Origin of the sequence: Achromobacter sp. ESBL13, from assembly GCF_036668755.1 — a bacterium.
Lineage (GTDB): Bacteria > Pseudomonadota > Gammaproteobacteria > Burkholderiales > Burkholderiaceae_B > Achromobacter.
Genome location: NZ_JAZEVT010000005.1, coordinates 111,268 through 168,938 on the forward strand (window position 1 = coordinate 111,268; position 57,671 = coordinate 168,938).

General features: G+C 64.5%; 48 protein-coding genes (2 of these 48 only partly in view). 24 read left to right on the forward strand and 24 right to left on the reverse strand.

The genetic code is table 11. The features are described 5' to 3' along the window. The 4 genes in view from V6F88_RS19615 to V6F88_RS19630 are tightly spaced (at most 49 nt apart) and all read right to left on the reverse strand, a layout consistent with a single transcriptional unit that may run on beyond the window. Window positions 1-642: the 5' portion of an ABC transporter ATP-binding protein gene (locus tag V6F88_RS19615; RefSeq protein WP_332611599.1), read on the reverse strand. Its footprint begins 99 nt before the window's first position; 642 of the gene's 741 nt are visible here — the first part of the coding sequence; its start codon is at window positions 640-642; its stop codon lies beyond the left edge, outside the window. Beyond that, window positions 635-1,612, reverse strand: coding sequence for a branched-chain amino acid ABC transporter permease (locus V6F88_RS19620; RefSeq protein WP_332611601.1), 978 nt, complete (start codon window positions 1,610-1,612; stop codon window positions 635-637). The genes V6F88_RS19615 and V6F88_RS19620 overlap by 8 nt, the downstream gene beginning before the upstream one ends. Beyond that, on the reverse strand, window positions 1,609-2,469 hold the full coding sequence (locus V6F88_RS19625) for a branched-chain amino acid ABC transporter permease (protein WP_332611603.1): 861 nt from the start codon (window positions 2,467-2,469) through the stop codon (window positions 1,609-1,611). Before V6F88_RS19625 ends, V6F88_RS19620 begins: the two co-directional genes overlap by 4 nt. Window positions 2,470-2,518: 49 nt before the next feature. Beyond that, window positions 2,519-3,739, reverse strand: a complete 1,221-nt coding sequence (locus V6F88_RS19630) for an ABC transporter substrate-binding protein (protein ID WP_332611604.1) — start codon at window positions 3,737-3,739, stop codon at window positions 2,519-2,521. 228 nt (window positions 3,740-3,967) lie between these two features. On the opposite strand from V6F88_RS19630, the gene V6F88_RS19635 reads away from it, so the two are divergent. The 3 genes from V6F88_RS19635 to V6F88_RS19645 all read left to right on the forward strand — a co-directional run bounded on the left by V6F88_RS19635 (window position 3,968) and on the right by V6F88_RS19645 (window position 6,385). Next, window positions 3,968-4,381: a carboxymuconolactone decarboxylase family protein gene (locus V6F88_RS19635; protein ID WP_046804811.1), complete on the forward strand. Its 414-nt coding sequence runs from the start codon at window positions 3,968-3,970 to the stop codon at window positions 4,379-4,381. After that, complete coding sequence (locus V6F88_RS19640) at window positions 4,378-5,292, forward strand: NAD(P)-dependent oxidoreductase (RefSeq protein WP_332611606.1); 915 nt, start codon at window positions 4,378-4,380, stop codon at window positions 5,290-5,292. The genes V6F88_RS19635 and V6F88_RS19640 overlap by 4 nt, the downstream gene beginning before the upstream one ends. Window positions 5,293-5,407: 115 nt before the next feature. Then, window positions 5,408-6,385, forward strand: a complete 978-nt coding sequence (locus V6F88_RS19645; RefSeq protein ID WP_332611608.1) for a Bug family tripartite tricarboxylate transporter substrate binding protein — start codon at window positions 5,408-5,410, stop codon at window positions 6,383-6,385. A 38-nt stretch (window positions 6,386-6,423) separates the two neighbouring features. On the opposite strand, the gene V6F88_RS19650 is transcribed toward V6F88_RS19645, so the two are convergent. Further along, entirely contained in the window at window positions 6,424-7,296 is an 873-nt protein-coding gene (locus V6F88_RS19650; RefSeq protein ID WP_332611610.1) for a LysR substrate-binding domain-containing protein, read from the reverse strand. A 134-nt stretch (window positions 7,297-7,430) separates the two neighbouring features. Between V6F88_RS19650 and V6F88_RS19655 the strand changes: the two genes are divergently transcribed. From V6F88_RS19655 to V6F88_RS19670, 4 genes are all read left to right on the forward strand, one after another. Continuing rightward, window positions 7,431-8,477, forward strand: a complete 1,047-nt coding sequence (locus V6F88_RS19655) for a Bug family tripartite tricarboxylate transporter substrate binding protein (protein ID WP_332611612.1) — start codon at window positions 7,431-7,433, stop codon at window positions 8,475-8,477. Between the two features lie 89 nt (window positions 8,478-8,566). Then, entirely contained in the window at window positions 8,567-9,946 is a 1,380-nt protein-coding gene (locus V6F88_RS19660; protein WP_332611613.1) for an MmgE/PrpD family protein, read from the forward strand. A gap of 84 nt (window positions 9,947-10,030) precedes the next feature. Beyond that, entirely contained in the window at window positions 10,031-11,038 is a 1,008-nt protein-coding gene (locus V6F88_RS19665) for a Bug family tripartite tricarboxylate transporter substrate binding protein (protein ID WP_332611614.1), read from the forward strand. A 34-nt stretch (window positions 11,039-11,072) separates the two neighbouring features. Beyond that, a complete protein-coding gene (locus tag V6F88_RS19670) occupies window positions 11,073-11,972 on the forward strand; it encodes an NAD(P)-dependent oxidoreductase (protein WP_332611616.1) in 900 nt (299 codons plus the stop codon). A gap of 69 nt (window positions 11,973-12,041) precedes the next feature. On the opposite strand, the gene V6F88_RS19675 is transcribed toward V6F88_RS19670, so the two are convergent. The 7 genes from V6F88_RS19675 to V6F88_RS19705 all read right to left on the reverse strand — a co-directional run bounded on the left by V6F88_RS19675 (window position 12,042) and on the right by V6F88_RS19705 (window position 19,536). Further along, complete coding sequence (locus V6F88_RS19675) at window positions 12,042-13,268, reverse strand: MFS transporter (RefSeq protein WP_332611618.1); 1,227 nt, start codon at window positions 13,266-13,268, stop codon at window positions 12,042-12,044. A gap of 6 nt (window positions 13,269-13,274) precedes the next feature. After that, entirely contained in the window at window positions 13,275-14,285 is a 1,011-nt protein-coding gene (locus V6F88_RS19680) for an NAD(P)-dependent oxidoreductase (RefSeq protein ID WP_332611619.1), read from the reverse strand. Between the two features lie 98 nt (window positions 14,286-14,383). After that, window positions 14,384-14,998 carry an isochorismatase family protein gene (locus V6F88_RS19685; protein WP_332611620.1) on the reverse strand — a complete coding sequence of 205 codons (615 nt, stop codon included), beginning with the start codon at window positions 14,996-14,998 and terminating at the stop codon, window positions 14,384-14,386. Beyond that, the gene (locus V6F88_RS19690; RefSeq protein ID WP_332611621.1) at window positions 14,908-17,193 is read right to left on the reverse strand and encodes a putative bifunctional diguanylate cyclase/phosphodiesterase; all 2,286 of its coding nucleotides are present in this window, start codon (window positions 17,191-17,193) and stop codon (window positions 14,908-14,910) included. The genes V6F88_RS19685 and V6F88_RS19690 overlap by 91 nt, the downstream gene beginning before the upstream one ends. Before the next feature lie 80 nt (window positions 17,194-17,273). Continuing rightward, a complete protein-coding gene (locus tag V6F88_RS19695; RefSeq protein WP_082134474.1) occupies window positions 17,274-17,450 on the reverse strand; it encodes a DUF3606 domain-containing protein in 177 nt (58 codons plus the stop codon). A 93-nt stretch (window positions 17,451-17,543) separates the two neighbouring features. Next, entirely contained in the window at window positions 17,544-18,443 is a 900-nt protein-coding gene (locus tag V6F88_RS19700; RefSeq protein ID WP_332611622.1) for an oxidoreductase, read from the reverse strand. A 91-nt stretch (window positions 18,444-18,534) separates the two neighbouring features. Beyond that, entirely contained in the window at window positions 18,535-19,536 is a 1,002-nt protein-coding gene (locus tag V6F88_RS19705) for an NADPH:quinone reductase (protein ID WP_332611623.1), read from the reverse strand. Between the two features lie 94 nt (window positions 19,537-19,630). Here V6F88_RS19705 and V6F88_RS19710 point away from each other — a divergent pair, with 94 nt between their 5' ends. Further along, on the forward strand, window positions 19,631-20,014 hold the full coding sequence (locus tag V6F88_RS19710) for a winged helix-turn-helix transcriptional regulator (protein ID WP_332611624.1): 384 nt from the start codon (window positions 19,631-19,633) through the stop codon (window positions 20,012-20,014). Window positions 20,015-20,136: 122 nt separating this feature from the next. Here the strand turns inward: V6F88_RS19710 and V6F88_RS19715 are convergent, their stop codons facing one another. The 6 genes from V6F88_RS19715 to V6F88_RS19740 form a co-directional block, all read right to left on the reverse strand. After that, window positions 20,137-24,042 carry an autotransporter outer membrane beta-barrel domain-containing protein gene (locus V6F88_RS19715; RefSeq protein ID WP_332611625.1) on the reverse strand — a complete coding sequence of 1,302 codons (3,906 nt, stop codon included), beginning with the start codon at window positions 24,040-24,042 and terminating at the stop codon, window positions 20,137-20,139. A gap of 431 nt (window positions 24,043-24,473) precedes the next feature. Further along, window positions 24,474-25,478 carry a Bug family tripartite tricarboxylate transporter substrate binding protein gene (locus V6F88_RS19720; protein WP_332611626.1) on the reverse strand — a complete coding sequence of 335 codons (1,005 nt, stop codon included), beginning with the start codon at window positions 25,476-25,478 and terminating at the stop codon, window positions 24,474-24,476. A 134-nt stretch (window positions 25,479-25,612) separates the two neighbouring features. Then, a complete protein-coding gene (locus V6F88_RS19725; protein ID WP_332611627.1) occupies window positions 25,613-26,926 on the reverse strand; it encodes a 3-hydroxyacyl-CoA dehydrogenase in 1,314 nt (437 codons plus the stop codon). 23 nt (window positions 26,927-26,949) lie between these two features. Beyond that, window positions 26,950-28,101 carry an acetyl-CoA acetyltransferase gene (locus tag V6F88_RS19730; RefSeq protein ID WP_332611628.1) on the reverse strand — a complete coding sequence of 384 codons (1,152 nt, stop codon included), beginning with the start codon at window positions 28,099-28,101 and terminating at the stop codon, window positions 26,950-26,952. A gap of 61 nt (window positions 28,102-28,162) precedes the next feature. After that, on the reverse strand, window positions 28,163-28,570 hold the full coding sequence (locus V6F88_RS19735; protein WP_332611629.1) for a Zn-ribbon domain-containing OB-fold protein: 408 nt from the start codon (window positions 28,568-28,570) through the stop codon (window positions 28,163-28,165). 231 nt (window positions 28,571-28,801) lie between these two features. Beyond that, window positions 28,802-29,731: a LysR family transcriptional regulator gene (locus tag V6F88_RS19740; RefSeq protein WP_332611630.1), complete on the reverse strand. Its 930-nt coding sequence runs from the start codon at window positions 29,729-29,731 to the stop codon at window positions 28,802-28,804. 270 nt (window positions 29,732-30,001) lie between these two features. On the opposite strand from V6F88_RS19740, the gene V6F88_RS19745 reads away from it, so the two are divergent. From V6F88_RS19745 to V6F88_RS19760, 4 genes are all read left to right on the forward strand, one after another. Then, window positions 30,002-33,319 (forward strand): acetyl-CoA carboxylase family protein, encoded by a 3,318-nt coding sequence (locus V6F88_RS19745; protein ID WP_332611632.1) that lies wholly within the window; start codon window positions 30,002-30,004, stop codon window positions 33,317-33,319. Between the two features lie 32 nt (window positions 33,320-33,351). After that, window positions 33,352-35,799 carry a CaiB/BaiF CoA-transferase family protein gene (locus V6F88_RS19750; RefSeq protein ID WP_332611633.1) on the forward strand — a complete coding sequence of 816 codons (2,448 nt, stop codon included), beginning with the start codon at window positions 33,352-33,354 and terminating at the stop codon, window positions 35,797-35,799. A gap of 54 nt (window positions 35,800-35,853) precedes the next feature. Continuing rightward, window positions 35,854-36,861: a Bug family tripartite tricarboxylate transporter substrate binding protein gene (locus tag V6F88_RS19755; protein ID WP_332611634.1), complete on the forward strand. Its 1,008-nt coding sequence runs from the start codon at window positions 35,854-35,856 to the stop codon at window positions 36,859-36,861. A 199-nt stretch (window positions 36,862-37,060) separates the two neighbouring features. After that, window positions 37,061-38,506 (forward strand): IS1182 family transposase, encoded by a 1,446-nt coding sequence (locus V6F88_RS19760; protein ID WP_332611636.1) that lies wholly within the window; start codon window positions 37,061-37,063, stop codon window positions 38,504-38,506. Window positions 38,507-38,837: 331 nt separating this feature from the next. Here V6F88_RS19760 and V6F88_RS19765 read toward each other — a convergent pair whose 3' ends face one another. The 5 genes from V6F88_RS19765 to V6F88_RS19785 form a co-directional block, all read right to left on the reverse strand. Further along, entirely contained in the window at window positions 38,838-39,842 is a 1,005-nt protein-coding gene (locus V6F88_RS19765; RefSeq protein WP_332611637.1) for an alpha/beta hydrolase, read from the reverse strand. Window positions 39,843-40,016: 174 nt separating this feature from the next. Next, window positions 40,017-41,096, reverse strand: coding sequence for an alpha/beta hydrolase (locus V6F88_RS19770; protein ID WP_332611639.1), 1,080 nt, complete (start codon window positions 41,094-41,096; stop codon window positions 40,017-40,019). A gap of 2 nt (window positions 41,097-41,098) precedes the next feature. Continuing rightward, window positions 41,099-41,884, reverse strand: coding sequence for a carboxymuconolactone decarboxylase family protein (locus V6F88_RS19775; protein WP_332611640.1), 786 nt, complete (start codon window positions 41,882-41,884; stop codon window positions 41,099-41,101). A gap of 220 nt (window positions 41,885-42,104) precedes the next feature. Then, window positions 42,105-42,998, reverse strand: a complete 894-nt coding sequence (locus tag V6F88_RS19780; protein WP_332611641.1) for a LysR family transcriptional regulator — start codon at window positions 42,996-42,998, stop codon at window positions 42,105-42,107. Between the two features lie 5 nt (window positions 42,999-43,003). Next, window positions 43,004-43,906, reverse strand: a complete 903-nt coding sequence (locus V6F88_RS19785) for a LysR family transcriptional regulator (RefSeq protein ID WP_332611642.1) — start codon at window positions 43,904-43,906, stop codon at window positions 43,004-43,006. Window positions 43,907-44,063: 157 nt separating this feature from the next. Between V6F88_RS19785 and V6F88_RS19790 the strand changes: the two genes are divergently transcribed. The 8 genes from V6F88_RS19790 (at window position 44,064) to V6F88_RS19825 (ending at window position 50,651) form a co-directional block, all read left to right on the forward strand. Beyond that, a complete protein-coding gene (locus V6F88_RS19790) occupies window positions 44,064-45,053 on the forward strand; it encodes an aldo/keto reductase (protein ID WP_332611643.1) in 990 nt (329 codons plus the stop codon). A 16-nt stretch (window positions 45,054-45,069) separates the two neighbouring features. Further along, window positions 45,070-45,663, forward strand: coding sequence for a flavodoxin (locus V6F88_RS19795; protein WP_332611645.1), 594 nt, complete (start codon window positions 45,070-45,072; stop codon window positions 45,661-45,663). 9 nt (window positions 45,664-45,672) lie between these two features. Next, a complete protein-coding gene (locus V6F88_RS19800) occupies window positions 45,673-46,524 on the forward strand; it encodes an aldo/keto reductase (protein WP_332611646.1) in 852 nt (283 codons plus the stop codon). 89 nt (window positions 46,525-46,613) lie between these two features. After that, window positions 46,614-47,087: a (R)-mandelonitrile lyase gene (locus V6F88_RS19805; RefSeq protein ID WP_332611647.1), complete on the forward strand. Its 474-nt coding sequence runs from the start codon at window positions 46,614-46,616 to the stop codon at window positions 47,085-47,087. A 584-nt stretch (window positions 47,088-47,671) separates the two neighbouring features. Further along, window positions 47,672-48,652: a Bug family tripartite tricarboxylate transporter substrate binding protein gene (locus tag V6F88_RS19810; protein WP_332611649.1), complete on the forward strand. Its 981-nt coding sequence runs from the start codon at window positions 47,672-47,674 to the stop codon at window positions 48,650-48,652. 114 nt (window positions 48,653-48,766) lie between these two features. After that, window positions 48,767-49,549, forward strand: a complete 783-nt coding sequence (locus tag V6F88_RS19815; protein WP_332612028.1) for an aldolase — start codon at window positions 48,767-48,769, stop codon at window positions 49,547-49,549. 153 nt (window positions 49,550-49,702) lie between these two features. Beyond that, complete coding sequence (locus tag V6F88_RS19820; protein ID WP_332611650.1) at window positions 49,703-50,257, forward strand: helix-turn-helix domain-containing protein; 555 nt, start codon at window positions 49,703-49,705, stop codon at window positions 50,255-50,257. A 28-nt stretch (window positions 50,258-50,285) separates the two neighbouring features. Further along, window positions 50,286-50,651 carry a cupin domain-containing protein gene (locus V6F88_RS19825; protein ID WP_332611652.1) on the forward strand — a complete coding sequence of 122 codons (366 nt, stop codon included), beginning with the start codon at window positions 50,286-50,288 and terminating at the stop codon, window positions 50,649-50,651. A 38-nt stretch (window positions 50,652-50,689) separates the two neighbouring features. On the opposite strand, the gene V6F88_RS19830 is transcribed toward V6F88_RS19825, so the two are convergent. Continuing rightward, window positions 50,690-51,103, reverse strand: a complete 414-nt coding sequence (locus tag V6F88_RS19830) for a hypothetical protein (RefSeq protein ID WP_332611653.1) — start codon at window positions 51,101-51,103, stop codon at window positions 50,690-50,692. A 229-nt stretch (window positions 51,104-51,332) separates the two neighbouring features. Here V6F88_RS19830 and V6F88_RS19835 point away from each other — a divergent pair, with 229 nt between their 5' ends. From V6F88_RS19835 to V6F88_RS19850, 4 genes are all read left to right on the forward strand, one after another. Next, window positions 51,333-52,016, forward strand: a complete 684-nt coding sequence (locus V6F88_RS19835) for a secretin and TonB N-terminal domain-containing protein (protein ID WP_332611654.1) — start codon at window positions 51,333-51,335, stop codon at window positions 52,014-52,016. Next, window positions 52,006-52,593 carry an RNA polymerase sigma factor gene (locus V6F88_RS19840; protein WP_332611655.1) on the forward strand — a complete coding sequence of 196 codons (588 nt, stop codon included), beginning with the start codon at window positions 52,006-52,008 and terminating at the stop codon, window positions 52,591-52,593. Before V6F88_RS19835 ends, V6F88_RS19840 begins: the two co-directional genes overlap by 11 nt. Before the next feature lie 8 nt (window positions 52,594-52,601). Continuing rightward, window positions 52,602-53,552: a FecR family protein gene (locus V6F88_RS19845; RefSeq protein WP_332611656.1), complete on the forward strand. Its 951-nt coding sequence runs from the start codon at window positions 52,602-52,604 to the stop codon at window positions 53,550-53,552. Between the two features lie 112 nt (window positions 53,553-53,664). Continuing rightward, window positions 53,665-57,671: the 5' end (the start) of a filamentous haemagglutinin family protein gene (locus V6F88_RS19850; RefSeq protein ID WP_332611657.1), read on the forward strand. It continues 8,851 nt past the right edge of the window; only the first 4,007 of its 12,858 coding nucleotides appear in the window; it begins with the start codon at window positions 53,665-53,667; the stop codon falls past the right edge of the window.

The window sequence follows — 57,671 nt, forward strand, 5'->3', positions numbered from 1 at the left end:
CTGGCCAAACGACAGCACCAGGATACGGTTGCACAACCGCATGATGGCGCGCATGTGATGTTCCACCACGATGAACGTGATGCCCGCCTCGTCGCGCAGCGTGCGGATCAGATCCAGCAGCGCGTCCATTTCGGATTCGTTCAGCGCCGCCATCACCTCGTCCAGCAAGAACACCTTGGGATCGGTGCACAGCGCACGCGCCAGTTCCACCCGGGCCTGCTCCGGAAACGACAGCTCGCCGGCCGGCTTGGCGGCAATGGCGGACAGGCCGACGCGGTCCAGGTTGCTGCGCGCAACCTGGCGCGCGCGCGGCACGTCGTGGCGCAGCAGGCCGCCCACCAGCACGTTGTCCAGCACCGTCATTTCAGGAAACAGCGCCACGTTCTGAAAAGTCTTGGTCATGCCGCGCGCCGCGATCTGATGGGGGCGCAGGCCGTTGACGTCCGCACCGTCCAATTCAATGCGGCCGCCCTGGCTGGCATATAGGCCAACCAGCAGGTTGAACAAGGTGGTCTTGCCCGCGCCGTTCGGGCCGATCAGGCCCAGGATGTCGCCACGCGCCACGCTGAACGACACATCGTCCACGGCCTTCAAGCCGCCAAAGCGGCGCTGCACGTTCGATACCTTCAGGATGTCAGGCATGCTGGCCCCGCCTCAAGTTGCGCAGCCGCGTCCACAGCGCCGACAGGCCGCGCGGCTCGATCAGGATGATGGCGATCAGGATCAGCCCGAAGGCCAGTTGCGATACGCCCGCCGTGTGGCCCGACAGCCAGTCGTTGAACACTTCTTCCAGGGGGATGATGACCAGCGCGCCGATCAGCGGGCCCGCCACCGTGCCCACGCCGCCGATGATGCAGATCAGCGCCACGCGCACCGAGATGCCCACCAGCGAAAACACCGTGTCGGGGTCGAAGAAATAGATGAACTGCGCGTACAGCGTGCCGCAGGCGCCCATCAACGCCGCCGAGATCACGGCGGCAAGAATGCGCGTTTGCGCCGTGTTCACGCCGATGACTTCCGCCGCCTGCGGGTTGGCCTTCACGGCGCGCAGGCGGTAGCCCAGGCGCGAATGGCTGATCAGCGCGAAGACCACCGACGTGACCAGCGCGGCGCCCAGCATCAGGTAGTAGTACGGGATGCTGGACTTGAACTGCATCTGCGCCGCGCCTTCTGCAAACGGAATCGACAGGCCCACCGGCCCGCCGGTCACCGTTGCCCAGGTGTTTGCCACCGCGCGCAGCACCTCGCCGAACGCCAGCGTGGCCAGCGCGAAATAATGGCCGCGCAGCCGCATGGTCGGCAGGCTGAGCAGCGCGCCGGCCACCGCGGCAACGGCCATTGCCGCCACGATGCCCAGCCAGGGCGAAATGCCGTAGCGCAGCAGCAGCAGGGTAGAGGTATAGGCGCCCAGACCGAAGAATGCGGCGTGCCCCAGCGATATCTGGTTGGCCAGCCCGCCCACGATGTTCCAGGACTGCCCCATGGCGGCAAACAGCAGCACGAGCGTCAGCACGCGGATGCCGTAGCCCTGGTCTTCCATCAGCCAGGGGGCGCCCAGCGCAACGGCAACCAACGCGGCCCATGGCAGGAATTGTCGAATGGTCGCCATCATGCAGCCCTTTTCAAAAGACCTTCCGGGCGCACCGCCAGGACCAGGATGAAGATGGCGAACAGCACCAGGTTCTGCAACTGCATGGGCAACACCAGCGACGACAGCGACTGGATCACGCCAACCGCGACGCCGCCGACCACCGCGCCCAATACGCTGCCCAGCCCGCCCAGCACCACCGCCGTGAACATCAGCACGCTGAACTGCGCGCCGACCGTGGTGGACGCCGTCAGGTAGGGCAGGATGATGCCGCCGCCCAATGCCGTCATGCCCACGCCCAGCCCGAAGGCCAGCTGATGCACGCGGTGCGTGGAAATGCCGGACAGCCGCGCCGCCATCGGGTCCTGGGCCGTGGCACGCACCGCCATGCCCCACCACGTTTTCTTCAGCACCCACCACAGCGTCAACCCGGCCACCGACGCCACGGTGAAGGCCAGCAGGTACGGTGCGCTCAGCAGAATCGGGCCAACCGCCAGCGCCGTCATCTGATACGGCGTCTGCACCGAGCGGAATTCCGAGCCGAACAGGATCAGCGCCAGGTTTTCCATGACGATCAATAGGCCCACCGTCAGGAATATCTGCGCCACCGCCGGCGCCTTCAACACCCGGTTGATCAGGAACTTTTGCGTCAGCACGCCCAGCACGAAGGCCACCGCGAATGACAGCAAGGACCCCAGCAAGGGGTCCAGCCCCAGCAGTTTCCAGGCGAAGTAGGCGACAAACATGCCCACCATCAGAAACTCGGCCTGGGCGAAGTTGACGATGGACACCACGCCGAAGACCAGCGTCAACCCGATCGAGATGACCGCGTACACGCCGCCCAGCAGAATGCCGTCCACCAGCGCCTGCAAGAATTGCATGACTGTCCCTTGTGCTTGGTTCGTAAGCTGCCTTGTGTCCGGCGCGTGCTTAGCGGGCGGCGATGACGGCGCCCTTGGCCAGCGCCTTGGGCCACACCGAGACCAGCTCGTTGTTCTGCCACTGCACCATGATCGGCTGCGCCAGCGTGTTCAATCCGTTGGCGTCAAAATGCACGCCGCCGCCCGACATCACGCCCGCCCAGCCCTGGTCGTATTTCTGCGCGCGCAGCGCCTTGGACACCGCCTCGGGCTTGTCGGACGCCGCCACCTCCAGCGCCTGCGCCAGCACGCCCGCGCACACCGCGTGCTCCAGCGCCTCGTGCGGCATGAAGGTGCCGAAGCGCTTGCGATAGCGCTCGGTATATTCCGGCGCCTGGTCGTAGTTGGCCGGCGCAATCGACAGCACGGCCTGGGAATACTGCCCTAGCGCCTTGGCGAAGTCGGGAATCACATAGCCCGCCGCGCCGCCGACAATGGGCACCGTCAAGCGTTGCTGGCGCATCACCCGGATGATCAACAGGCTGTCGTTCAGATACGAAATCGGGAAAACAATTTGCGCATCGGACGCGCGCAGCTTGCTGATCAGCGGCGTGACGTCGGTGATGCCCAACGGGTAGGCCTCGTCCAGCACGATCTGCGCGCCCGCCGCCTTGGCCGCGTTGCGCACACCGATCGCCTGTGACGTGCCGTAGGCGGTGTCTTCGTACAGCAGCGCGATTTTCTTGATGTCTGACGCGCCTGCCACGACGGACGCCGCATAGTCGTATTGCGCGCGGCCCAGCACCGAGCCCTTGGAGACAACCTGGAAGATGTGTTTGAAGCCGCGCTCGGTCAACACATCCGAGAACGACATGGTCAGCAGCGGGATGCCACGGCGTTCGGTCACTTCCGACACGGCCAGCGTCAAGGACGAGGCATAGGCCCCGATCAGCGCCACGCATCGGTTCTGCGTGATCAGGCGCTGCGCGACGGTGGCGGCGGTGGTGGGCTGCGAGGTGGCGTCCGCGATGATCAGCTTCAGCTTGGCTCCGCCCAACGCCTTGATGCCGCCTGCCGCATTGATCTCGTCAGCGGCCAGTTCCAGGCCCTGCCGCGAATTGATGCCGAACTGCGCATTCGCGCCTGACAAGGGCAGGATCACCCCGACGTTGATGTCGGCTGGCGCCGCCAGCGCCCGGCCGGGCAGGGTGGCCGCCAGCGCGGCCGCGCCCAGCCCCGCGACAAATTCCCGGCGCCCGTGGCGCACGGCCTGTTTGGGGAAGCTTTTCATGGTTGTCTCCTGGCTTTTGTGGTTGGGGGCGCACGGCAGCCAGCCCGGCGCTTTGGCGCATTATTGTGCTCAAACTTTAAGCAGTCAAGAATATTGTCTGACAATCCGACTGTTGACGTCCGGACGAAACGTGCCTGACAATCAGACAAACTAGAACCGACTCCAGACAAACCCGCGACCGGACACAGACCCGGTTTGACACCCGTCACCATCACCAACGAGGAACCCATGGCAGACACCAAATCCGAAACCCAAGCCCTGTTCGACCAAGGCTTGAAGCTGCGCCGCGAAGTGCTGGGCGCCGAATATGTCGATGGTTCGCTGGCCCGCGCCAACGACTTCATGATGGCCTTCCAGCACATCACCACCGAATGGTGCTGGGGCTACGCCTGGGGCCGCCCCGGCCTGGAAAAGAAAACGCGCAGCATGCTGAACCTGGCGATGCTGACGGCGCTGAACCGACCGGCCGAAATCAAGCTGCACGTCAAAGGCGCGCTGACCAATGGCGTGACGGTTGAAGAGATCAAGGAAATCCTGCTGCAAGCCACCGTGTACTGCGGTATCCCCGCCGGGCTGGACGCCTTCAAGGTGGCCAACCAGGTGCTGGAAGAAGAGGGCGCCTTCAAGGAGCAGCAAGCATGAGCGCATCGCAAGAACGCGTGGGCCTGATCGGCATCGGCAGCATGGGCTGGCCGATGGCGGCGCGGCTGGTGCAGGCGGGCTTCGCGGTGACGGTGTTTGATGCCGTGCCCGGCCAGGCCGATAAATTCGCGCAGGAGGTCGGCGGCCAGGCCGCCGCCACTTGCGCCGAACTGGCGGCGCAGTCCGACATCATCGTCACGATGCTGCCCACCAGCGCCATCGTGGAACAGGTGCTGGGCGGCGACCAGGGTGCGCTGGCGGGTCTGCGCCCTGGCAGCGTCGTGGTGGAAATGAGCTCGGGCGTGCCGGCGCATACGCAGCGGCTGGCCCAGGCCGTGGCCGCCGCCGGTGGCCAGATGGTGGACGCGCCCGTGTCGGGCGGCGTGCCGCGCGCGCGCACCGGCGAGTTGTCCATCATGTTCGGCGGCCCCGCCGCCACGCTGGAACGGGTGCGCCCCGCGCTGTCCGCGATGGGCACGTCGATTACCCCCGTGGGCGAGGTCGGCAGCGCCCATGCCATGAAGGCGTTGAACAACCTGGTGTCGGCGGGCGGGTTTTTGATCGGCGTTGAAGCCATGATCATCGGCCAGCAGTTCGGCCTGGACCCCAACGTGATCGTGGACGTGCTGAACGCGTCCACCGGCATGAACAATTCCACGCAGAAGAAGTTCAAGCAGTTTGTGCTGTCGCGGGAATTCAATTCCGGCTTCGGCCTGGACCTGATGGTCAAGGACCTGGGCATTGCGCTGGGCATCGCCACCGATACCGGCACGCCCACGCCGTTTGCCTCGCTGTGCCGCGAGCTCTGGGCGTCGGCGGGCAAGACGCTGGGCAAGGGCCAGGACCACACCGCCGTGGCGCGCCTGTCCGAACAACTGGCCGGCGTGGAGTTGTCGGCCAGGAAAAGCTAGGCCGTCTCCATCACGGCGCGGCAGCCGCCGCGCCGCCTTTCAACCTGCATCACCCCAACCGCCAAGACAAGGCGGAGGGCCGGCTGTTGCCGGCACAAATAGCGAGGAGCAAACCATGAAGAAGATTTTTCTGGCGACCCTGGGCGCCGGCCTGATCGCGCTTGGCGCTAACGCCCTGGCGCAAGACTATCCCACGCGCGCCATATCGATGGTGGTGCCGTACGCGGCGGGCGGGTCCACCGACGGGCTGGCCCGCATCGTGGCGCAAGCCATGGGCGAGAACCTGGGCCAGACCGTCGTCGTGGAAAACCTGGGCGGTGGCGGCACCATGATCGGCAATCAACGCGTGACCCGCGCCGCGCCCGACGGCTACACGATCACCTTCGGCAACATGGGGTCGCTGGCCATTGCGCCGTCGCTGTACCCCAAAGCCAAGTTCGACCCGCGCCGCGACATGAGCGCCATCGGGCTGGTTGCCACGGTGCCGATGGTGCTGTCCGTCAGCAAGAAAAGCGGCATCGCCACGCTGCCTGATTTCGTGGCGCGCTTGAAGAAGAACGGCGCGGACGTGAACTTCGGCAACGCGGGGTCGGGGTCCACCAGCCATATCGCTGCTGCGTACTTCCTGCATGTGACGAATACGCAGGGCATGCAGGTCCCGTATCGGGGTGCCGGTCCGGCCATTGCCGACTTGATGGCGGGTACGGTGGACGCGGTGATCGATCAGACCGTCACGATGATACCCATCCATGAAGGCAAGCGCGTCACGGCGCTGGCGGTAGCCGCCTCGTCGCGCCTGCCGCAGATTCCCGACGTGCCCACGTTTGCGGAAGGCGGTGTGCCCGACTTCAACATGAGCGTGTGGAACGGCATCGCCGCACCGGCCGGTACGCCACCCGCCGTGATCGCGCGGCTGGAACAGGCTTTGGCGGCGGCCTTGAAAAGCCCCGGGGTCCGCGAGTCGCTGGACAAGCTTGCCGCGCAGGCCCCGGACGCCAAGCAGCAGGGCGCGTCTGCGTTCCAGGCGCTGATCGCAAAGGATGTGCCGCGCTTTGCCGAGCTGATCAAAGAAGCGAACATCACCGTGAATTGATCGCGGCAGGGCAGTCCGCATCAAGGCCCGGCGCGCGCCTACTTCACGCTGATCAGCCAATCGGTAAACGTGCTGAACGGCGCGGTGGCGGCGCGGTCGGGTTTGCTGACCAGGTAGTAGCCGTTGCTGCTGCGCGCGGTATGGGCCAGGGGTTGGACCAACTGGCCGGTGGCGAAGTCATGGGTGATGTAGGCGCGTTGCGTGACCGCGATACCCAGGCCTTCGGCCGCCGCTTGCAAGCACAGCACGGCATTGGCCAGCGGGATGAAACGGGTGTCGCTGCGTGCGCTCAAGCCCGCCGACAGCAGCCAGCGGTCCCAGCAGTCGGGCGCGATCATGGATTGCAGCAGCGTTTCGCCCAGCACGTCTTGCGCACGATGCACGCGGCTGGCCAGCGCGGGCGAGCACGCCAACACCAGCTCATCCGGAAATAACAAGTCGGCCCGCAGGCCGGGCCAGTGGCCGTTGCCGCAACGCACGACGAAATCGGCGTTGTGCAATTCGGTGTCATCGGCGCGTGCCACCGTGGCCACTTCAATGTCGATATCGGCGTGTTGCGCATACAGCGATCCCAGCCGTGGCATCAGCCATTTGATGGCGAAGCTGGGAATCACCTTGACGCGGATGCGACGGTTGGCGCCGGCCTCGGCCGCCCTGGCCAACGCTGCTTCCAGTTGGTCGAAAAGTTCGGCGGCCTCCAGCGCAAGCTCGGTGCCGACGGTGGTGAAGGCGATGTCGCGGCCGTCCTTTTGCACCAGTGGCACCCCCAGATCACTTTCCAGCCGGCGCAGTTGGTGGCTGACCGCGCCGGCCGTGACGTGCAGCAATTCGGCCGCGCGCCCTACGCCGCCGCCTCGGTGGACGGCATCCAGAACCCGCAGCGGGCCCAAGCGATTTCTGAGTTTGTGCATGATTGAAAACAACTCAATGGTCGATCAAAAAGTTTCGACAGACGCTGAGAAAGAACGCGCCTACAGTCTGCCTTGATTGATAAAACTAAATCAAGCGTCCGCATGCAGTGCGGCGCCACAAGGAGGAGACACGCATGGACGGATCTTTTCGACGGCGGGCTGGCGTCTTGGCGCCGCTACCCCGGTTTCGCGGGGCATTGGGCTTGATGTGCGCGGTGACGTTGGGGCTGGCCTTCGGCACGGCATCGTGGGCCGCCGGCGCGCAGGCGGCCTACCCCGAACGACCCATCCGCCTGATCGTGCCTTTCGCGGCGGGCAGCGCGGCCGATACGCTGTCGCGCGTCGTCGCGTCCGCCTTGTCCGACCAGCTGGGTCAACCGTTGGTGGTAGATAACAAGGGCGGCGCCGGGGGCACCATCGGCACGGTTGACATTGCCCGTGCCAAGCCGGACGGCTACACGCTGGGCATCGCCGCGCAAGGCACCTTCGTCAACAACCAGGTGCTTTATAAATCGCCCGGCTACGACTCCATCAAGGATTTCACGTTCGTCAGTGAAATCGCCGACGTGCAGAACCTGCTGGTGGTTGACACAAAATCGCCGTACCAGGATGCCCCGTCGCTGCTGGCCGCCATCAAGGCCAAGCCCGCCGAGTCCTTTCGATATTCCTCAAGCGGGGTGGGCACCAGCCACCACATCGCCGGCGCCACCGTGGCGCAAATGCTGAACAAGCCGCTGCTGCACGTGCCATACACCGGCGCGCCCCAAGGCTTGGGCGCCATCATCAGCGGCGACGTGGACATGGGCCTGTACAACCTGCCGGCGGCTATCGGGCTGGTTCGCGGCGGCAAGCTGCGGGCGCTGGCCGTTACCGGGCCCAAGCGTTCCACGCTGCTGCCCGACGTGCCCACGATGCAGGAAAGCGGCCTGGCGAACTACTCGGTCACGCTGTGGTGGGGCCTGGTCGGTCCGGCGGGCTTGCCGGCCGACGTGTCGACGCGCCTGCATGCCGCGCTGGACAAGGTCATGAGCCAGGCGGCGCTGCGCGACAAGCTGATCGGACAGGGCTTTACCTTGCCCGACACGCCGCTGCCCAAGCCGGCCGCCTTCGAGGCCCTGGTGCGCCAGGATCTTGCCAAATGGGTTCCCGTGCTGAAAGAACTGGGAACGGCCGCGCAATGACAGCCGCGCAATGACGGCACCGCACTAATGGCACGGCGGTAATGGCCGCGCGGTAACGCCCCCGCCACGCACTCTTCAAGGAAACCACTGTGCAATCTCTTTCCAAGGCGCGCCCGCTAGCGCGTCACTTGGCGGACCTTGTCATGTCCACGCCCGCCGACGCGCTGCCCGCCCTGGCGCTTGAACGCGCCAAGATGAGCCTGGCCAGCACCTTGGCCAGCGCCGCGATGGGCTATGGCATCGCATCGGCCCGCATCATCCGCGACATCGAACTGGCCGACGGCGGCACGCCCGCCGCCAGCCTGTGGTTCGACGGCCGGCGCTTGCCGCTGGCCGCCGCCGCGCGCGCCAACGCCGTGGCCAGCGACGCAGCCGCATCCGACGACAGCGACATGCGCAGCATCGCGCACATCGGCACCATCGTGTCCAGCGTGGCACTGGCCGTGGGCCAGCAAGAGGGCGCAAGCGGCCGCGATGTGCTGGCTGCCATGGTGCTGGGCTACGAAGTGGCGGGGCGCATTGACGAATCCCTGACCCCGGGCCGCATGCAACGCGGCTTTCACGGATCATGGTCAACCGTGTTCGGCGCCTGCGTGGCCGCGGGCTTGTTGCTGCGCCTTGACGCCTTGCAACTGGCGCACGCCATCGCGCTGGCGGCGACGTCAGCCAGCGGCATGGCGATCGCGGCGGACACCAGCTGCGCGCGGGAATATCACGCCGGCCAGGCCGCCGGCGCGGGCATACGCGCCGCGCTCGCGGCGCAGCGCGGGTTTGAGGGCGAGCTGGGAATCTTCGAAGCGCCGCGCGGGTTGCTGGATGCCCTGGGCGGGCAGGCGCGCGAAGACATCGTGCGCGATTGGGGGGAATCCTGGGACATCGTTACCGACCTGGCCATCAAGCTGATGCCGGGCGCGCACCCCTTTCACGCATGCGCCGAAGCGGCGGCCGACGCCGCACGCGCCGGCGCCGTCCGGCCCACCGACATTGACCGCATCGTGGTGTCGGCCGCCGTGCAATGGACCAACTTCAAAGGCGAACCCCATCCGCGCAATCTGGTCGACGCGGCGCACAGCCTGCCTTACTTCGTGGCCGCCGCCATTGCCGACGATGGCTTTGGCTGGGCCCACATGGACGAGACCAAAATGGCGGACCCCGTCATCGCGGCCTTGCAGGACAAGGTCGAATTCGATCCCGACCCGCCGCCGCTACCCGACCGCTTTCCCCACCGCCACGGCGGCACGGTATCGATCATCCTGCGCGACGGCGCGGTGCATCGCGCGACGTGCCGTGCCCCCCGAGGCTCTGGCGCGCGCGGCATCGACTGGCAAGACGTGCGCGACAAATTCCTGCACCTGTTTCCGCTGGGCGGGCTGCCGCCCAGCGCCACCGACGGCTGCTTGCAAGCCATCTTGGATCTGGACAAAGCGGGCGGCGTCGGCACGCTGATGGACCTGTTGCGCCGGCGCTGAGGCGCATATCGCATAACGCATATCGCAGATCGCAGATCGATAACGCGGCGTGACACCGCATCGCCGCTGAACGGAGGAGACGACATGAAGCGACGCATCGCATCCCGCTTGTCGGGCGCGGCACTATGGCTTGGTCTGGGCCTGGGCCTGGGCCTGGGCCTTGCCCAGGCCGCCAGCGCCGGGGACGCCTACCCATCCAAGCCCGTCACCATCATGGTCGGCGTTGCGCCCGGCGGTAGCGTGGACGCGCTGGCGCGGCTGGTCGCCACCGAACTGGGCAAGGTCACCAAAACCACTTTCGTGGTCGAAAACGTCACCGGCGCGGGTGGCCTGCTGGCATTTCAGCGTCTGGCCCGTTCGGCGCCGGATGGCTACACCCTGATGTTCAGCAATCAATCCATGGTGCTGATTCCCTTGCTTTATCCCAAGGCGGGCCTGGACATCGTGCAGGACACGAAGGCCGTCGGCACCGTCGCCAACGTGCCCATGGTGCTTAGCGTCAGCAATCAAAGCGGTATCAAGGACCTGCCGTCGATGCTGGCGGGCATGCGCAGCGGCGAACTCAAGATGAACTTCGGCTCCGGCGGGCCGGGCACCACCGCGCACCTGGCCGAAGCGATGTTCCTGCGCATGGCGGGCGTGCAGGCGCAGCTGGTGCAGTATCGCGGGTCGGGCCCCGCGATCACCGACTTGATGGGCGGCACCATACAGTCGGTGCTGGACCAGACCGTCACGATGCTGCCCCTGCATAAAGCCGGGCAGATCAAGGCCATTGCCGTGGCATCGCCCAAGCGCTTGCCGCAAATGCCCGACGTGCCCACCTTCGCCGAGGGTGGGGTCCCGCAGTTCGATATGCAGATCTGGAATGGCCTGGTGGCGCCGCGCGGCACGCCCGACGCCGTGGTGGACAAGTTGGCGCGGGTCCTGAGCCAAGCGGTTCAGTCGCCTGACTTCAAGGCGCGCATCGACAGCTTGGCGGCGCGCGTTCCGTCAGCACAAGAGCGCAGCCCGGCCGCCTTCGCGCGTGTCCTGCAACAAGACCAACAGCAGTTTTCCGAACTGGCCACACAAATTGGCCTGCAACCGCGCTGATGCGCCGCCACCGGCATCGCCCCAAGGAACAACAATGAGCAAGACAACTTACGGATTCATCGGATTGGGCAACATGGGAAACCCCCTGGCCAGACGCTTGATCCAGGCCGGCCATACGCTGCACGTTGCAGATACCGATTCAGCCGTGCGCCAGCAACTGGAAGCGCTGGGCGCCGAGGGGCACGACACCCCGCGCGCCGTTGGGGATGCGGCCGATGTGGTGTTCTTGAGCCTGCCGGACGGCAAGGTGGTGGACGAGGTATTAGGCGGTAAGCACGGGCTGGCGGGTGCATCGCGCGCCAAGTGCGTGGTGGATCTATCCACTGTCGGGCCGGTGGCGGCGCGGCGTGCATACGACACGCTGGCTGCCCAGGGCATCGACTACGTGGATGCGCCGATCAGCGGCGGACCCACCGGCGCGGAACGCGGCACGCTGGCCATCATGGTGGCCTGCCCCCGGTCGCGCTACGACGCCTTGGGCGAGGTGCTGAGCCACTTTGGCAAGACCTTTTATCTGGGCGCCGAAGCCGGCCAGGCCCAAGTCATGAAGCTGGCCAACAACCTGCTGTCCGCCACCGCCGTGGCCATTACGTCGGAGGCGATGGCGCTGGGCGTCAAGGCCGGGCTGGACCCCAGCGTGATGCTGGACGTCATCAACGCCGGGTCCGGCCGCAATTCGGCCACCCTGGAAAAGTTCCCCCGTGCGGTGCTGACCGGCACCTTCAACGTCGGCTTTGCTGCGCGCCTTGCCCACAAGGATGTGCGCCTGTGCCTGGAAGAAGCCGAGCGCCATGGCGTGCCCATGGTCGTGGGCTCGTCAGTGCGCGAGATGCTGGTGATGACCACCGCTATCCATGGCCGAGACGCCGACTACGCCGACGTGGCGCGGATGGTTGAAGATTGGGCAGGCGTGAAAATCCGCGCCAGGGGTTAAGAACGGGAAGGGCGGCAGATAGGCGGCCTGCTTGTCCCGTTGCAGCGAGTCGTCGGGCGCGTTCGTAGATTATTGTGGCGACTGTTTCTTGCACGCCGGAAATCGGCGGCGCTGGGCATCGTCGGCGGTCTCGGCCCGTGCGACTCCTGCCGTCAAGGCAAGGGCGGCAAAAAGGATAACGGCGTGATTGGCCGTGAAACGGTCCATCAGCAGCCCGAAGATCGCCGCGCCCGCCGTCTGGCCGATGGCCAGCGCCAGAAACGCAATCATCACGCCGGTGGCGGGGCGCTGGGGCAGGGCCGACACGCCCCATAGCAGATAGGCGCCGGTGAGCGTGATGTAGGCCACGCCGAACAGCGCGCCGCCCAACAGCGCCAAGGGCGCGGACGTGCCGTCGATGCCGACCAGCAGCACGCTTGCGGCCATGGCCGTCAGAAACACTCGGTGCACGCGGTCAATGCCGAACCGTGCGATCCAGTGCCCCGCGCTCGCGCCCACGATCCCGGCAGCCCCGATGGCGGTCCACAGCAGGCCCGCGCCGGTGCCGCTCCAGTTCAAGCGCAGGGCGACCAGCTGCCCTCCGAAAGACCAGATCGCGGTGCTGGCCGCGCCCGTCAGGAAGGCCGCCGCGATCAAGCGCCGCAGGACGCCACTTAACATCGGGATGCCGTTGCCGGTGGTGGTGGCGCCGGTGGTTGCACCCGGCGTGCGCCGGGGCAGGATGAACGCCACGGCAAACGCCAACCCGAAAGCCACGGCGGCAAAGCCCGCGAAGGCCACGCGCCACTGCTCGCCCATCATCAGCGCGACGGGGCCGGACAAGGCCACGCCCGCGCCGGTGCCCGCGTTGATGAAGGCGTTGGTGGCGTTCTGGCGGCCAGGCGGAACGCCCGCCGCAACCGCCGCCGCCAGCGCGGGCGATACCAAGCCTGTGCTGGATCCGGCCAGCATGACGGCGCCCGCCAGCCAAGGCGCCGTGGGCGCCGCCGCGATACCCGCCATGCCCGCCGCCGCAATCAGCGCCGCGCCGATGGCGACAAAGCGGGGGCCGAGGCGTTCGGTCAGCCAGGCCGACAGGATGACTGCCACGCAGTAAGTCAGAAATGCCGCGCCCGAAATCAAGCCGCTCAGGGTCGAAGACAGGCTAAGTTCCGCGTCGATCCGAGGCAGGAAGAGCCCGAAGGCAAACCGCGCGAAGCCGTAGCAGGCGGCGATCAGCGCAAAGCCCGTGATGCCCAGATAGCGGCTGGGGTTGATGGCCATGTCGTCGACGCCCGGTTTTGACGCGGTTGTCACCCGCCCCTACTGCACGGGGTCAAGCGCGATGATGCTGCCGCCCTCGGCCCACAGGCGCGACAGGTAGGTACCGTGATCGACCACCTGAAAGGGAAAGAGCAGCCCCGGCGGCGTGGGCGGGTTGCCGTCCAGGCCGGCCAGCCGCTCAAGAATCATGCTGACGCCCAGCGCCGTCAAATGGGCCGCGCCGCGCGGGTGGAACACCGCATGACGGGTCCGCAGCGCACGGCCGTCATGGCCTTTGCCCGCCAGCTCAATGATGATCTCGGTCGATTTCGGTTCACCGCGCCGCCGCGATGAACTGACGCCGGTTGCGATATTGAACTGCACGTTGGGCGCCCCGGTTGCCGTGGCCAGACCCGCCACATCGATAGACGAGAAGCCGTGGGCTTGCATCACCGTGCCGTCGATGGCGCGAAACTCGGCCCGGGCGTCTTCTTTGCCACGCCAGACGTAGCGGCCATCACGCAGCGTCAAGGCGGCCGGCATCATGCGGTTCAGGCGCTCGAAATCCTCGGCTACGGCAGGGCCGCCGCCGTCCTGCTCGTCGACAAGGGCGCCGATCTTGATGTCGTGCAGCTGCGCAAAGGCGCGCGCGCAATCGAACGTGGCGATGGTGGTGGCGCCCACCAGCCATTCATAGCCCAGCACGATGGCACAGGTGCCGGGCGACTGCATGTACGCAGCAACTTCGGGCGCAATTTCATAGACACCGGAAGAAATTCCCAGGTGGGGCGCACCGCGTCGCTGCGCAAAGCGCAGGCCGGCCAATCGATCATCGGCGTAAAAGACGGCCACGGCCCCTACCGGCCGCTCGCCCAGCCCCAGATCGCGGGCGCGCGAGTCAATCACCACGCTTTCGGCATTGCCCAGCTCGGCCGCCGCGTCGGCACTTTTTGCCGCATCGCGCCCGCCGATCAGCAACGGGACATCGGGGTAAACGGCCCGCAAAGCACGGGCGCTCAAGCGGCCGATGGAACCAGTGCCACCCATCAGCAAGACTGCGTTTGTCGTCATATCAGCATTCCTCGGCACCTTGCCCCAGGCCGGAATGGCCCCGGCGCCAGGAAGGGCAACTTATGCCGTCGTGGCGCCGGTTCGGGGCGCCGCCGCGATCAGCTTGCGGTGGCGGGCGCGGGCGTATTCAGCAACTGCTGTTCCCACAGGTGCGCGATGCCGGCGCCGGCCGCGTGTTGGACCAGTACATTGGCCAGCGCTTCGGCGGTGCCCGGGCGCGCCCAGTCGCGCTGCCATTCGCCGGCCACCGCCAGCCACGTCATCAAGTTGACGCCGGCCGCCGCCATGCGCTGAAGCGCCACTGCGTGCGCTTCGACCGACACGCCGCCGGACGCGTCGGTCACCACCGTCACATCCCAGCCTTCGCCCGCCGCCTGGATCGCCGGCATCGCCACGCAGACCTCGGTCCACAAGCCGGCAATGATCAGCTGCTTGCGGAATACCGAGTCTTCAGGACGGAGAAGCGAGGCCGCCCGGTCAGCATCCCGCGCGCAAGATCCGGGTCCTGACGGAATTGCTGATCGAATACTCTGGCAGCTCGCCACATTTTGCGGGCACGGTTTCGGCGTAAGCGGCCTGCGGCCCGCTGGCCCGCGGGCGCGTTCGCCCGTTCGCCCAACGTTCAGTCCGCCGCGCGTGCCATTTGCAAATGCTGCGTAATTTCTTCCGCCGGCACTGCTTTCGAAAACAGAAAGCCTTGCAGCTCGTCGCATCCGGCAGCGCGTAGAAAATCGCGTTGCGCCGCCGTCTCGACGCCCTCGGCGTTGACCGTCAGCCCCATCGAGCGGCCCAGCGTCACGACGGCGTTGACGATGGCGGTGGAGTCCGCGCCTTCGCCAATATTGGCCACAAAGCTGCGATCGATCTTGATCTTGTCGACGGAGAATTTCTGCAAATAGCTCAGGCTGGAATAGCCCGTGCCAAAGTCGTCCAGCGCGATCCTGAACCCCACCGCGCGCAACTGGGCGATGGCGCTTTGCACGCGCCCGTCGTCCTCGATGAACACGCCTTCGGTCACCTCCAGTTCGATCTGCTTGGGGCTGACGCCCGCCGCCGTCACCAGGTCGATGACGCGGGCGGCGAAGCCGGTGCTGCGAAACTGAACGGGGGAAAGGTTCACCGCGATGGACAGGCCCGGCCATTGCAAGGCGGCGCGGCACGCTTCGCGCAGCACCCAATCGCCCAGCTCCACGATCAGCCCCGTGGACTCGGCAACCGCTACGAAAATCTGTGGCGGCACGGCACCGGTGGTCGGGTGATGCCATCGGATCAGCGCCTCGACCCCCACCAGTTGATGCGTACCGCTATCGATCTGCGGCTGAAAATACACGCTTAGCTGGCCGCCGTCGGCCAACGCGGCGCGCAGGTCTGCCTCCATCAACGCCTTGGCCTTCAGGGTCTCGTCCATTTCCGGTTCGAAGAAGCAATACTGATTTCTGCCCGACTCTTTGGCGCGGTACAGCGCGATGTCCGCTTTGCGCATCAATTCGCTGCGCGTTGTCGCATCCTGGGGCGCCATGGATATGCCGACGCTGGCGCCGACAAACGCGCGCCCGCCCAACAGCTCGAACGGGGCGCGCACCTCGGCCAGAATGCCCTTCGTCAACGCCTCCGTGGCCGCTTGGGACGTGTTTTGCGCAAGCACCGCGAACTCGTCTCCCCCCAGCCTTGCGATCACATCGTCCGGCCCCAGTATCGCCTTGACGCGGCGCGCGAATTCCTGGATCAGCGCGTCGCCGGCGGCGTGCCCCCAGGTGTCGTTGACCTGCTTGAAATGATCCAGGTCCAGCAGCAGCACCGCGCAGCTGGAATTGGGGTGTCTGCGCACCAGCGCCTGGTCGACAAAGGTGGCGAAGTAGGCGCGGTTCGCAAGCCCGGTCAGCACGTCATGAAAGGCCAGGTGCTGGGCATGCGCTTCGCTGGCCTTCAACTCTACGTGCGCTGCGCGCAGCGCGCTCAGGTGCGATTGCTGGTCGCGCAACAAGCGGTACGTGCGCAGCGCCAGGAACGCCACGATGACCAGGGCGCCTCCGATCATGGAGACGAAGGCGGGCAGCATCGCGCGCCATAATTCCGAGCCGGGAAGGTCCGGCCGCCACATCAGATAGCCGATAGGCGCGCCATCCGATGAGGTCAACGCCAGCTCGCGCTCTCCGTCATTGTCATGGTGCACGCGTTCAGGATGGTAATGCAGCCCTTCAACCAGGTTGCCTCGCGAGAACGCATACAGAAAATCGCCATCGATGTACCGGACACTGACAAGCAGATTGTGCGGGTCGGCGCCCGGCGTGGCGGGGCGCATCTGAAAGTGGTCGATGCGCATTACGCTGACCACGGCGGGGCGATCCTGCACGATGGCCAGATCGGTGGCGTGCACGGCGGACGAGGTGGTGCGCAAGGTGGCCTCGGTAGCCGGCAATTGTCCCGGCAAGCGTTCATGATCGTTGTTGGGCCTGCTGATCCGTCCGCGCGTCAGGTCAACGAATCTGTTGATGGCGGGCTGGTATGACAGGTACATCGACGGCGAGGCGGCCTGGCCGTTCACGCTGGCGTAGACGGGCTCATCGTCCGGGCCCAGGATGAAAATGACGTCCTGATTGAACAGCCGATACAACAAGGTACCCACGTTGTCATCCAACCAGGCCGGGTCGGGCTTCGGCTTGGCAAGTTCGTCCAGCAGCATGTCCCACAGCGCCACGCCCTCTTGTGCCTGCGACACGTCGTCGAGCACGGCGCTGATGGCCTGCCCCAGTTCACGGCTTTGCCGCTGGGCCGACATGTCGTCGCTTTTTTCCACCGACAGATACAGGGAAAAAACCATGGCCGCCAGGAACAGCCCGAAGGCCGCCAGCAACAGGACTAGTAGCCCGCCGGCGAATTGCGGAAGTCGCTCGACGCTTGTTTTCATGCCCGTGTGTCTCCGGGAAGGGCTGGCGCCTGGTCAACAAGAAAGGGAAAAGGGCCGGCACTGACGCGCCGGCCCCGACTTCACTTACCCAGATGTTTGCGCACCGCGGCGGCGGATGCGCCCACCGCCTGCACCGCCTCGCGCAGCTGCGCCTCGGTGACCCCTAACGCCTGCGTCCAGTAGCGCAGTTCGTGGGCTTCGTTCACATTGATGCGGGACCGGTCTTGGGGTCCTCGATCCTTCAGGTCGTCGGCCATGATGTCTCCTCTGTTGGAAGAAACTTCAATGCAGCAAGCCGCGTTCCCGATATCCGGCCCGGCTGCCTGGCAACCCAGGCCCCTGCCCGTGGGTCAGCCCGGTCCGTCGCTGGCGGCGGCCAGCAGCGGCACCACGATGTCGCTGATCGGCGTGGGGATGCCGTGGGCGCGCGCGCGGCGCGCGATGACGCCGTTGCGGATATCCCATTCCAGCGGCCGGCCCGCCTGGCGGTCCGCCAGAATGGACGTGCCCATGTCGGCCGGGGCGGCTTGGAACTTTGCAAGAATCTCCTGCGGAGTCTCGTCGCCCAGCTGCGCCCCTTCAGCCCGGGCCACGGAAAGGCATTCCTGTAAATAAGCGATGGCAAGCGTGGCGATGTCGGGCCGCGCGAACATGCCGGCGCGGCGATGGGTAAGCGCCATCAAACCCGCCACCGCGTTCTGCAAGAGCTTGCGCCAGGCCAGTGTCTGGAAGTTGGCGGTGACGTCTACCGCGCACAAGGTCCCGCGCAGCGCCTCTGCCACCACGTGCGCAGCCTTCGTATCCGGCAGGCTAAGCCGCGCCTCGCCACGCAAGCGCACCGAGCCGTCCGGCTGCGCCTGCGCGGGAAACCACACAACGGCGGGAATGATGCGCGCGCTGGGGGCATGCAGGGCGACCTGCTCCATTTGCTCGACCCCGTTCTGCAATACGCACACGACGGTGTCCGGGCCGCACAACGCCGCCAGCCAGCCTGATGCGGCATCGATCTGCGTTGCCTTGACTGCAAGAAAAACAATGTCGGCGGCGCCATCGATCTGGCCGGGGTCGCTGCGCACTGGTCCCGGCACCGTAATGCGTTGGTCGCCGTCCTGAAGAATCAGTTCACGGCGCGGCGTGCGTCCGTACAGCAAGGGCGTGCGGCCGGACTGGTGCAAGGCCGCCGCGACCGTAGTGCCGATGGCGCCGGGCCCGACGATGGCGACGCTTGCTGCCTCTGTTGCGGTACGCATGGAATGGGGTTCCTTGAAAAGCACTGTTGATGGCGGAGCACAGGCGTAGCGGCCGGACCGTGCGGCGTGGCAGACCGGGCCGGCAAACGCTTCACAAGGCGACGAGCACCTTGCCCACGACAGATGCCGATTCAAGCGCGACGTGAGCGTCGGCTATTTTATCCAGTTCGAGTTTCATCCCGATATGCGGGGCATAGCTCCCGCTTGCCAGGCAGGCGTTGATGTCCTTGATCGCCTGGACCTTCGCAGCCCTGGGCACCGTATAGATAAACACGAACCGCAAGACGCAGCCATGCACCATCGCGCTTAACAATGGCAACGCAAGCGCGTCGTCGGCATGCGACATCGCGTACGAACTGATGACACCTCCAGGCGCCAGGCATGCCATGTCGATATCCAGATTCGCCTTCACGTTGACCTCGACGATGCGGTCGACGCCCATATTGCCCGTGCGCGCCTTGATTGCCGAGGCGACATCGTCGTTCAGACGGTCCAACACCAGATCCGCGCCCGCCGCGCGAGCGACGGTGGCCTGCGCTTCGTTCATGACGGTGGCCGCAACCCAGGCGCCCGCCCACTTCGCCAGCAGGATGGCGGCGGTGCCCACCACGCCCGCCCCGCCTTGCACGAGCACGTTCTTGCCACGGATGTCGCCATCGGCGAAAAGACAGCGATGGGCCGTCAAGGCCGGGATGCCCAGTGACGCCCCGACCTCGAAAGATGCGTTATCCGGCAATGGCACCGCCTGCGCCGATGGCACCACGACGTAGTCCGCGGCGGTTCCGGTCGGCCTGCCGTACTGGGCTTCATAGATCCATACCCGCTGGCCAACCCGACCGGCCTCGTTCGGATCGCCCACGGCATCAATAACGCCCGCGCCGTCCTGGTGCGGAATGATGCGCGGAAACGGCATCGCAGCGGAAAATCCCGTGCGGGCCTTGAGGTCGGTGGGGTTCAGCCCCGACACGCGCACCCGCACCCGGACTTCACCGGGGCCGGGATGGGGGTCGGGGATGTCAGCGACGCAGAGCACTTCATGCGCGGGGCCCTGGCGTTCGTAAAAAGCAGCTTTCATGGATTTGTTCTCGGACATGGAAGACATGCTTCCGTGAACCGGCATTATCGAAATCCAGTGGCTTTTCTACAAGTAGGCACATTGTTTATATGTAAGGATAAAAAATATACTATTGAGGCTTTATCTGAACCAGGGCGGCATCATGGCGCGTGGCAAGCTAGATCAATACCGATGCGCGGTGGAAATCACCGTACACATCGCGGGGGGGAAATGGAAGCCGTTGATCATTCACTATCTGCTCAGCGGCACCAAGCGTTTCGGCGAACTGAAAAAGCTGATCGGCGGGGTCACTCAGCGCTCGTTGACGTTGCAGCTGCGCGAGCTTGAGGCAAGCGGCATTGTCAGCCGTGAAGTCTTTGCCGAAGTGCCTCCACGCGTGGAGTACACGCTGACGGCGCTAGGAACCACCTTGGCTCCGACGCTGGAAGCGATGAAGGCCTGGGGCGAGCTCTACCTGCAAAGCAAGACGCGGAAACGAAAGACGACGGCCTCCTAAACTGTCGGGCGCGGTGCCGCGCCACGCAGCCGGGGATGGTGGAAATACACGAACCGCCGCGGTCGATTAAATGACGAGCAGGTTTCCACCTGCTCGAAACGCGGGCTCATGGGCGTCGCGCATCACCACGTATATTTCACGCCGATCCGGCCCGCGTATTGGTGATAGTCCTGCGCGCCCCAACTGCCTGACGCATTGACCCAGCCGGTCCAGCCTTTGGTGAAATCCGCATGCACGCCCAGCTTGAGCTCGTACCTGTCCTTGGGATAGAGCTCGCCCAGCGGCAGCTGGTTGAACGACACGGAGCTGTCAACATTGGTATGCCACCAGTTGATCGTGGCAAAGGGTTGCGCCTTGCGCGCATTGCCCAGGTCAAAGGTCGAATACGTGCGCACGCCCAGGCGTGTGATGGTTCCGTTGGAGTCGGCCCTATCGACGCGCGTTCCGTTTTCTTCGGTGACGCTATCGGTGTTTGTGTCGACGTAGATGATCTGGGCTTGAGGTTCAAGCATCCAGTTTTCGCGCAGCTTGAACGCGTATCCGGTTTCGGCGGAAATGGCCCAGCCCTGCGAGTCGTAGTCAACACGCGGCAGATCGCTGCCCTGGACTCTGTTGTTGAACCAGCCGTACTGGAACCACGTATCGACGTAAGCGCCTAGCTTGGTTTCGTTATTTTGAAACCACGTGCCGTACAGCCCGGCGTTGTAGCCATCGACACGTCCTTTTGCCTTGTACGGATTACCATCGGCGCGTGCCGTGCTGTCGGCAGTTCCATATCCAAGCATCACGCCAACGTGCAGTCTGTCGGTGTCGGAAAACAGCTTCCACTGGGCGATGTCGCCGCCGCCCTGGAGCAGGAACAGGTTGGTGCTGACATCAAAGTTGCCATCCCGGCTGTGTGACCCTTCCCATTTACCGACGGCGCGCAGCCAGAGCGCTCTGCGCTTGCTGTCGTTGTCGTCGAATTGCTGCGTCTCAATGAACTGCGGTTCACCAAGCCGGTCATGCATGCTTTGCACGAACATCTGCCCCACCAGGCGTTGGTTGGCAAGATAGGCAGCCACTTCGGGACGATACAAGGGCTCGGGATCAGGGGGGGCGGGCGGCACCGGCGGTCCGTCCGGAGGCACCGGGGGCGCGGGGTTCTTTTCAGATCGCAAATACCAGTTATCAGCTTCCTCCGGCGCGGTGCCTCCGCGAAACAGCCGGTATTCGTAGGGCCCCGCGACGGCGCGCCCGCTTAGTGCAAAGGCGGTTCCTGTCGTCGTCCCGGCGCCGATCGCATCCACTACCTTGATGCCGCTCGCTTGTGTCACAGCGCCCGCACCGCCGGTATTGGTGATACGCAAGCCGCTTTGCCCGGTGGCGGTGCCCGTAATGACGACCATGTCGGAAGGCGAGCCGTCGCCCTCCAGAAATGTGTTCAGCGCGACGACGCTGCCGGCGCCGCCCACGTAATTTGAAACGGTCAGCGTTTTGTAGACGTTCCCGACAGGCGGCGCGTAAACGATCTGGCTGGCGGTGTTCGTCACGTTCGTGATGTTGGAATTGCCCGTCATTGACCAAACGGTATTCGACTGCAAGGCCACGTTTGAAACGCTGCCCGCCGCGGTTAACGCGGCGCCTGTCAATGTTGAACCCGAGGCGGTCACGGTAGCCTGCCCAGCCGTGCCCACGGCGGTGACGGGAGGGGGCGCGGCGACGGCGTCGCCCAGCAGTGTGTCGGGATCCGGGATGCCCCCCAGGGGCGCATCCGGCGCAGACAGCAGAGGGAAGTTGTCGATGCTGCCCACTTGCAGCCATACGCCATTTCCCGAAACCGTACTGTTCAGCAGCGTGACGTTGGCAAGGCCGGCCATGCCGATCGCCGGGCCGCCCACGCTTGTCACGCTGGATCTTGCCAGGTCGATGCTGGCTGCCGGCCCCGGGTCGCCCACCACAAAAAGGCCCATTGCCGTACCGCCGTTGGCGCGGATCTCGGCCCCGTCACCGACGACCCTGCCGCCGTTTTGCGCCACTGCCCCGTGCGACGCTACTCCCTGCGTCGTGACTGGCGTCTGGTTAAGCGTGACCAGACTGCCGCTGTCTCGCGCCAGCGCGCCGTGCGCGGCCGCGCCTTGCGTCAGCACGCGGCTTGTCGTGGCCGTGACGGCGCCCGCGCTGACCGCTCGCAGGCCCACCGCTTGCGCGCCTTCCGTCGTGACCGAGGAATTGAACAGGCGCACGGTGGCCGGCGCGTCCAGAAAATTACGTTGCGCCAGTGTGCCGTAGGCGCGCAGACCGGTTGTGCGGATGGTCGAGTCGGTGGCCACGATGTCTGCCGCGAACCGCGCGCCGGCTTGTTCCACCACGGCAAATGCGCCGATGGCCAGCGTGCCCGAAGTGGTGAGCGGTACGCGCTCAAGGGCGACCGAGCCTCCATCGTCGGCGACCACGCCCATCGCTTCATCGCCACTGGTTCGCAGGGTGCTGTCAGTGACAGACAGTCGTGCCCCCGGGTTGCGGGCCGCCACCGCGTGGGGACGGCGGTCCCCCCCGGAAACCGTGCCCGCGGTGGTGACGCTGGCGCCTGTCACCGAGATCGAACTGTTCAGGTCCGCCAGGACGCCCATCGCGTTGCCGTCGCCGGTTGTCAGGATAGTGACGTCCGTGGCCGTGATGGTGGAATTTGCAGCGATCAAGCCATCGGCGTTGATTCCGTTGCTGGTCACTGACCCTTGGGTCAGCGTGACGCTGGCGCCCGCATTGGCGCGCACCGCATGCCCGGTGGCGTTGGACGCGGCTATGGTGGTGTTTGTTGCGGTGAACGAGGTGCCCACGCCCGACGTGCCGCCGTCGACCTGAACGCCGATCGCGGCGCCGGACCCCGCCGCAACGCTGGCGGAATTCATCGTAACGGTGCCGCCGGCCAGGACGTTGATGCCGATGGACCGCGCACCATTCACCTGAAACGTCCCGCCGTTCACCACTGCGCTGGAACCCGCGTCCTGTACCACGAGCCCATGTCCGAACTGGCCCTGCGCGGTGACAGAGCTTGTGCCCTGCAACAGTACGCTGCTGCCTGACATCACCAGCACGCCCGCTGCCGGATTGATCGTCGTGCCGGCGCCTCGGGTCGTGATCGACACATCGGTCAGGGACGCGCTGGCGCCGTTCTCCAGGCGCACCCCTGCCGCGCTGGTGCCGCTGCTGGCCGCAAGGGCCGGGTCTCCGGTGATGATCGATATGCCGTTTGCGTCGACGTGGCTCGGCACCACGGTTGCCCCGTTTGTCCCCGATCCGTTTGCCCACACGCCGTAACTGCCGATTGCCGAACCGCCCGAGGTGATGGTGCCCGTTGTGCTTATCGTCGTGCCTGGCCCAAGCGCAACCGATGCGCCCGCATCGACCTGCACTCCGAACGAGCCCCGTCCGCTGGTGCTGATGAGACCGCCCGCGTGCGAAATGAAGCTGCCCACGCCCGTCGCTGAAAGCGCGTGATTGCGGGCACCGCCACCCCCCCGGGCGGCCACATCGGTGGCAATCATCCGCACGGTCCCACCGCCCACCGCCAGCACGCCGACGTTGTCGTTCACGGTGGTGGCAAGCCCCAGCGTGATGCTGGATCCGGACGTCGTTACCAAACTGCCCGCGCCGGACGCCACAAGTCCCTGCTGGCCCGTCGCGGCCTGCACGGTGTTGAGCACGCCGTTGTCGAAGGTGATGCGACCACCATTGACGGCCTGCGCGCCCACATAGGTGCGCGGCAAGGTCGAACCCGTCCCGCCAAGGTTTATCGTCACGCCAGTTGCCGAGATCGCCCCGCCGGAACCCTGTGCATCCAGGCCGGGCTGTGTGGCGCTCAGTACATTGATCGTGGAACCGGCGGTCACCTGGCACGCGGTGCCAGATTGGGACACAGGCCCTGCGGGGCAGGTCGTCTGCGCCGCCACGTCGACACCCATGTTCAGCGAACCAATCAAGAGGCACCAGCGCGTCTTGATCCAGATGTTATTGGGGCGGCCGCCCGACACCTTGGTGAGATACATACAACACGCTCCTTTTCCGTGCACACCTTGTTTAGTGGACGTACTACCGGGCATCAGTGCTGCTGTTTATTTCCCCGACAAAATTACATCTTTCGGACTATTCGAGCTACGTATTCCGCAAGTTTGAGCGCATTTTTTTTTTCGCAGTGGTATTCCCGAGACGTTGTAGAACGGAGGATGTGAGGCGGTTTTCTGGGTAATTTCGTGCCTGACTGTTCGCGTTAAGGGCGGGCGACTTGGACAGAATGTTCCAGGGCGCTGAAGGCGGCAGGGCGGCGACGATGGGCAGCGTGCCCATTAGAGCCACCCATCGGATTGGAAAAACCAAATGCTGACGCCCATTGCAGAGGCCATCTCCATGGCGCCGTTCCGCAATGCCAAAGACGCGGGTCCCATGGGTACGGCGCCCGCTTTGCGAGCGCCTTACCGTGCTATTGGACCGTGACGTGCGCCCGGTCGATCACGGTTTTCCATTTGTCGAGCTCGGCATCGACGAAGCCCGTGACCTGCGCGGCCGAGAGCTTGGCCGGCGTGGCATTGTTGTCGTTGAGCCATTTTATGTTGGCTTCGGTGTTGGCGCTGTCGATGGCGATCTGGTTCAGTTTCTGCACGATGGGTGTCGGCATGCCCGCGGGTCCGAACAGGCCTATCCAAGCCTGCGATTCGTAGCTTGGATAGCCGGATTCGGCAACGGTGGGTACATCGGGCAAGCTGGGCAGGCGGTCTTTGGACGTGACCGCCAGGGCCTTGACGTCGCCCGAGCGGATGAAGGCGGCTGCCGACGTTGCGTCCAGGAATGCCGCCGGGATCTGCGCGCCTATCAGGTCGGTGACGGCTGGCGCGGCGCCCTTGTAGGGAATATGGCGCAGATGGGCGCCGGTGACCATTTTGTAGAGTTCGCCGGACATGTGCGCCGAGCCGCCCACGCTGCTGGAGCCAAAAGCCAGACCGCCAGGTTGTTGGTCGGCGTAGGCCGTGAATTCCTTGGCGTTGGAGAGGGGGGATTTGGCGGGAACCAGCAGAACGTTAGGCGCGTAAGCCAGAATGGCCACGTTGGAAAAGCTCTTCTTCGGGTCGTAGGGCAGGTTGGGCTGCAGGCCGGGATAGATCACGTGCTGCGTGGCCGTGACAAGCAGGTTGTAGCCGTCCGGCTTCTCGCGCGCGATCAGCGCAGTGCCGATCTGGCCGCTGGCGCCGGGTTTGTTTTGAACCACGATGGTCGTCTTCAACGCATTGCCCAGGTCCTGAGCGTAGCGGCGCGCAACCAGATCCGTGAAACCGCCAGGCGAAAACGGGACGACGATGGTGATGGGTTTGCCGTCGGGCCAATCGGCGGCAGCCGCGCTCCCAGGCGCGAGCAGGGCGCTGCTGGCGCAGATGATGATGGCGGCCAGATTGCCGCCCAAAGGGATGCGATGCAGTTGCTTGTCAGACACGCTTGTCTCCGGTTGTTGTATTTATCAAGACTTCTGTATATGCCAGGTCCGCTGCCCACGCAGCTCAGGTATCGACAGCGCCTGCGTCCCTTTGGGACACGTTCACGTGCGCGCTTTATCGCGCGTGCGCGGCTTCAGGCAGGGCCATCGTGAAAGCCTCGCCCCTCCTGAGCGAGCTTGACGATGAGATTGGCCGGCTTCCAGTATTGGGAACCGTGCACGGCTTCGTACTTGCGCAGCCCCGCCAGGACAGCAGGCAGGCCGATCTGGTCCGCATAGCACAACGGGCCGCCTCGATAGGCGGGAAAGCCGTAGCCTTTGAGCCAGACGACGTCGATGTCCGAGGCGCGATCGACGATCCCTTCCTCCAGGATATAGGCGGCTTCGTTGATCATGGAGTACAGGCAGCGCTCCAGAATTTCCTCATCGGAAATCTGCCGCGCTTGTCGGCCGGAGGCGGCTCGGTGTGCGGCGACCAGGGTTTGGGCAGCAGGTGACGGGGTGGCCTTGCGGTCACTGTCATAGTCGTAGAAGCCCCCCTGGGTCTTCTGGCCCAGCCGGCCCGCGGCGACCATGCGGTCCAGCATGTCGCACTCGCGCTCGCGCGGCGTCAGGTGTTGCAGGCGGCTCTGGCGATTGCGCCAGCCCACGTCCAACCCTGCCAGATCCGCCATGGCGAACGGCCCCATCGGAAGGCCGAAGTCGCGCAGCACACGGTCAATCTGAAAGAACGAGGCACCTTCCTGGAGCAGGAAATAGCTTTCGCGCGTACGCTTGGCCAACATGCGATTGCCGACGAATCCGTCGCAGGACCGCACCAGCACGGCGACCTTGCCCAGGCGGCGGCCCACTTCCATGACGGTGGCGCACACGTCGTCAGAAGTGGCGGAGCCGCGCACGTTCTCCAGCAACTGCATGACGTTGGCGGGGCTGAAAAAGTGCATCCCGACCACGTCCTGGGGCCGCCGCGTGGCGCTCGCGATTTTGTCGATGTCCAGGTAAGACGTGTTGGAGGCCAGGATGGCGCCGGGTTTGCACACCCGATCAAGCGTCTTGAATATCTCGTGTTTAAGTCCGATTTCCTCGAAGACCGCTTCAATGACCACATCCACGTCGGCCAGATCCTCGAAGCGTGTGCTGCCCTGTATGCATGCAAGACGCCGCGCGACGTCGTCTATGCCGAGCCGGCCGCGCCGAGCGGAGTTGGCATAGTTTTCTTCGATGCGCGCCAAGCCCTGACTGAGGCGCTCGGCGTCTTTCTCCAACAGCACCACGGGTATGCCGGCGTTGGCGAAGCACATCGCAATGCCGCCGCCCATCGTGCCGGCACCTATCACCGCCGCCCGGCTGACGGGCCTGGCCTTGGCCGCAAACGGCAGCTTGTGCAATTGACGCTCGGCCACGAAGGGAGGGTGGTTGACGACTGGCGTGCTGGTTGTGCTGCTCATGATTATGTCCACGGGTTAAGCGGTTACAGGGTGGCGCGCGATCCGAGAATCGCCGTGACCTGGCTGGCCAGCTGGCCGCCATTGCCATGGGCCAGGGCCAGATCGACGCCGTCAACCTGCCTGGCGCCCGCCGAGCGGCGGATCTGGTGCACCGCTTCGATGGCCGCGAAAATGCCATACATGCCCGGGTGATTGCAGGACAGGCCGCCACCGTTGGTGTTGACCGGCAGTGCGCCGCCGGGCGCGGTCACGCCTGAGGCCACGAACGCGCCACCTTCGCCCTTGGCGCAGTAACCCAGGTCCTCAAGAAACAGAATTGGGTTGATGGTGAATGCGTCATAAAGCTGCAAGACGTCGATCTCTTGTGGCACGACGCGCGCCATCTGGAAGGCGCGTTGGCCGGATTGCACGGCACCGGTAACCGTAAGGTCTTCCATGCTTGAAATCTGGCGATGCGTGGTGGCCTCGCCGACACCCAGAACATAGGCCGGCGTGTTGGCAAATTCCGGCACGCGCTCCGCGGCGACCAGTATCATCGCGCCGCCGCCGTCCGTCACCAGGCAGCAGTCCCGCAGCGTGAGCGGGTCGGATATGGGCCGGGAATCCAGAACATCGGCGATGCTCAGGGGGCCGCGCTCGTGCGCGGCAGGATTGCGCTGCGCCCACTGACGCGCGGCGACCGCGACGCTGGCCAATTGCTCGCGCGTGGTTCCGTACTGGTGCATGTGGCGCGCGGTAGCCAAGGCGTAGCCGCTGATGGGGTTGCGCGGTAAATACATCGCCTCCCAGGGGGCGGGTTCGGTCAGGGTGGTCAGCTTGCCCCCCGCGGACAGTTGGTTTGACCCATAGCAAATGCAAGCCACTTTGCACAGCCCGGCTTGCAGGGCAAGCGTGGCCGACAACAGGTGCGCCAGAAATGAGGATCCGCCGATGTTGGTGCCATCCATATAAGTCGGATGGATGCCGAGATACTCCGCCACGGACAGGGCTGGCATGAATTGCGTCAGTGTGGACGTGAACAAGCCGTCGATCTGGTCCACGCCGATGCCCGCATCGGCCGCCGCCGCCTGAACGGCGATGCCGAGCTGATCCAACGCCGAGAACCCGGGGCTGTTCCAGCCAGGCGTGGTGCCGATCCCGACAATCGCCGAGGCCCCTCTTGTACTAGTAGCCATCAAGTCATTCCCATTAACAAGCGTCGCGCGTTTACTCCGCGCGCACAATCACCACAGGCGGTCAATCCGCGCGCACAAACACCACGCGCGGCACGCCAGAGGACTGGCGGCGCACTTCTGCACGGACTCGCATGCCGATCGTCACCGCCAGGGGTTCCATATCGACAACGGTGCTCATCAGGCGCGGCCCTTCTTCAAGGTCCACCAGGACGACGCAGTAGTTCCCACCCCGCTCGGGGCGTTGGCGCACGACGGTGGTTGAATAGATGGTGCCGTGGCCGTTGGCGGCTTCCCAGCGCAAGCGTCCGCCGCCATAAGGCGAGATGGCCCGAGGATAGAAAACGGCGCGGCCGGTTGTTTCGCAGCGCTGAATCATGAATTGCCCTTGTTCGAGCATGCGCTGGAAGTACTGTTCCGGGCCGACTGCCTCGTCGCCCGCTGTCTGTGTGCTGTTAGAGGAATTCTGCACATTTGCCTCCCAAGATTCAGGGGTCGCGGCCGGCAGGCGGACGGGCCATACACCGGTGGGGTGCATGGCTTGTCTGCTGGCCAGGCCACAACGCTCGAATGATGTTAGGGGGGCGATCCGTCTCGCGACAATTAACTAATTTTGACGAGGGTCATAGCGATTGGGCATAGCTCGGCCGTGGCCCGGTGCGTGCCGGGTTCGCGTGCAGAGGGTGTACGAAAAAGGGTTTATTCAGTCAGCCAGCCAGCGTACGCCGACGTTCTCGAACTGTTTGATGTAGGGCTCAAGCAGGCGGATCAGCTCGGCATGCAGGGCGTTGACGATGCGGGGGTTGCGGTTCAGCACGGCGGTGCCGATGATCACGGTGCGTTGCAGCGTGGGGCTGATGATGGGAGCGCCTTCGATCCGCTTTTCGGCCAGCATCGTCATGATGGGGATGACCGGCAGGATGGTGTAGCCGACGCCGCGTAATACCAGATCAAGAATGACCGCGGTGCTGTCCGATTCGGCAACCAGGTTCAGGTTGACGCCAAGAATGGTGCAGGCCCGGTCTATCACATTGCGCAAGCTGCGCGCTTCCGGCACCACCATGGGCATTCTGGAGACGGCTTCGAGCGTCATCGGGATGTCTTCGGATAATCCGGATCCCGGCAGGCCAAAGACGTATATGGGCTCGGAATAAGCGGGCGACGTCTGCAGAAGTTCGGATTGCAGATAGTCGCCCATGAGGCAGATATCAAGTTTGCCGCCCTCTAGTCCTTCTTGCAGGAAATCCGAGAAGCCGGTGGCGATGCGTACGCGCAGATTGGGATACTGCTGCTGCAACGCGATGACGAGCGGGCCGGCAAGCGGGGCCGCCAGGCCGGGCAGCATGCCGATGGATACCGTGCCAAGAAGATCCGATTTTGCGGCGCCGATGTCGGCCCGGGCTTCATTGAGCCCCTTAAGAGAAGCCCGCACCTGATCGACAAACCGGCGGCCAGGCACGGTCAGCACCATCCCCAGCCGGTTGCGCTCGAAAAGCGGAGTGCCCAGTTCGTCTTCCAGCTGCTTCAGCTGCCGGGACAGGGCGGGCTGCACGACGTGCAACAGTTCCGCTGCCTTGGTGAGGCTGCCGGTTTCCGCGATTGCCAAAACCGTTCTCAACTGCCTGAGTTCCATTTTCGCCTGCCTTTATCGAGACACATGCCGAACGGCTATAGGGGTCAGAGAAAAATGTGAATTGTGCGGCTGTTGCACGACTCCTACCATCCTCACCAAGTTAACGACAACCGCCGAATCAAGCCGGGCCGCGGTTGCGCGTTTCCGCTTGCATGTTAATGCTTATCGGCGCCTGCCCGCAGGCGCGCCCGCGGGCAGGAACTTGCAACGGCGACGGGCAGCAGCTTAAGGACTTGAACATAAGAGTCAGCGCAGAGACGTAGGATCACTATGAAGAGAGTATTGGTCGCCAATCGTGGCGAAATCGCCGTGCGAGTCATTCGCGCGGTCCGCGACCTTGGGTTGGAAAGCGTCGCGGTGTATTCCCAGGACGATTCAAACTCCCGGCATCGAATTGTTGCGGATCGCTCGGTTGCGCTGACCGGCTTCGGTCCGGGGGCATATATCGATATCGACGCCATCATTGCCGCAGCCACGGCCGAACATTGCGATGCCATCCATCCGGGGTATGGCTTCCTGAGCGAAAGGGCGGATTTTGCCCTGGCTTGCGATGCGGCGGGAATCACGTTCATCGGCCCCAACGCCGATCACCTCGCTCTGTTCGGAGACAAAGGCCGCGCGTTGCAACTGGCCCGCGAATGCGGCGTGCCCGTCATGCCCGCCACGCCGGGCGGGGCAACACTTGCGGACGTTGAACGATTCTTCGACGAGCAGGGCGGGGTGGGGATCGTCATCAAGGCGGTTGGCGGAGGCGGCGGGCGCGGGATGCGCGTCGTCAAGTCCAAAGCCGATATTGCCGAGCGCTATGCCCGCTGCCGGTCGGAAGCCATGTCGGCCTTTGGGGTGGACGCGCTGTACGCCGAGCGTCTGGTCAATCGCGCGCGCCATATCGAAGTGCAAATCGCCGGCGATGGGGCGTCGGTGGTCGCGCTTGGCGATCGCGATTGCACGCTACAGCGCCGCTTTCAGAAGGTGGTCGAGATCGCGCCCAGCCCGGTGCTAAGCGCCCCGCTGCGCGCCGCCATTCTTGCCGCGGCAAAGAAAATGGCGGCCAAGGTGGAGTACCGCAGCCTGGGGACCTTTGAATTCCTGGTCGAAGAAAACGAGCACGGAGTGCAGAAGGGCTTTGTATTCATTGAAGCCAATCCCCGGTTGCAAGTCGAACATACGATTACCGAGCGGGTCACGGGCGTGGATCTGGTGACCTTGCAGGTCGGGGTCGCGCAAGGAAAGCGCCTGGCCGAACTGGGCGTGGACCCGACCAACCCACCAGCGTTGAAAGGTTACGCCATTCAGGTTCGCATCAATGCAGAATCGACCGACGCCACGGGCATGGCGCGCCCGGCACACGGCAGGCTGGAGCGATTCGAGCCGCCTGCCGGCCCCGAAGTGCGCGTCGACACCCACGCCTATAGCGGGTACGCGCCGGCCCCGGCGTTCGACACGCTGCTGGCCAAGCTGATCGTGTTCAGCAGCAATGACGATTTCTCGGGCGTGGTGCGGCGCTTGCGCCGTTGCCTGGCCGAGTTCCGGATTGCCGGTGTCGCGACGAATATCCATCTTTTGCAGGCGCTTGTGGCCCGCGAGGACTTCCTGTCGCAGCGCAACCATACGCGCTACATCGAGTCCATCCTTGGGGAACTGCTTGCAGCGGCAGAGCAGTACGCGCAGGAGCAGCAGGCCAAGGACAGGCTGATCGGGGATTCGGGGGGGCGCAGCGCGTCGGCGGCCAACTTGCCGCAGGCAGCGCAGGCCGCGGTGCCCGAAGGGCTGTCGGCATCGCGCGCGCCGTTGAGCGGCCGCCTGGTTGAGGTGTCCGTGAGCGCCGGCGCTGTGGTGCTCAAGGGCCAACCCATCGCCGTGATCGAAGCGATGAAAATGGAGTACACCGTCGTCGCCGATTTCAATGGCAGGGTCGTCCAGGTGCCGGCCGCCGGTGGCGGCAACGTGCTTGAAGGCGAGATCCTTGTCTTGCTGGAACAGGAATCAAATGGTGTCGACACCGATGTTGTGACAGACGCGATCGATCTGGATGCCGTGCGCCCTGACCTGCAAGCGGTGCTCGACCGCCATGCGTCGCTTTATGACGACGCCCGCCCGCAGGCCGTGGCAAAGCGCCGTTCGCGAGGGCAGCGCACCGCACGGGAGAACGTGGACGACCTGTGCGATGAAGGCTCGTTCGTGGAGTTTGGCGCACTGGTCATTGCCGCGCAGGCCAGCCGCCGCAGCAAGGAAGACCTGATCGCCAACACGCCGGCGGACGGCATTGTCACCGGCATCGGCAACGTCAACGGCGACGCATTCGGCTACGACGGGTCGCTGACCGGGGTGATGGCCTATGACGCGACGGTGCTGGCGGGCACACAGGGCAAACGCAACCACATCAAGACCGACAGGTTGGTGGAACGTGCCCGCCGCGACGAAATGCCGATGGTGTTGTTCGCCGAAGGCGGAGGCGGGCGGCCGGGCGATGTGGATTTTCCGTTCGTGTCCGGGCTGTATCAGCCGTCGTTCGCCGCGCTGGCCGAACTTAGTGGCGAAGTGCCTTTGCTCGGTATTGTTTCCGGACGCTGTTTCGCGGGCAACGCCGCCTTTCTAGGGGTCTGCGATGTCATCATCGCGGACAAGAGCGCCAACATCGGCATGGCCGGCCCGGCGATGATCGAGGGCGGTGGACTGGGCATCTTCCGGCCAGAGGACGTAGGCCCCGCGCCGGTGCAGTTTGCCAATGGCGTCATCGACATCCTGGTGGACAACGAGGCGCAGGCCGTCGCGGCGGCGAAGCACTATCTGTCCATGTTCCAGGGCCGCACCAAGGACTGGGTGGCGCCCGACCCGCGCCACCTCCGCCATGTGGTGCCCGAGAATCGGCTGCGTGTCTACGACAGCCGCAAGGCCATCGAAGGCATTGCCGACGTAGGTAGCGTATTGATGCTGCGCTCGGGGTTCGGCCTGGGAATGCACACCGCCCTGGCTCGTGTGGAAGGACAGCCTGTCGGGATCATCGCCAACAATCCGCATCACCTGGGAGGCGCCATCGATGCCGATGCGGCCGACAAGGCGGCACGCTTCATGAACCTTTGCGATATCCATGGCCTGCCGATTATTTCGTTGATCGATACGCCAGGATTCATGGTCGGGCCAGAGCAAGAGGCCAAGGCGCAAGTCCGGCATGTGTCGCGCATGTTCGTGGTCGCGGCCAAGCTGCGGGTCGCCATCCTGGCAATTGCCTTGCGCAAGGGCTACGGTCTGGGCGCCATGGCCATGGCCGGCGGGGGCTTTCGATCGGCCAGTTGCGCGGTGTCGTGGCCAACGGGCGAATTCGGCCCCATGGGCCTGGAAGGGTCCATCCGGCTGGGCTTCAAGAAAGAGCTTGAGAATGTCCCCGAGGGGCCAGAGCGCCAGGCGCTTTACGACGAGTTGGTGGCTCGCGCCTACGAACGCGGGCACGCCATCAATGTCGCGTCCACGACGGAGATCGACGCCGTGATCGATCCCGCGCAGACCCGCACGTGGATACGCCAAGGCATCGCGTCGGCATCCTTGCGCGCCGGCCGGGCCCGCCGCGCCTTTATCGATACCTGGTAATCGAGGCGAAGTCTGTGGAACAGGTTCCGACTATGCAAACATCTGAAAGCCGGCTGGCCTTCTCCGGGCTGCGCGTGCTGGAAATTGGCTGCGGAGCGGCAGTGGCTTATGCCGGGAAGCTCTTCGCGGATTTCGGCGCCGAGGTCATCAAGCTGGAGGACGCCGACGGCGATACGCTGCGCCGCTTGCCGCCCCTTTTGAACAAGGCCGATGACGCGTCCGCAAGCGCCTTGCACGCCTGGCTCAATACCAACAAGCGCAGCGTGGCACGACAAGGAAAGACAGGCGCGGATGCCGCGTGGCTGTCACGGATCGCGCGTACATGCGATGTGATTCTTGACGCCCGCGCCCTGGACGAAGGCTTGGAAATCCTGAAGCGCCCCGCCTACGCCGGCGATGGGGATGTGGGCCAGGGCAATGTGCCGATCGAAGTCTGTCTGACCTGGTTCGGCGAGTCCGGGCCCTACAGTGGTTTCGCGGGAACCGAGGCCGTGTGCCGCGCCTTGGCCGGCGCGGTGTATTGCAGTGGCGCACAGCAGGGTCCCCCCCACCTGCCGCATGACATTCAGACCGCCATTGCCGCCGGTGTCGCGGCATTCTCCAGCGCGACCGCCGCGTTGCTGGGACGATCCGACGGCAGTCGGCGTTATCTGGTGAGCATCCACGAGATTGCGTTTTCGTTGGTGGAGATGGAAGCGGGCATGGTGCAGGATGGCCGGCATCCCTTGGCTCGGCTGGGTGTCAACCGGTTCTGCACGACGCATCCCGCCGGCATCTACGAAACAAAGGAGGGCTGGGTTGGGCTGTTCGCCCATACCGGCCCGCAGTGGGCTGCGCTGTGCGCGGCCATCGGCCACCCGGACCGGGCAGCGGATCCGCGGTTTGCAAGCGGGCCGACCCGTATGGTCCATGCGGACGAAATCGACGCGTTCCTCATCCCCAGCCTGCGCGCCAGGACGGCCCAGGAATGGTTCGAGGTGCTGCGCAAGGAAAAATTTCCCGCTGTCATCGTGCCGACCATGGCAGAACTGCTTGAACAAAGCGTGCATCGCGAGCGCGGCGCCTTTGTTCCCGTCAGGGTGGGGGCAGCCGAATTCGAGGGGCCGGTCGTTCCGCTGCCCATGGGCGATGCGGGGCCCTTGCCGGGCGGTCAGGCCGCGCGTCTGGGCGCTGATGGCCCCCGCTACCGCGAGGTGCAGAGCCTGACGCCGGCCGCCGGCTTGGCCAGGGCTGCGCCGGGCGCGCTGCCCTTAAGAAAAATCCGCGTGGTAGATCTGACGATGGGGTGGGCGGGGCCATTGGCGACAAGGACGCTGGCGGACTTTGGCGCGGAAGTCATCAAGGTTGAAAGCACGCGCTATCCGGACTGGTGGCGGGGCACGCATTACACCGATGAGTTCTATCAGGAAAAGCTGTACGAAAAGAACTCGAACTTTGCGCTGATGAACCGCAACAAGTTGGGCATCACGCTTGATCTGACCCGTGCGCAAGGACGTGCGGTCCTGTTCGATCTGGTGGCCAAGGCCGATATCGTCATCGAGAATTACTCAACCGAAGTGTTGCCCAAACTTGGGCTGGACTACGCCGTGCTGTCCCAGGTCAACCCGCGCCTGGTCATGGTATCCATGCCGGCATTCGGGTCGGGCAATGAATGGAGCACCATCAGGGCCTATGGCGGCACGCTGGAGCAGGCCAGCGGTCTGCCCCATCACACCGGTTTCGCGCGGAACCCACCGGCGCTGACCTCCTACGCCTATGGTGACCCGGTGGGCGGCTTTAACGGCGGGGCGGCGGCGTTGTTGGCGCTGTTCGAGCAGCAACGCTCGGGCAAGGGGCGCCACGTCAACCTGTCTCAGGTGGAATGCATGCTGCCCATGACGGCGCCCTTCGTCATTGAGCAGTCCGTGCACGGCACTACCACGCCCCGCATCGGCAATGCGCATCCTCTTCATGCCCCGCAGGGGATTTACCCGTGCGCTGGTGATGACGCCTGGGTGGTGGTGAGCATCACAAGCGATGCGCAATGGCAGGCATTGCTGGCGGTCATGCAGGCAAATGATCTTGCCCGGGACCCTGCTCTGGAGAAGGCGGCAGGCCGACGGACCCGACAGGAAGAGATAGACCGCAGGATCAACGCATGGACCCGCGCGCGCTCCGCACAAAGCGCAATGGCCGAACTGCAACAGGCCGGCATCAGCGCCGGAGAAGTCAAACCGGTCTGGACGCTGCTCGATGACCCGCATCTGAAGGCCCGTGAGTTTTTCAAGGCCACTTCACGGCCTTATATCGGCGAGTTTCTGGCGACCACGCCCTGGTTCAGGGAGCCGGCGGCTACGGTCGCGGCGGTGCGTCCGGCGCCTACGCTCGGGCAGCACAATGGCGATGTGTTTTCGCGTGTGCTGGGCATGAGCGTGGATCAGCAACAGTCGCTGGAGCGCGACGGAATCATCGGAAACACCGCAACCAGAAAGGCGGCCTGACAAGCCCCGCAAGCACGACGCAATGCACAAGACCTAACCTCGTGGAGACAAAAAATGGCTACATCCGATTCCCGCCGTCACTTCCTCATCGCTTCCGCGCACCTTGCCGTGGCTTCGGCATTGGGCTTGGGGTCTACCGCCGCGTTCGCGCAGGACAAAGCATGGCCCACCAAAGCCATCAAGATCATCGTGCCGTTTCCGGCCGGTTCAATCACGGACACGATGGCCCGCCTCCTGTCGGACTCTTTGTCCAAGACGCTCAAGCAGCCCGTCATCGTGGAAAACAAGGGCGGCGCCAATGGATCGATCGGGGCGGCCGAGGTGGCCCGTTCGGCGCCGGATGGTTACACGCTGCTGGCCACCAACAGCAGCAGCATCACCGTCAACCCCTTGATCTACAAGAACTCCCCGTACAAGACCAAGGATTTCGCGCCCATCGCCCTGGTACTGGACGCGCCGTTCATTCTGAACGTCAACCCCGAATGGGCCAAGAAGCACGCCATCGCGTCGGTCAGGGATCTGGTTGAATACGCCAAAAAGAACCCGGGCGAGCTCACGTATGGGTCGGGAGGCCAAGGCAACCTGGCCCATCTGGCGTTTGCGCAGCTGAGCAACGACACCCAGTTCAAGGCAACCCATGTCCCTTACAAGTCGGCCTCGCAAGCAAGCATGGCGGTCATGGCGGGCGAGGTGAACACGTCTTTCGATACGCTGGCCAGCGCACCGCAAGTGGCGGCCGGCAAGTTGAAAGCGCTGGCAGTCACGCAGAAGCAACGAATTTCCCAAATGCCGGATATCCCCACGATGGCCGAGGCAGGCTATCCGAACATCGACGTCACTTTCTGGCTGGGCCTGTTCGCCCCGGCAGGCACCCCAGCCCAGATCGTCGATACCTTGTACGAGCAGTCCAAGCTTGCAATGGAGCAGCCCGCTGCCAAGACTTCACTCAGTGCGCAGGGTAGCGTCGTCATGAGCAATCCGAAGCAATTGTCCACGCGCATCGGGCGTGAGGTCGATCAGCTGTCTCATGTGGTGAAGCAGGAGAATATTGTCATCGATTGAGGCGAGCCCGGCGCGGCGGACGCCAGCCAGGCGTCTTGCCGCCGGTTTGGCGGGCAAGGATTGGGGTGGTGGGGCTGCACGCTGCTCTGGTTTCGTGCAGAGGCGACGCTGTCCGCTACCGACCGAGGCTGTGTGAAAACTCTTTGACGCCGCTACGGTGATGTAGATAGAGTTTGGTATCTCGATCCCGGGAGTCGACATGCCCCGCTTCATCGAAGGTCAGGACCGGCAACAGGTAGCGATGATCCCGGAATGCCTGGATGACTTCATCGCCGACGACAACCCGGTGCGCATAGTCGACGCATTCGTCGACGAGCTCAACCTGGAATCGCTGGGATTTGAGAGGGCAGCGCCAGCAGCTACCGGCCGCCCGTCGTATCACCCGGCCGTGCTGCTGAAGATCTACATCTACGGCTACTTAAATCGGGTCCAGTCCAGTCGTCGACTCGAGCGAGAGTGCCAACGCAATGTCGAACTGATGTGGCTCGTCGGCCGTCTGGCGCCAGACTTCAAGACCATCGCGGATTTTCGCCGTGACAATGGCACGGGCATTCGCAATGTGTGCCGGCGATTTGTGGCCGTATGCCGAGATCTCAAACTATTCACCCACGCCCTGATTGCCGTTGATGGAAGCAAATTCAAGGCAGTCAACACACGCGACAAAAACTTCACAGCCGCCAAGATCGACAAACGTCAGCAGCAGATTGAGGAGAGCATCCGCCGCTATCTGGCGGCGCTCGACACTGCGGACCGAACGCAACCTGTCGAGATCGAGGCTAGGACCAATCGGCTCAACGACAAGATCGAACGTCTGCGCAAACAAATGCGCACGCTGGATGACGTCAAGGAGAGGCTCAAAGATAGCCCAGACGGTCAGCTGTCGGTGACTGACCCGGATGCCCGCTCGATGGCTACCAGTGGCCGGGGCTCGGGGATGGTCGGCTACAACGTGCAGATGGTTGTCGAAGCCAAGCACCATCTGATCGTCGCGCACGAAGTGACGAACCGAGGACATGACAGGGACTCATTGGCATCGATGACACAAGCCGCGCGGGAGGCAATGGGCAAGAAGCGACTGCGCGCGATTGCCGATCGCGGCTACTACAGCGCGCCTCAGATCAAGGCATGTGCAGAGACAGGTATTGATGCGATCTTGCCCAAGCCGACCACTTCCAATGCCAAGGCCGAAGGCCGCTTCGACCGTTCGGACTTCATATACATCGCGAAGGACGATGAGTACCAGTGCCCTGCGGGCCAGCGCGCCATCCACCGGTTTACGCGGGAGGAGAATGGTCTTCAATTGCGGCGCTACTGGAGTAGTGCCTGCCCACAATGCGCTATGAAGGAGCGATGCACTCCTAGCGCGTATCGGCGCATCAGTCGATGGGAACATGAGGCCGTGCTTGAGGCGGCGCAGCGCCGTCTAGACCGAATGCCAGAAGCGATGAAGGTGCGGCGGCGCACAGTGGAACATGTGTTCGGCACGTTCAAGCATTGGATGGGCTATACACACTTCCTAACTCGTCGCTTGGGCAATGTGGGCACGGAAATGAGCTTGAATGTACTGGCCTATAACCTCAAGCGGGTCATGCGCATCCTAGGCTTCCAGCAAACGATGAAAGCGATACTGGCACTGGGCGGCTGAGCCCTTCAGGTGACCCATAACGCACCTCAGGCCCTATCCGGGCCGCCCAAACGGTCTTGAGTGAGCCCGCCTTGGAAAAATCGAAGTGAAGACCGCCCAAGGTGATGCGGACCAGGCGATTGCGCTGTGGCTGTCAGGACGAAAAGCGTTTCCACACGGCCTCGACCCGAAGCGGCCATTGGTTGTCTGTCTACGAATGACTGCTACCCAGTGAAGGTGATCGTCGGCAACTTCTACGGCGGCGTCGATAGGACGCATGTGAAAATCGCCTCAGATCGCTCGCACGTGGGTGAATGGAACCTTTCGGATCCTCACCTCGTGCTGTTAACGATCACAGGGTTCGAGCGTAGAACGGCTTGAGCTGGCCGAGCGCGGCGTCCACATACTTGGGCACCCAGTAGGTCTCGATATGGGTCGCGCCCTCGATCAAGAACAGTTGCTTGTCGTTGGTTCCCGTGGCCTTCGGGAAGGCTTCTTCGGTCATATACAAGCTGTCCGCCTTGCTGCCGGCGATCATCAGCAAGGGCTGGTTGATCAATTCGATCTGTTCGGTTGCATCCCAGCGCATCAGATCCAACAGGCTGCTGGTTGTGTACTTGAAGGTCGATCCGGGGTGGGCGTGCGTCCTCCAGTAGTACTCGTAGCCCTGCCGGTACATTTCGAAGGGCAGCGCGGCGATCTGCGCATCGGTCATGTCGGCGTCGCCGGAATACGGTATCTTTCCTCCCGCCTTTTCCTGGGCGCGTGCTTCGGTCGCTTGCTTCAGGCGTTGCTGGATCGTGTTCAGTTGCGAATCGGCGAAGCCATTCCGACGAACCCGACCCGAGTTGAACATGCTGATGGTCGCGATCGACTTGAAGCGCTTGTCGGATTTCGCAGCGGACAACGAGTAGCCGCCTCCGCCGCAAATGCCGAGCAGGCCCAGGCGCGCGGCATCGACACCCGGGTATTGCGTGATGAAGTCCGCGGCACCGTGGATGTCCTCTATGCGGAATTGCGGCTTGTCCGTGCTGCGGGGCGCGCCGCCACTGCCGCCCTGATAGGCGGCATCCATCGCGATCGTGATGTAGCCAAGTTCGGCCAGGTGCTGGGCATACAGGCCGGCGACCTGCTCCTTCACGCCGCCATTGGGATGGGCCACGACGATCGCGGGATATTTCTTCTGCGCATCGTAGTTCGACGGGGTGTAGACGTTGGCAACGATATCCAGGTCGTTCAGCTTGTACTTGACCGGATGGATATTGACCTTGCGCGGTTCATTCTTCGAGATGGCGCCGGCATAGACTAGCGTATAGGGATTCTTCTTGTAGTCGGTTGCGGCGGCGGTGGCGCTCATTATTGGGGTCCCTATGATGGCACTGGTGACAGCGAACGCGGAGGCACCGAGGAAGTCGCGTCGGGTTCTGCTGATAAATGGATCTTTCATCTCAATTCTCACTGTTGTTGATTGCGGCGGCTGGTGTTGCTGCACCTCGGCCAGATGCGTCGGGCGTGCGATTGCACGCACTGGTCAGTCCAGACCTTTCGCGGCAAGAAACCGCGACACCAGGTCGGCGATCTGGATGTTGTTCAGGTCGGACATCAGAAAATGTGTGTTGCCCCGAATACCGACTTCCGGCAGGTGCACCAGCTGCGCGTCGCCACCATGTCTGTTGATGGCAGCAACCCAAAGGCGGGCCATGGCCCGGCGCACCCGCCAGTTATCCAGTCCGCGTTCCGTGGTCGGCTCGCTCGGAAAGTTGTCGCCGTAATAGATGATGATCGGGATGCGCGTGAGCTTCTCGAAGTCTGCCAGCGGCACCGCCTCGGGCGTCAGCGTCCCTGCCGCGCTTGGCATGGAGGGGGGAAGCTCCCCTTCAGGGAAGATGAACCCGCTGCCCGGTTCCAGAGCGACGATTCCCTTGACGTTCTTGCTTTTGATTGCGGTCAACCAGCCCGGTCCGCCAGCCTGCGAATGCGATAACAGGACGCCGGGCCCCGTCTCGTCGAACAGCGCCGCCATGGCGTCCGAGATCAGCCCAGCATCGAAGGGCCCGGTATTGGGCGTGACCGAACGAAAGAACTGATCCAGCGTTTCAGGCTTGCGGTCGAACTGCACGTTGTCGAAGTAGCTGGGCCACTTGCCGAGCCGGAATTGATCGAAGAAAAGTTGATCGTAGGGGGTGGGCTCGATCGTGGCCGCCACGGTGCTATTGCCGGCGCGGCCGCGACGAGGCTGATCGACCAGATAGACCGGAAAGCCGCGACGCAGAAAGATAGTCTGAAAACCTTCACGGCCGTCTGACGTCGTTTCCCAGCTACGCGCCGATTGGTACGCACCATGCAGCATGACCAGGGGCAGCGGTCTGGGGTTTTGCGGGACTTGATAGAAGGCGTAGAGGTGGTCGCCGTGGAATGTCTGCCCTTCGGCGGTTGGCTTGTTGTTGTTGTACAGGCCAGGCTTTTGCACGACGCTTCCGCCGACAGCGAAGCTGCCTTGTTCCTGGATGACAAGCGGACCGCTGGCATTGCTCGCGCTGCCGGGAAGAGCAGTGCAAGCCGTCATCGAGCTCAGTGCGATGCACGCGAGCAGGGTCTTGGTGAGGTTCATGTTCAGCGTCCCGAAGTAGCGGCAAGGGCCTGAGTCAAGGCCCCATCCGCACGTTCAGCAGCTTGTTTGTCGCCGCGCTCAGCCAGGATCTGGGTCAACTGGCGCAACTGTGCTGCCGTCAAGCCCACCCGCATGCTGGCCCGCATGTGCGAACGCAACTGCGCTTCCACGCCGGGCGTAGCCGCCAATGCCCCGACGGTGGCCAATTCGCGGCTCTGCCAGTCGAGGTTGTCGCGCTCGAAAATGTCGCCGAACAAATGGGCTTGCAGGAACTGATTGATGATGGGGGCAAAGTCCATGACGGGGCCGGTCACCGGCGCGCCCGAGATTTTGGTCTGATTGGCCTTGCCTACCGCTATCAGTTCATCGCCGGTGGGAATGGCGCGGCTGGGTTCGCGTCCCGGTGCATCTTGAATCCCGCGCTGCTTTCGCGCCTCCACCACCTTCAGCAGTTCGCCGAGCGCGTTTAGGCTTTTGGGAAAGCCGACGTATGCGTACAGCTGCACCAGGATTTCCTTGGCCTCGCTGATGGTCATGCCAGCGTCCAGCCCTTGGTTCAAGGCGGTGTTCAATTGAGGCATATCGCTTGCGGCCATGGAGGCGGCGATCAGGGGAACGGCCTGCTGTTTGGCGGACAAGGTATCCGAGGCGGCTTGTGCGGGCATCGCTTGCGGCGCCTCGGTTTTTGCGGTGGCATGACCGGGTGCGAGCGTTAGCCCGGAAGTCAGTGCCATCACGACGCCCAACGTGCTGATCGTGGGCTTGTAACCAGGCTTTTTGTGAATCATCGGTAACAGCTCCATCCCGTTGCTCGGTTTGGCCGGCACGCATATCGGCCAGGTCGTGGCGGCATGCTGTCGGCGAAAGACAAAGCGCCCGATGAGGGCCTGGGTTTGCCTTTGCTTTCTGGAAGCTGAAATGCTACGAGATGCGGAAGCTTCGATTAAGCCCCTAATTCCGCATGCACTACTGAGGTGAACTCATAAGTGTCACGGTGCCGTAAACCGGTTATGCGCGGTGTCGCAAGGCCTCGACAATGACGGCCAAAGCGCCGGAGGATTGGCGGCGGCTTGGGTAGTAGAGGTGGTACCCCGGATACGGGCTGCACCAGTCTTGCAGCACACGAATGAGCCGCCCCGCGGCGATATCCTGCAACACCATATCCTCCGGAACGTAGGCCAGTCCACAGCCCGCCAAGGCTGCCCGCGCAATTGAGGAACTGTTGTTGAACACCCATTGGCCGCTGACGGGGTACTTGGCCTCTTCGCCATCCGGATCAAGATCCCAGGAAAGGAAACCGCCGTGCGTCGGGAGTCGCAGCCGGATGCAATCGTGTCGAGTCAGTTCCTGAGGCGAGCGGGGCGCGGGCCGAGCGGCGAAGTATTCGGGCGAGCCTACCACCGCCATGCGCAGGTCCGGGCTGATGCGCACAGCGATCATGTCCTTGGCGACTTGGTCACCGACGCGAACGCCGGCATCAAAGCGTTGGGAGACGATGTCCGCCATCGTGTAATCAATGCTGATCTCGACGTTGATATCGGGATAGTCGCGCATGACCTTGGACAGCTTGGGCCAAAGCACGCTGGTTGCGGCGTGTTCGGCGGACGTGATGCGGATTGTGCCCACAGGCTTGTCGCGTAGATCCTTGACTGCCGTGACTTCGGCATCGATGTCGTCGAACCGGGGCGCCACACTGTTGAACAGGCGTTCGCCTGCTTCAGTGGTTGCAATATGCCGAGTGGTGCGAGTCAGCAGCCGGACGCCCAGCCGGGTTTCGAGGCCCCGAACGGCATGGCTCAAGGCAGAGGGCGATACGCCAAGCAGGGCGGACGCCCGAGTGAAACTGCCTTCTCGCACGACATGAACAAAGGCAAGAACATCGCTGAAAGTCTCCAGGGCCATATCAGTCACACCTCTTTCGCTGGGTGACGCAATGCGTCGATCAGCACGGTCATTGCTCGGGACAGATGCCGGCGGCTGGGGTAATAGAGATGGTATCCAGGAAGCGTCGGACACCAATCGGAGAGGACCGTCCGTAGACGTCCGTTCGCGATATGGGGGGCAACCATCTCTTCGGTCAGGTATCCAAGGCCAAAGCCGGCCAGCGCTGCCTGAAGGATGGGCTTGGTCCGGTTGAAGACAAGCTGCCCATTGACTCGAACGCTGACCTGCTGTTTGCCCTTCTTGAACTCCCACGCGTAGAGCTCCCCGTGGCTCATCAGGCGCAGATTGATGCAGTCGTGATCGGCCAGGTCCTGCGGTTTCAGGGGAATGGGCCGTTTGGCGAAGTAGGCGGGCGAGCCAACGATCACGAAGCGCAAGTCCGGGCTGATGCGCACTGTGGTCATGTCCCGCGCCAGATCGCCGCCGAGGCGCACGCCCATGTCGTAGCGCTCCGCGACGAGGTCGACAAAGCGTGATTCCGCGTTGATCTCGACCTTGATCAGGGGGTACTCGGGAAGCAGTTTTTCAAGCCGGGGCCAGAGCACGGTGTCGGCAGCGTTCTCGCTGGCAGTGATCCGGATCGTGCCGGCCGGCTTGTCCCGCAGTTCACCGACGGCCAATAGCTCGGCCTCGATTTCCTGAAAACGGGGAGCGATGTTCTGCATCAATCGTTCCCCGGCCTCTGTCGGCGAAACGCTCCGGGTGGTGCGCGTCAACAGGCGAACGCCCATCTTGGCCTCAAGCGCGCGAATCAGATGGCTCAATGCCGATTGGGAGACGCCGAGTTGCGCGGCGGCCCGCGTGAAGCTCTGCTCGCGCGCGACCGCAATGAACGCCAGCAGGTCGTTGTAGCTGTTTTTCGCCATCTATGAGTTCACCTCATAAGTATTTGCGGATTTTACTCTCTAGTGCTGGCTAAGCGCGATGGGTACATTGGTCGTTATAGCGATCCCACCAGGCGTCCCGCCGCATGGCGAGCCTCGGCTGGCCATATTGGACCGGCGCATTGAAGGAGTACGACATATGCAAAAGCGAAAACTTGGAAATAGCGGGCTGGAAGTTTCAGCCCTGGGGTTAGGGTGCATGGGCTTGAGCCACGGCTATGGTCCAGCGACGGATACCGGTCAAGCGGTATCGCTGATTCGGGCCGCGTTCGATCGCGGTGTGACCTTCTTCGACACGGCTGAGGTGTACGGCCCCTACCTCAACGAGGAGGTCGTGGGCGAAGCGCTGGCCCCTGTGCGCGACCAGGTGGTAATCGCAACCAAGTTCGGCTTTACTTTTGGCGACGACAACAAGCAGCAGGACCTCAACAGTCGCCCCGAGCATATTCGGTGGGCCGTCGAAGGTTCGCTCAAACGCCTGAAGACCGACGTCATCGATCTGCTGTACCAGCATCGGGTTGACCCCGACGTGCCCATCGAGGATGTCGCCGGCACCGTCAAGGACTTGATCGCCGAAGGCAAGGTCAAGCACTTCGGCCTGTCCGAAGCGGGCGTACAGACGATCCGCCGCGCGCACGCCGTGCAGCCGGTCACCGCCTTGCAGAGCGAGTATTCGCTGTGGTGGCGCGAGCCCGAGCTGGAAGTCTTGCCGACCTTGGAAGAACTCGGCATCGGTTTCGTCCCCTTCAGTCCCTTGGGCAAGGGTTTCCTGACTGGCGCCATCAAGGACGGCGCGACCTTCGGCAGCGACGATTTTCGCAGCAAAGTACCGCGCTTCTCGCCGGAGGCGATCCGGGCGAACCAGGCCTTGGTGGACTTGCTCGGCCAGATTGCCACGGACAAGGGCGTCACGGCCGCGCAGATCGCACTCGCGTGGCTGCTGGCGCAAAAGCCTTGGATCGCGCCTATCCCTGGAACAACCAAGCTGCATCGGCTGGAAGAAAACCTGGGCGCCGCCTCTGTCGAACTGTCCGCCACCGATCTCGACAGGATCGCGCAGGCCTTGGCGGACGTGAAAATTCAAGGCGACCGCTATCCGGCCGCGTTGCAGGCCCGCGTGGGTCGATGACATCAAGGAGGCCTGGATGACTGTCGCCCATGATTCGACTCGACGCACGGTGATGGCCGCGCTTGTGGCGTTTCCCCTTGGAGCCGCGACCACGGCATCGAACGCTCAGGGGGGTGAGATGCGACAGGTGGGCTCGCGGACACTGGTGGTCTATTTTTCGCGATCGGGCAATACGCGCGTCGTCGCCGGTCTGATTCATCGGGCGCGTGGTACTGACCTGTTCGAGATCCGGCCGGCCAGTGCCTATCCCGAAGACTACGAGCAGACCGTTGAGCAAGCCCGCAAGGAGACTGAGAGCGGCTACAAGCCTCCCCTGGCGGCGAAGGTGCCAGCCATCGAGGGCTACGACACCGTGTTCCTCGGCTTTCCCATCTGGGGCACGACAGTGCCGCCATTGGTTCGATCATTCCTGTCCGCGCACGACCTGTCCGGAAAGACCTTGATCCCCTTCATCACCCACGGCGGCTACGGGCCGGGGAACAGCAAGTCAGTGCTGGCAAGCGATGCGCCAAAGGCGCGCTTGCTGGATGGTTTTGTCATGGAGATGGACCAGGAGCGGCGAACGATGGAACGCGTGACGAGCTGGCTCGGCGGCGTTCCGCAAACATAGGAGCTAACCATGCAACAAGTTACTTTGAACAATGGCGTCGTGATGCCCATCCTCGGCTATGGCGTTTTCCAGATTCCTGACCCGCAGGAATGCGAGCGTTGCGTGATCGAGGCCATCGACACCGGCTATCGGCTGATCGACACGGCGGCGTCCTATCTGAACGAGGAAGCGGTTGGCCGGGGCATCAAGAATGCCAGCGTCCCGCGCGCCGACCTCTTCGTGACGACGAAACTCTGGGTGCAAGACACCGGGTATGAGCGCACCCAGCAAGCTATAGACAAATCGCTGCATCGTTTGCAGCTGGACTATCTCGACCTCTACCTCATCCACCAGCCGTTCGGTGACGTGCATGGATCGTGGCGCGCAATGGAAGACGCCTTGAAGGCCGGCAAGGTTCGAGCTATCGGCGTCAGCAACTTCCATCCCGACCGGTTGATGGACATCATCGGCTTCAACGATGTCGTGCCGGCCGTGAACCAGGTGGAGGTCAACCCGTTCCTTCAGCAGGAAACCAGCGTGGCCTTCATGCGCGAGAACGGCGTGCAAGCCGAGGCCTGGGCGCCGTTCGCCGAAGGTCGCAACAACCTGTTCCAGAACGAAGCGCTGGTGGACATCGGCCGCAAGCACGGCCGATCGGTGGGTCAGGTGGTGCTGCGCTGGGTGACGCAGCGCGGCATCGTGGCGCTGGCCAAGTCGGTGCGCAAGGAACGGATGGAAGAGAACCTGCAAGTGCTCGACTTCACCCTGGATGAGGCTGACATGGCCCGCATCGCCCAGCTTGAGACCGGCGAAAGCAGCTTCTTCTCGCACCGGGATCCGGCCATGGTGAAGTGGATGAGCGAGCGTCAGCTGGACATTTGACGGGCCGTGGTCGCCCTGTTCTGAAAAAAATAAATTGAACAAGGAAATCAAGCAAACACCATGGACCAATCAAAGAGGTTTCAGAAAGGATGAACATAAGACTCCCCGCAGCAGCCCTTGCCTTGTCCCTTGGTGCGTCGGCCGTCTATGCGGCCAAACAGGAGCCGATCAACGTTACGCGGGTCGGGTCCAACCCAAGCAGCGCGGGTGCGGAGCAGAACTTCACCGGATCCGTGTTTGTGGATTCGCGCTTTCAAGCCGCTGCGCCCGCGCGCGTGGGGGGAGGCGTTGTTACCTTTGCGCCAGGCGCACGCACAGCTTGGCATACGCATCCATTGGGCCAGACGCTCATCATTACGTCAGGTGTGGGGCGAGTACAGAAATGGGGCGATACCGTGCAGGAGATCCGCCCGGGCGACGTCGTTTGGATTCCACCGGGTGTCAAGCACTGGCACGGAGCCAGTCCGTCAGTCGGCATGAGCCACATTGCAATCGCTGAATCCCTAGATGGGAAGTCGGTGGATTGGATGGAAAAGGTCAGCACGGACCAGTACGGGCAATGAATTTGGTCGACTTAAGCATTGGCTGGTGGAAAACGGGGACTTGCTCGAAAGAAGGGTCCTCAACCTGATGCCTTTGGCTCCGTGATTGGATCGCCCGGGATGCGAGGGCGCCGGCGCTGAGAGTAAAAGCAGTCTCTGAAACGACCGTTGTGGGCGACCGTTCCTGGCCGAAAGCGGCCACTGACCGCAGGATCCTCCGGGCCTTCCATACAAGACGGCTTTCTTCTCTTACCGCTCCCAACCTAGAGCGGAGTGCCTCGAGACGTCCGTCGCCCCTTGCCTAATGCCCTTAGGGAAAGCCCCGAATCTGCGGGTTTGGCCTGTCGCGCCAATTTAATCGCGCTTATCGCGAAGTTCGCCTTTCTCCAGCCCGCAGGCCGTTCATCTGCACAGAAGAAAAGAAGCTCCCCGCGCAATAGCAGACATTGCCCACCAAATCCAAATGGCGAACTTCATCAAAAATCGCCAACTTTATTCGCCGCCCCTCATACACCCTCCATCCAAAATTCCCCTTGCGGAAAATCAATGTTCTGTAGGACACTTTGTGTCATTGGGGCAAATAAAGCCCGTCCAAGGGGAACGACATGAAGGTGCTTGGCAAGTTCGCCGCGCTGGCGACGATGTGTGTGACGGCGGGAATGGCCGCCTGGGCGGGTGGGGCGCATGCGGCGTATCCCGATCGGCCGATCCGGCTGGTGGTGCCGTTTGGTGCGGGCGGGATCACGGATATCGTGGCGCGGCAGGTGGGCAAGGGGATGGGTGATGCCTTGGGGCAAAGCGTCGTCATTGAAAACCGGCCCGGGGCCGGCGGGGTGATTGCCGCGCAGCTGGCGGCCGGCGCGCCGGCCGACGGCTACACCGTCTTCATGGGCACCGTCGGCACGCAGATTGTGAATCCGCTGATCTACAGCAAGCTGAGCTACGACGCCGCCAAGTTCGTGCCGGTGGGCATGGTGTCCGGGTCGCCTTTCGTGCTGGCTACGCGCGCCGGGTTGCCGGCTGCGGACTTTGCCGCGTTTGTGGCTTACGCGCGTGCCAATCCGGGGCGGTTGAATTTCGGGTCGGCGGGCAATGCCAGTTCACCGCATCTGGGGCTGGAATTGTTGAAGCTGACGGCCGGCGTGGATATTGTGCATGTGCCGTTCAAGAGCGGCAGCGAAGCGGTCAATGCGGCTATCGGCGAACAGGTGGATGTGGTGATGGACGCCAGTCCGATCATCATGCCGCACGTGGCCTCGGGCAAGTTGCGCGCGTTGGCGGTGGCGGCGGACAAGCGTCTGGCGTCGGCGGGCGCCGTGCCCGCCAGCGCGGAAGTGGGCGATGCGGCGTTGCAGATCAGTTCTTGGAACGCATTGCTGGCGCCCGCCGGCACGCCGCCCGAGGTCGTGGCCGCCCTGAACGCCGCGTTGCAAAAGACGCTGGCGTCGGCGGAATTGAAGGATCGATTGGCGGCGCAGGGCACGCAGTTGTACACGGGGTCGCCAGAGGAATATCGGCGCTTTATCGCGGCCGAGAATGCCAAGTGGACCGACATTGTCAAGCGCGCCAACATCAAGATGGATTGACCGGCGGGCGGCCGCGACGCGGCCGCCCTTTATGCTATGGACACCCCGGCAAGCGCGCCCATGTGCGCGGCCGGGATTTACGCCGTTGATGAAGGACGGCACGACGGAGACATGATGACCGATACGATGCACCTGGGAAAAGACGAACTGATCGCGCGTGCGCAAGCCGAGATGCGGCGTCAGTTCGACACGCCGCAATGGAGCTTGCGCGAACGGCTGGCGCTGACGTGCCGCATCTTGTTTGATGGCGGCCACGATTCCGGGCTGGCGGGGCAGATCACCGCGCGTACGCCCGAAGCGGGCCGCTATTACACGCAGCGGCTGGGCTTGGGGTTTGACGAAATCACGGCCAGCAATCTGTTGGTGGTGGATGAAGATTTGCGCGTGCAAGAGGGCGGCGGCATGCCCAACCCGGCCAACCGTTTTCATTCGTGGATCTATCGGGCGCGGCCCGATGTGAATTGCATCATCCACACGCACCCCTTGCACGTGGCGTCGCTGTCGATGCTGGAGGTGCCGCTGGAGGTGTCGCACATGGACAATTGCACGCTGTACGACGATGTGGCTTTCCTGAAGGACTGGCCGGGCGTGCCGGTGGGCAATGAAGAAGGCGAGATCATCTCGGCGGCGCTGGGCGACAAGCGGGCGATTCTGTTGTCGCACCACGGTATGTTGATCGCGGCCGGGTCGGTGGAAGAGGCCTGCGTGCTGGCTTTGCAGTTCGAACGCGCGGCGCGCATGCAGCTGCTGGCGATGTCGGCGGGCAAGATCCAGCCTATTCCGCCCGCGTTGGGACGCGAAGCGCATGATTGGATCCTGACGCCCAAGCGGTCGCAGGTGGGGTTTTCGTATTACGCCCGCCGGGCGCTGCGCGCGCATCCGGACGTGTTGTCGTAGCCTGCGGCAACGGGCGGCCGGATAGGGGACCGGATAGGGCACCGGACAGGCGAGCAGGATGCGGCGCGGATCGGGCAGCCAGGCCGGGCAGGGCGGCTCGACGGCGGCGCTGGTTTCGGGCATTCTTACCGGTCCGATTTTCCACCCCCCGCCATGATCGACCTGCCCCCCCGCCTTCGCACCCTGCGCCGCCAGCAAGCGCTTTCCCTGGAACAGCTGGCGCAGCGCACCGGGCTGACCAAAAGCTACCTGTCCAAGCTGGAACGCGGCCTGAGCGAACCGTCGATTTCGACGGTGCTGCGTCTGGCTGAAGCCTATGGCGTGGGCGTATCGCAACTGGTCGGCGGAGACGGCGCCGCGCAAGACGAAGTGGTCAGCGTGGTGCGCGTGGGCGATCGCGAGGCGCTGCAACGCGGCGGGCCAGGCGCGCAATACCATTACGAATCGCTGGCCGGGCGTCGCAAGGTCAAGGCGATGGAGCCCTTTGTGGTGCATCCGCCGCGCGAATTTCCTGACGCGACGGCGGTGTTTCCGCATCCGGGCGAAGAATTCCTGCTGGTGCTCAAAGGCGCCGTCGAAGTGCAGGTGGGCGAACGCCAGTTCCGACTGGAAACCGGTGATTCCGTTTACTTTGATTCCGAACTGCCGCACCGCATGCGCACGGTCAGCCGCGCCATGGCCGAGGTGTTGGTGGTGGCGGCGCACTGAACGCAAGACAACATTCCATAGGCTACCCATGAAGCATGATCAATCGCGGCTAGTCCGCATCGATGCCGGCCCGATGAAGAACCCGGTGCCCGGCAAACCCCGCCGCCCGATCTCGGGCGATGCGGCCTTTCAGACCGTCACCGCCTTTGAGGGTCACGCGGGCAAGGCGGAAGCGGGCGTCTGGGAAAGCACCGCCGGGGTGTTTCAGTCGAACACGACCGGCTATATCGAATTTGGCACCATCGTCGAAGGCGCGGCGCGGCTGGTCGATCCGGACGGTACCGTGCACGAACTGACGGTGGGCGAAGCGTTCGTCATGCCCGAGGGGTATACGGGCCGCTGGGAAGTGGACCAGTTCGTCAAGAAGATCTATTTCATCTGCCGCACGGTGTAGCGCCGCGCGGGAAGGCGCCACGGTAACTCTCGTTATGGCTACGGCCGTTGCGGATAGGCGGATGTGCCAAACGTGTTGCCCATGCGGTTGCCGATGGTGGCGGGCGTGGGCAGGCCCATCTGGTTGGGCGGGCGTTGCGTGATGGCCTCGGACGCCAGCCCCGGCGACGGCCGGTTAGCCGTGGTGTCCGGCGCCATCTTCCGGTTCAGGCAGTCGTAGGACAAGGCGCGGTAACCGTTGACCTCGGTCTCGATGCACGCGCCGCCTGATCGGGCCGAAGCCGGTGGCAGGGCCGACTGCGCGGGTTTCTGCTCCTCTACGGTCTGCTTCTCTACGGTCTGCGCCATGGCGCCCGCGTCCAGCAATCCAAGCGCGCCCGCCATGCCTAGCGCGCCGCAGGCCATCACCCCCATCCCCCGCCACAGGCCCCTGGCCTCACGCATCTTGCGCATGCGCGCTCCCTTGAACGGTCCGGCCCATCGCGGCCAACCCAATCCAAAAAGTATAGAGACCGCCCGCACCCCGTAGGTGACCGTTGCGTGGCGGCGGCGCGCGCGGCGCGCGTCAAGTGTCACGAATGCGTCATTCAGCGGCTCTAGCATGGCGGCTTTTCCAGGCGCGGGCGCTGATGGCGTTCTCTGTTGCGGCCATGTCAGGCACTTTTCCCTTGCGGTCACGTTTATGAAGAGCGTCTTCAAGGGCCGTGGCGTGGCCTTGCGCGCGTGTCTGGCCTGGGGCCTGCTGGCGCTGTCGCCGACTGGCCATGCCGCGGCACCCCCCGCCAAGCCCATGCGCTTCGAGATTGCCGCGCAGCCCCTGGCGCAGGCGCTGGTGGAATACAGCCTGGCCAGCGGGTTGACCGTGTTGGTGGACAGCACCTTGACGGCCGGCAGGCAGGCGCCCGCGGTGGTGGGCGCCTACACGCCCAGCGAAGCGTTGCGCCGGCTGCTGGCCGGCTCGCCGCTATCGATTCGCTATGCCAGCGCGCAGTCGTTCACGCTGGTCGCCAAGGACGAGGACACGGCGGCAGGCGCCGGCGCGGCGGGCAAGCGCCTGCGCGACACGCCTTACGCCGCCGTGGTGCAGACGGCGTTGAAACGCGCCCTGTGCGCGGCGGCCGCCACGCAGCCGGGCAACTACCGCGCCCTGGTGCAATTGTGGTTCGACAACGCCTGGCGCGTCAGCCGGGTAGGGTGGGTGTCGTCAACGGGGCAGGCCGGCCTGGACGGACGTCTGGAAGCGGCGTTGCGCGGGGCGGTGATTGGTCCGCTGCCGACAGGGATGCCACAGCCCTTGACGGTGCTGCTGACGCCGCGCAGTGCGGCGCAATGCGATGCGGACAGGGGAGCCGGCAGTGCGGGATAACAAACCGGACGGCTCGTTGCGGGCCTTGTTTCTGGAACGCTACAACGACTTTCGCAGTCAGCTGCGGCGGCGGCTGGGTTCGGACGACCTGGCGCACGACGCCATGCAGGAAGCGTTTTTGAAGGTGAACGACTTGCCCGCCAGTTCGTCGATCCAGCAGCCCGCCGCCTATTTGTTTCGTGTGGCGCTGAACATCGCGGAAGACCAGCGCCGCCGCGATTCCCGCTTGCTGACGGGCATTGAAATCAGTGAATTGATTCATCTGGCGGACGAGGCCGCCGACCCGGCCCGCATCGCGCAAGGCCGTAACCAGGTCGACGCGTTCCAGCGCGCGCTGAAAAAGCTGCCCGAACGGACCCAGCAAATGGTGCTGGCCGCGCGCGTGCAAGAGCTGCCGCACGCGGAAATTGCGCGGCGCTATGGCGTGTCCGAGCGCATCGTGTCCAAGGAACTGAAGCGCGCGCTGGAACATTGCGCGCAAGAACTCCTCGTGGCCGGGCAGGCAACGGGCAACGGAACGGGCCACCCGTGCGTCCCCTCCCGCGAAGCGTGCCGGGATGACACACCATGGCGTTGACGATGAGCATGCCCCGACGAAACAAGCAGGAAGACAGCGCCACGGCACAGGCGCGCGACTGGTTATTGGCGCTGACCTCGGGCCGCGCCACCGAGGACGACGCGCAGGCGTTTCGCGATTGGCTGCGCGCGGACAGCCGGCATCCCGCCGCGTTCGCCGCCCAGCAGCAGATGTGGCAGGGCATGGGCCCCGCCATTCAGAACGTGGTTGCCGCCCGCGCGACTCGCCGCGCGCACAAACCGGTGATGAGCGGCCGCCGCGCGTTCCTGGGCGGCGCGCTGGCGGCGTCGGCGGCGTATCTGGCGTTCAAACCGCCGCTGGGCTTGTGGCCCGGCGTGGATGCCCTGGGCGCGGATTACCGCACGGCGGCGGGCGAACAGCGCCGGGTGGCTCTGGGCCAGTCGCTGGACGTGGACATGAATACGCTGACCCGCATCAACGTGGGCAACGACGCAAACGGTTCGGTGATCGAGCTGGCCGAAGGCGAAGCCGAGATACGCGCGGGCGCCACGCCCGCCGTGGTGGTCGCGGGTAAAGGCCGTATCACCGCGCGCGACGCCACGTTCAACCTGCGCTATATCGACGGGCAGGCGCGGCTGTGCTGCCTGTCCGGCGCGCTGCGGCTGGTGCATGCCGAAGGCGTGTTCGACGTGGCCGCCAACCGCGAACTGTGCTATGACGATGCGCGCGTGATGCCGCCGGTGGCGGTGGACACGGCGGTGGTCACTGCGTGGCGTCAGGGCTGGCTGGTGTTCAACCAGCAGCCGCTGGCGCAGGTGGTGGACGAACTGAACCGCTATCGCCGGGGCCGGCTGGTGCTGATGAACGATCAACTGGGCAAGCGTCTGGTGCAGGCGCGGTTTTCGTTGGCACAGGTGGCTGACGCCGAACGCCTGATTCGCGATGCGTATGGCGCGCGTGTGACACATCTGCCGGCCGGCGTGGTGTTGTTGTCATAAGCGCGTCGTAAAACGCCTGTCTGGATGAATTATTTGTGACAGCGTTCTGGTCTGCATTTTTCTATCCGTCTGTCTTGTTCTAAGTGAAGAACTCGCGCGATTGGAACAAGGGATGGCGATCATGCAGGCACGGATGTCGGACTCGGGTGGCAAGCGGAACATGGGGCGGGTGCCGGGGCGGCAGCGCCCCAACTGGCGTCCGACGCCACTGTCGCAGGCGGTCACCGCGCTGCTGATCGCGGGCAGTGCCGGCAGCGCGGCCCAGGCGCAGCAGCGCGCCTTCAGCCCCGGTTGGTTCTCGGACAAGAATGCCGTGCAGTCGACCGCGCAACGCACCGGCCGCATGCCCGACGGCAGTATGGCGGGCATAGGCGCCGGCGCGCGCCAACAGGCGCAATCGCGCCAGCAGTTGCAGCGGTCGCTGGACAACCTGAACCGCTCAGCCGCCGCCGTCGCCGCGCAGCAAGCCGCGCAGGCGGCTGCGCGCGCAGCGGCGGCGGCCGGTGGCGTCGATGTGCCCGACGGCCTGGTCGAAGGGGGCTTGTGGGCCGCAACGGGCGATCAGGCCAAATGGGAAGGCGCGAAGGCCGCGTCACCCAGCGTGCAAAACGGCCGCCAGGTCGTCACCATCGAACAGACGCAATCGCGCGCCATCCTGAACTGGGACAGCTTCAACGTCGGGCGCAACACGACGCTGCAATTCAAGCAGGGCGCGGACGACGCGGTGCTGAACCGGGTGGTGGGCGCGGCGGTCAAGCCGAGCCAGATCCAGGGCGCGATCAAGGCCGACGGCACCGTGATGGTGGTGAACCAGAACGGCGTGATCTTCACCGGCACCAGCCAGGTCAACGCGCGCAACCTGGTGGCCGCCGCCGGCGTGATCACCGACGCGCAGTTTCGTGACAAGGGGGTGTACGCCGACAACGGCGCGCAGCCGACGTTTACGGATGCGCGCGGCAACATCGACGTGCAGGCCGGCGCGTTGATCGGCACGGCGGCGCCGGCCACGTCCACGGCGGGCGGCGGCTATGTGCTGCTGCTGGGCAAGGACGTGAACAACGCGGGCACGATCAACACGCCGTCCGGGCAGGCCGCGTTGGCGGCGGGCGACAACTTCGTCATCAAGCGTGGCCAGGGCACGTCCGGCAACTTGCTGTCCACCACCAAGGGCAACGAAGTCACGCCCACCGGCACGCCGGGCCGCGTTGCCAACACGGGCCTGATCCAGGCCGCCGTGGGCGACGTGACGATGACGGGCGGCGACGTCGTGCAAAGCGGCGTGGTGCTGTCCAGCACGTCGGTCGATACGCGCGGCACTGTCCACCTGAACGCGGTGGGCGAGGGCGGCAAGATTACCTTGGCTGAAGCCAGCACCACGGCCATCCTGCTGGACCGCAGCGGCGCACTGGCGCTGGACAGCCAGCGCGACGGCCTGCGGGTGCCGGTCACCCCGGCAACCGATGCGACGGTAGTGGCGGCGGGCGCGGACCGGCGCGAGCTGTCGCGCGTGGAAATCAACAGTTCCGGCACGGTGGACTTTGCCACCGGGTCGATCACGCTGGCCACCGGCGGGCAGATCGCCGTGCAGGCCACGCAGCGCGCGCTGGTGCGCGAGGGCGCGATTCTGGACGTGGCGGGCGCCGTGGGCGTGCCGGTGGCGATGGAGAACAACAGCGTCAAGATCAACGTCCAGGGCAATGAACAGCGCGACGCGCCGATCAATCGCGATAGCGGCAAGCTGAACAACAACGACATCTGGGTAGATGCGCGCGAGCTGGTGCTGGTGCCGGCGGGCACCAACGGCTATGCCACCGACCGCTGGTACACGGCGGGCGGCCTGTTGGAGGTGAGCGGGTATCTGGGCACGCAGGGCCACGCGGTGAACGAATGGATGGCGCAGGGCGGCCACGTGGAATTCACGGGCGGTGACGTCGTGACGCGGGCCGGTTCGCAGATCAACGTGTCGGGCGGCACCCTGGATGTGCAGGACGGCAAGATTCTGCAGACCTGGCTGCGCGGCGTGGACGGGCGGCTGTACGAGGTATCGCGCGCACCCGGCGATCTGGCCTATACCGGCCTGTACAAGGGTTATGAAGCCACGCACGAGCGCTGGGGCCAGACGCAGTATTTCTACAATCCGCTGATCGCGCCCAAGGAACGTTTCGAAAGCGGCTACACGGTGGGGCGCGACGCGGGCAGGCTGTTGATCGGCACCCGCAGCGCGGTGCTGGAAGGCGAGCTCGTTGGCCAGACCTACCAAGGCGAACGCCAGACCGCCGCCGCGCAAGCGGGGCTGGACGGCTATCAGCAATCGCAACGGGCGGCGGCGCGCGGTGCGCAGCTGGTGGTGGGCACGTACACGCCTTACTACGACAAGCGCACGGGCGCGTTGCAATACGCGCTGGGCCTGTCGGAAAACACGATCCAGCATGTCAGCTTGTCGGATCAGGTGGCCGCGATTGCGGCGGGTCTGGATCTGGACACGGCGTTGCCGGACGACCGCGCGGGCACCCTACAACTGGACACCGCGCAGCTGAATCGCGCGGGGCTGGGCGCCATCAAGATCGCCGCGCAGGACATCACCGTGCAGTCGGATCTGAAGGTGGGACCGGCAGGCGATATCACCTTGTTCGCGAACCAGGTGTCGGTGGATGCCACGCTGACGGCACGCGCCGGCAGCATCCGGCTGGGCAATGTGTTGAGCCAGATCTCGCCGTCGGGCGTGACGGATACCGTGGCAGGCGTGGCGGGCGCGGTGGGCGAGGGGGATGGGCCCGGCGTCGCGCTCAGTGCGCGCACGCGGCTGGACGCCACGGGCATGTGGACCAACCTGGCCCTGTCGCCCGAACAGACGGCCGCCATGCCGTACCTGAACGGCGGCTCGGTGTCGGTGCGCGGCAGCGGCGATATCCAGCTGGCGGCGGGCAGCGTCATCGACGTCAGCTCGGGCGCGGTGTTGCGGCCCAAGAACAAGGTGACGGGCGGCAAGGGCGGCAACACGACCATAGACGCGGTGGCCGCCGGCGACGGCTCCGTGGGCGAGGTGACACTGGGCGCGCAATTGCGCGGCTACGGCGTGGAAGGCGGCGGCACGCTGAAGCTGGTGGCGGGCAAGATCGTGTTGGGCGATGGCCTGGCAGCGGTGCAGCCCTCCGTGCCGGGTGCCGTGCCGGATGCGTCCGGTACAGCGGCCGGCGGCGCGGCAGCCGTGGCTGTTGGCGCCGACCCCTTGGCGTCTGCCGGGGCCACGCTGACCCTGACCGCGCCGTTCTTCCAGCAGGGCTACTCGCGTTACGAGATTACCGGCAGCCAGGGCTTGACCGTGGCTGATGATGCGCGCGTGGATGTGCTGATGCCCGTCTATCGCCCCGTGTCGGGCGCGCAGGGCGTGCCCACCGGCACGGACCCGGCAGCGGTGTTGGACACGTGGCTGCCGCCCGTCTATCAACATGATCCCGTGGCGGGCACGGCAACGCGGCGGCGCGGCGCCAGCTTGCTGCTGCAAAGCGGTCGCAGCGTGGCGACCGCGGGCGCCGACAAGCTGGTCGAACTGAACATCGGCCGGGGCGCGCGCATCAACGTGGACCCGGGCCAGAGCATCGAACTGCTGGGCGCCGGGCAGATCACGGTCGCGGGCGCGCTGACGGCCGCCGGCGGCAAGATCGATATTCGCCAACTGCGCGTGGGCACGCTGGACGTGGCCGAGTCCTTCGACACCGCCGATGGCGAACTGCACAACCGCTCGATCTGGATCGGCGAACAGGGGGTGCTGGACGTGGCCGGGCGCGCGGAAAGTGGCGTCGACGCGCAGGGCCGCCGCTATGGCGTGGCGGACTCGGGCGGCGTCATCGTGATCGGCGGCGAGATCAATCATGACCGCGCCACGGCAACGTCGGCCGACGCCTACGTGATCGTGCGCCCCGGCGCGATGCTGAACGCGTCGGGCGCGGGCACGGTGGTGGACGTGAACGGCGTGGGCGCGGTGCCGCTGAACGGCGACGGTGGCCGCATCTCGCTCAGTTCCTACAACGGCCTGCATCTGGACGGCACGTTCATCGCACGGGCGGGCGGCGCCAACGCATCGGGCGGCACGCTGGATATCGCGCTGGAAACTCCGCT

Bases quoted from the DNA above. Each gene is read 5' to 3' on its own strand.
- V6F88_RS19620 (WP_332611601.1), bottom strand. From the start codon at position 1,612: ATGATGGCGACCATTCGACAATTCCTGCCATGGGCCGCGTTGGTTGCC.
- V6F88_RS19625 (WP_332611603.1), bottom strand. From the start codon at position 2,469: ATGCAATTCTTGCAGGCGCTGGTGGACGGCATTCTGCTGGGCGGCGTG.
- V6F88_RS19630 (WP_332611604.1), bottom strand. From the start codon at position 3,739: ATGAAAAGCTTCCCCAAACAGGCCGTGCGCCACGGGCGCCGGGAATTT.
- V6F88_RS19635 (WP_046804811.1), top strand. From the start codon at position 3,968: ATGGCAGACACCAAATCCGAAACCCAAGCCCTGTTCGACCAAGGCTTG.
- V6F88_RS19640 (WP_332611606.1), top strand. From the start codon at position 4,378: ATGAGCGCATCGCAAGAACGCGTGGGCCTGATCGGCATCGGCAGCATG.
- V6F88_RS19645 (WP_332611608.1), top strand. From the start codon at position 5,408: ATGAAGAAGATTTTTCTGGCGACCCTGGGCGCCGGCCTGATCGCGCTT.
- V6F88_RS19650 (WP_332611610.1), bottom strand. From the start codon at position 7,296: ATGCACAAACTCAGAAATCGCTTGGGCCCGCTGCGGGTTCTGGATGCC.
- V6F88_RS19655 (WP_332611612.1), top strand. From the start codon at position 7,431: ATGGACGGATCTTTTCGACGGCGGGCTGGCGTCTTGGCGCCGCTACCC.
- V6F88_RS19665 (WP_332611614.1), top strand. From the start codon at position 10,031: ATGAAGCGACGCATCGCATCCCGCTTGTCGGGCGCGGCACTATGGCTT.
- V6F88_RS19670 (WP_332611616.1), top strand. From the start codon at position 11,073: ATGAGCAAGACAACTTACGGATTCATCGGATTGGGCAACATGGGAAAC.
- V6F88_RS19680 (WP_332611619.1), bottom strand. From the start codon at position 14,285: ATGACGACAAACGCAGTCTTGCTGATGGGTGGCACTGGTTCCATCGGC.
- V6F88_RS19685 (WP_332611620.1), bottom strand. From the start codon at position 14,998: ATGCGACGAGCTGCAAGGCTTTCTGTTTTCGAAAGCAGTGCCGGCGGA.
- V6F88_RS19690 (WP_332611621.1), bottom strand. From the start codon at position 17,193: ATGAAAACAAGCGTCGAGCGACTTCCGCAATTCGCCGGCGGGCTACTA.
- V6F88_RS19695 (WP_082134474.1), bottom strand. From the start codon at position 17,450: ATGGCCGACGACCTGAAGGATCGAGGACCCCAAGACCGGTCCCGCATC.
- V6F88_RS19700 (WP_332611622.1), bottom strand. From the start codon at position 18,443: ATGCGTACCGCAACAGAGGCAGCAAGCGTCGCCATCGTCGGGCCCGGC.
- V6F88_RS19705 (WP_332611623.1), bottom strand. From the start codon at position 19,536: ATGTCCGAGAACAAATCCATGAAAGCTGCTTTTTACGAACGCCAGGGC.
- V6F88_RS19715 (WP_332611625.1), bottom strand. From the start codon at position 24,042: ATGTATCTCACCAAGGTGTCGGGCGGCCGCCCCAATAACATCTGGATC.
- V6F88_RS19725 (WP_332611627.1), bottom strand. From the start codon at position 26,926: ATGAGCAGCACAACCAGCACGCCAGTCGTCAACCACCCTCCCTTCGTG.
- V6F88_RS19730 (WP_332611628.1), bottom strand. From the start codon at position 28,101: ATGGCTACTAGTACAAGAGGGGCCTCGGCGATTGTCGGGATCGGCACC.
- V6F88_RS19740 (WP_332611630.1), bottom strand. From the start codon at position 29,731: ATGGAACTCAGGCAGTTGAGAACGGTTTTGGCAATCGCGGAAACCGGC.
- V6F88_RS19745 (WP_332611632.1), top strand. From the start codon at position 30,002: ATGAAGAGAGTATTGGTCGCCAATCGTGGCGAAATCGCCGTGCGAGTC.
- V6F88_RS19750 (WP_332611633.1), top strand. From the start codon at position 33,352: ATGCAAACATCTGAAAGCCGGCTGGCCTTCTCCGGGCTGCGCGTGCTG.
- V6F88_RS19755 (WP_332611634.1), top strand. From the start codon at position 35,854: ATGGCTACATCCGATTCCCGCCGTCACTTCCTCATCGCTTCCGCGCAC.
- V6F88_RS19760 (WP_332611636.1), top strand. From the start codon at position 37,061: ATGCCCCGCTTCATCGAAGGTCAGGACCGGCAACAGGTAGCGATGATC.
- V6F88_RS19765 (WP_332611637.1), bottom strand. From the start codon at position 39,842: ATGAGCGCCACCGCCGCCGCAACCGACTACAAGAAGAATCCCTATACG.
- V6F88_RS19770 (WP_332611639.1), bottom strand. From the start codon at position 41,096: ATGAACCTCACCAAGACCCTGCTCGCGTGCATCGCACTGAGCTCGATG.
- V6F88_RS19775 (WP_332611640.1), bottom strand. From the start codon at position 41,884: ATGATTCACAAAAAGCCTGGTTACAAGCCCACGATCAGCACGTTGGGC.
- V6F88_RS19780 (WP_332611641.1), bottom strand. From the start codon at position 42,998: ATGGCCCTGGAGACTTTCAGCGATGTTCTTGCCTTTGTTCATGTCGTG.
- V6F88_RS19785 (WP_332611642.1), bottom strand. From the start codon at position 43,906: ATGGCGAAAAACAGCTACAACGACCTGCTGGCGTTCATTGCGGTCGCG.
- V6F88_RS19790 (WP_332611643.1), top strand. From the start codon at position 44,064: ATGCAAAAGCGAAAACTTGGAAATAGCGGGCTGGAAGTTTCAGCCCTG.
- V6F88_RS19795 (WP_332611645.1), top strand. From the start codon at position 45,070: ATGACTGTCGCCCATGATTCGACTCGACGCACGGTGATGGCCGCGCTT.
- V6F88_RS19800 (WP_332611646.1), top strand. From the start codon at position 45,673: ATGCAACAAGTTACTTTGAACAATGGCGTCGTGATGCCCATCCTCGGC.
- V6F88_RS19805 (WP_332611647.1), top strand. From the start codon at position 46,614: ATGAACATAAGACTCCCCGCAGCAGCCCTTGCCTTGTCCCTTGGTGCG.
- V6F88_RS19810 (WP_332611649.1), top strand. From the start codon at position 47,672: ATGAAGGTGCTTGGCAAGTTCGCCGCGCTGGCGACGATGTGTGTGACG.
- V6F88_RS19815 (WP_332612028.1), top strand. From the start codon at position 48,767: ATGACCGATACGATGCACCTGGGAAAAGACGAACTGATCGCGCGTGCG.
- V6F88_RS19820 (WP_332611650.1), top strand. From the start codon at position 49,703: ATGATCGACCTGCCCCCCCGCCTTCGCACCCTGCGCCGCCAGCAAGCG.
- V6F88_RS19825 (WP_332611652.1), top strand. From the start codon at position 50,286: ATGAAGCATGATCAATCGCGGCTAGTCCGCATCGATGCCGGCCCGATG.
- V6F88_RS19830 (WP_332611653.1), bottom strand. From the start codon at position 51,103: ATGCGCAAGATGCGTGAGGCCAGGGGCCTGTGGCGGGGGATGGGGGTG.
- V6F88_RS19835 (WP_332611654.1), top strand. From the start codon at position 51,333: ATGAAGAGCGTCTTCAAGGGCCGTGGCGTGGCCTTGCGCGCGTGTCTG.
- V6F88_RS19845 (WP_332611656.1), top strand. From the start codon at position 52,602: ATGCCCCGACGAAACAAGCAGGAAGACAGCGCCACGGCACAGGCGCGC.